The organism is Nonomuraea turcica, from assembly GCF_030718205.1.
In the GTDB taxonomy this organism is placed as follows: domain Bacteria; phylum Actinomycetota; class Actinomycetes; order Streptosporangiales; family Streptosporangiaceae; genus Nonomuraea.
In genome coordinates, this window is record NZ_JAUZQF010000010.1 from 334948 (window position 1) to 391942 (window position 56995).

Genomic DNA, 56995 nt, shown 5'->3' on the forward strand with positions numbered 1-56995 from the left:
TGCTGAACGGCGGCCGGATCATCGCCGATGGCACGGCCGGCGAACTGGCGCGGCGGATCGCCGGTGAGGACGAGGTGCGCTGGCTCCTCGACGGGCAGCGGTTCGTCCAGAAGACAGCGGACTCGACCCGGTTCGCCCAGGACCTGTTCGCCCGGTACGGCGACGACGTCCAGGAGCTCGAGATCCACCGGGCCTCGCTGGAGCAGACGTACCTCACCCTGGTCCGCCAGGCCGAATCGACCCCGGAGGCGAGCCGATGAACCCCACCACGACGGCACTGCGCGCGGGCTGGTCCCGCGGCCTGATCGAGTTGCGCCAGTCCTTCACCAATGGGCCCGAGCTCTTCTCGCATGTCCTCTGGCCCGGCCTGATGGTGGCCACCATGTTCTTCATCAGGGACCTGTCGTTCGGCTCCAGCGGGCTCCTGCTCAGCACCCTGGCCCTGCCGAGCATCCTCGGGATGAACGCCGCGGTCGGCATGATCAGCATGAGCCAGCAGCTGACCGCCGACCGCGAGGACGGCACGTTACTGAGGGCCAAGGCGACTCCGCACGGCATGCCGGCCTACCTCATCGGCAAGGTCATCTCGGTCTCCGGCGGCCTGCTCGCCGACCTGATGATCTTCCTGGTGCCCGGCGTGCTCATCGTCGAGGGCCTGGCGGTCGGCCCGGGCTCCTGGCCGACCCTGGCCTGGGTGCTGGTGCTGGGCCTGGTCGCGACGCTGCCCATCGGCGCGGTGCTCGGCTCGGCGTTCGCCAGCGCCCGGGCCCAGGGGTTGCTCCAGCTGCCGTTCCTCGGCGTGATCGGGATCTCCGGCATCTTCTATCCGATCACCGCACTGCCCGAGTGGCTCCAGTGGATCGCCCAGATCTTCCCGGTCTACTGGATGGGGCTGGGCATGCGCTCGGCCTTGCTGCCCGACTCGGCGGCGGCCATCGAGATCGGCGAGTCCTGGCGGCACCTGGAGACCGCCGGCGTGCTGGGCGCATGGGCGGTGCTCGGGCTGCTCGTGGCGCCGGTGGTATTGCGGAGGATGGCACGCGGGGAGTCGGGGTCGAGCGTGGCCGCCCGCCGCGAGCGCGCCCTGCGGCGCGTCGGCTGAGCACACGCCTGGGAGCGGCGCCGTGACGGCCCATGGCGCTGCGGCGGCGGACAGAGCCGTCGCAGCGCCGATGGCGAAGGGCTACGCCTCCGTGTGCGGGAGGTTGCTGGCGGCTACCAGCGTGCGGATGGCACGCAGCGCGACCGAGAGCGTGGCCAGGTCGAAGTTGTCGCTCTCCCAGATCTCCGACAACGTCTGCCTGGCCCGGGAGACGGCCGCGGAGTTGGCCTCGGACCAGCGGGCCAGCCGCTCCTCCGGGGGCAGCCCCGGCTTGCTGTGGGCCAGCACATCCCTGGTCAGCGAGGCGTGCGCGGCGTACAGGTCGTCGCGCAGGGCCGAGCGGGCCATGGAATTCCACCGGTTGTCCCTGGGCAGGGCGATGATCCGCTCCCTGAGGCGGGCCATCTGGAGGCGGTCGGCCAGGTCGAAGTAGACCTCGCCGACCTCGTTGACCGGCCGTCCCGTCAGCGAGGAGACCTCGACCAGATCCAGCGTGGAGTACGCGGGCACCATGCCGGCCACCCGCTCGGCCAGCTCCAGCGGCACGCCCCGGGCCACGAACGAGTCCCGGCGCTCCTCGTACGCCGCCAGGTCGGGCCCGGTGAGCATCTTCGGGATGTGCGCGACGAGCCCGTTGACGCCCTTCGTGAAGAAGCTGACGGAACCGGCCAGGTCGAGCGGCGGGCGCCGGTTGACCAGCAGCCAGCGGGTGCCGCGCTCGACGAGCTTGCGGGCCTCCAGCAACATGGCGATCTGGACATCGGTGTTCACCTTGTTGTCCAGCGACTCCACGGCCCGGTAGAACGACGGCAGGTCGAAGACCTCCCGCGCCACCAGCCAGGCCCGCGCGATGTCGGGCGTCGAGGCGCCGGTCTCCTCGGCGAAGCGGTGCATGAACGTGGTGCCCATGAAGTTGACCAGCTCGTTCACCGCACAGGTGGTGATGATCTCCCGCCGCAGCGGGTGCCCGTCCATGTAGGTCCTGAAGCGTTCCCGCAGGTCCGACGGGAAGTACGACACCAGCCACGACTCCAGGTACGGCTCGTCGGGCAGGTCGGAGGCGAGCAGCTCGGCGTCGGCCACCAGCTTGGTGTAGGCCAGCAGGACGGAGAACTCGGGCGCGGTGAGCCCGAGCCTGGCCTGGCGGCGCTCGGCCAGCGTCTTGTCCGAGGGCAGGAACTCCAGCTCCCGGTTGACCAGCCCTTCGCGCTCCAGCCGCCGCAGGTAGCGGGCGTGGATGTGGAGCATCTCGACGGACTGGGCACGGGCGGCGGCCAGGACCACGTTCTGCGCGTAGTTGTCCCGCAGCACCAGCGCCGCGACCTCGTCGGTCATCGAGGTGAAGACCTGGTTGCGCTGCTTGTCGGTCAGCTCGCCGTCCCGGACGACCTGGTCGAGCAGGATCTTGATGTTCACCTCGTGGTCGGAGGTGTCCACCCCGGCCGAGTTGTCGATGAAGTCGGTGTTGACCAGCCCGCCGTTCAGCGCGAACTCGATCCTGGCCAGCTGGGTGAAGCCCAGGTTGCCGCCCTCACCGACGACCTTGCAGCGCAGGTCGGCGGCGTTGACCCGGAGCGCGTCGTTGGCCTTGTCACCCACGTCGGTGTGGGACTCGGAGGCGGCCTTCACGTACGTGCCGATGCCGCCGTTCCACAGCAGGTCCACCGGGGCCCGCAGGATGGCGCTGATCAGGTCGTTCGGCGCCAGCGAGCTCACCCCGGCGGGGATGCCGAGCGCCTCGCGCATCTGAGCCGTGATCTGGATGGACTTGGCGGTACGCGGGAAGACGCCGCCGCCCGCCGAGATCATCTTGGTGTCGTAGTCCTCCCACGAGCTGCGCGGCAGGTTGAACAGGCGCTGCCGCTCGGCGTACGAGCGGTCGGCGTCCGGGGACGGGTCCACGAAGATGTGCCGGTGGTCGAACGCGGCCACCAGCCGGATGTGCTGGGACAGCAGCATGCCGTTGCCGAACACGTCGCCCGACATGTCGCCGATGCCGGCCACCGTGAAGTCGGTGGTCTGCGTGTCCACACCCATGGTGCGGAAGTGGTATTTGACCGACTCCCACGCGCCCCGGGCGGTGATGCCCATGGCCTTGTGGTCGTAGCCGACGGACCCGCCGGAGGCGAACGCATCGCCCAGCCAGAACCCATAGTCCTTGGCCACGCCGTTGGCGATGTCGGAGAAGGTGGCGGTGCCCTTGTCGGCCGCCACGACCAGGTAGGGGTCGTCGCCGTCGTGCCTGACTACGTCGGGCGGCGGCACGACCTTGCCGTCCACGAGGTTGTCGGTGACGTCCAGCAGCCCAGAGATGAAGGTCCGGTAGCAGGCCACGCCCTCGGCGAGCAGAGCCTCGCGAGTGCCGCCCACTGGCGGACGTTTCACGACAAATCCACCTTTGGACCCAGTCGGGACAATGACGGTGTTTTTCACCATCTGCGCCTTAACCAGGCCCAATATCTCCGTCCGGAAGTCCTCCATCCGATCGGACCACCGCAGCCCGCCGCGCGCCACCTTCCCGAATCGCAGATGCACGCCCTCGACCCGGGGCGAGTAAACGAATATCTCGAACTTCGGCCGCGGCAGCGGCAGCACACTGATGGCCTGCGGATCGAACTTAAGTGAAATGTACGATTTGCGCCGTCCATTTACCGTTTGGAAGTAATTCGTCCTCAATGTCGCCTGAATCATCTCCAGGTACGCCCGGAGGATGCGGTCCTCGTCCAGCGAGGCCACCTCGTCCAGCGCCCCCAGGGCCTCCTCGTGCAGCGCATCCAGGAGCTCGGCCCGCACGTCGTCGCTCCGCCGCGGATCCAGCTTGGCCTCGAACAGGCTCACCAGCAGCCGCGCCAGCCGCACGTTGCCGTTCAGCACCCGCTCGATGTAGGACTGTGAGAACGTGCTCCCGGCCTGGCGCAGGTATGTGGCGTAGACCCGGAGGATCTCCACCTCCTCCCAGGTCAGCCCGGCCTGCAGGATGAGCGCGTTGAAGTCGTCGGCCTGCACCCGCCCCTTCCACAGCGCGGTGAGCCCGTCCTGGAACAGCCGCTTGAAGTCGTTCCTGTCCACCTCATCGGAGGGCGTGTAACGCAGCCCGAAGTCGTAGATCCAGGCGTTCTTGGTGTTGGGGGCGAGTTCATGGTCGCGCTCCCTCGGGCCTCCGTTGGCTTTGTTCCTCGCGCTCTCCGGCCCGGCTCGCCGCTCCGGGTCCCTTTCGATCTCGTAGGGCCGCTCGTCGACGACCTCGACGCCGAGCCGCTGGATCAGGGGCAGCGCCTGGGACAGCGAGATGGGCGAGCCGACTTTGTAGATCTTGAGCCGCCGCTCCCCCTCAGTCGCGTCGTACGGCTCGTAGAGGTTGATCCCGACCTGCTCGTCGTCGCCAGCGGCGGCGAGCTCCTCCAGGCGGCGCAGGTCCACGACGGCCACCTTGGGCGGGAAGTCCGCCTTGTATCCCTCGGGGAACGCGGACGCGTACCGCCGGATGAGCGCGGGCGACTCCTCCTCGGAGGTCATCTCCCCCAGCGCGGCGGCCAGGTCGTCCTCCCAGGAACGGGTGAGCGCGGCCAGCCTGGCCTCCAGCTCCTCCACGTCCCCGCTCGGCGGCGGCAGCTGCCTGCCCCGCTCGCCCCGCACCACCACGTGCAGCCGGGCGAGCACCGACTCGCCGATCATCGCGCTGTAGTCCAGCGACTTGCCGCCCAGGGCCTTGAGCAGCACCTCCTGCATCTTCAGCCGCACCTTGGTGGTGTAGCGGTCACGCGGCAGGTAGATCAGGCAGGAGATGTAGCGTCCGTAGTCGTCGCGCCGCAGGAACAGCTTGACCTGCTTGCGCTCACGCAGCCGCAACACGCCCATGGCGATCGGCAGCAGCTGCTCGACGGAGGTCTGGAACAGCTCGTCGCGCGGGAACGTCTCGAGGATCTCGATCAGGTCCTTGCCGTCGTGGCTGTCGGGCTGCAGCCCGGCCGCGTCGAGCACGTCGGCCAGCTTGCGCCGCAGCACCGGGATCCTGGAGATCGACTCGTTGTAGGCGACATGCGTGAACAGGCCGAGGAAGCGCCGCTCCCCGATCACCTCGCCCTCGGGCGAGAACGTCTTGACCCCGATGTAGTCGAGGTAGGTCGCCCGGTGCACGGTGGCACGGGAGTTGGCCTTGGTGATGATCATCAGGTGCTTCTCGCGTGCCTTGGCCCGCACCTCGGGCGGCAACACGGAGAAGCTGGCCGAGCCGGGCCTGTCGTCACGCAGGATGCCCAGCGCCGCCCCCGGCAGCGAGCGCAGCGCCTCGCCTTCGTCGGTGTCCTCGAGCCGGTATTCCCGGTAACCGAGGAAGGTGAAGTGCCCGTCGGCCAGCCAGCGCAGCAGGTCGATGCTGTCCTCGACCTCTGCCGGCTCCAGCGGCGGCGGGTTCATGCTCAGGGCTTCGGCGGTCTGCACGGCCAGTGCCCGCATCTTCCTGAAGTCCTCGACGGCGTGGCGCACATCTTCGAGCACCCGCTGGAGGTCGGCCTCGAGTCCCTTGAGCACGGCGGGATCGGACTGCCGGTCGATCTCGATGTGCATCCACGACTCGACCAGCATCTGGCCGGTGACGTCCTCCTGGCCGCGGCCGAGCATGCGGCCCGTCATGTCGCGGCGCACCCGCATCTGCGGGTGGACCACCAGGTGGGTGCCCAGGTCGTGCCGGTCGAGCTCCATCGTCACCGAGTCGACGAGGAACGGCATGTCGTCGGTGACCACTTCGACCACCGAGTGCCCCGGGTCCCAGCCGTGCTCCTCCAAGGTGGGCGCATAGGCCCGGACCACCGCCCGGCCCTGCGGGCGGACCTCGGCCAGCTGGCGTTGCGACATCGCGGGGCCGTAAACGTCGACCGGGTTGCGGTCGAGCAGGTCCTCGGGCGCCACGTAACGGTAGTAGAACCGGAGGAAGGACAGCGCCTCCTCGGTGGTCACGTGTTCGCTGCTCGCCGCACAGCTCTCGGCGGCTCGCTGCAGCAGCTCATCCTTGGCCTCGTCGAGGGGCATCGTAGGTCTCACTCCTTTGTGAGGGTTCGCCGTGGCGTTCATAGCCAGGCCCTTAGTTCCCACAGCAGCGGGAAGTAGTGCAGGCGCGCCCTACTGCGCAGATAGGGCGCGCCGGTCGAGCCGCCGGTGCCGGACTTGGTGCCGATCTGGCGTTCGACCATCTGAACGTGACGCATCCGCCACAGTGCGGTGGTCTCGTCGTGGGTGAGGAGGTCCTCGGCCAGCTGCCACAGGTCGTCGTGGGACCGGCGGTCTCTGGCCACGGCCAGCAGCGAGGCCATGATCTCGTCGTCCGAGACCGGCAGGCCACGCTGGGCGAGGGCGGCGAGGTAAGCATCCCACAATGTGGGCTCCTCCAGCCTGCGGCGCAGCCTGGTGAGCTCGGTGTCCGAGGCATGGCGGAAGCTGCCGACGTAGCGCTCGTCCTTCAGCCCCGACAGGAACTCCAGCTCGCGGAACTGCACCGACTGGAACCCGCTGGCCGGCGCCAGCTTCGCGCGGAACACCAGGAAGTCCTGAGGCGTCATCGTCTCCAGGACCTCGATCTGCTCGATCAGCACCCGCTCGACCGCGTGCACCCGCTGGAACAGGTGCCTGGCCTGCCACAGCTCGCCGCCGAACATGGCGGCGCGAGCGGCCTCCAACTCGTGGAGCAGCAGCTTGAACCACAGCTCGTAGACCTGGTGGATGGTGATGAAGAGCAGCTCGTCCGGCGCCTCGGACTGCGGCTGCTGCTGCGCGAGCAACGCGGGCAGGCAAAGGTAGCCGCCGTACGACAGCCGGCCGCCTTCCTCTCCGAACTGCCGATCCGGGGGACCGGGCGCATCACCGTCGATGCCCACCGAACACCTCCCCCTGAACCACCCGGCTTTCCGGTTGCCGGGCGTAAAGCCTCGCCGTACCGATACCACCCGAAAAGGGGACAGACGTCAACGTGACATGGACATCGGGGGGTCGTCGTCGGAGGCCGAGGGGGTGTTCTTGAGCGCGTCGAGCTGATCGGGCAGCTCGGCGAGCTGGATGAGCTCCGCCTGGCACTGCTCGCACGTGTCGAGGTGGCGTTCGAACGCCTCGTGCTCCTCTTCATCGAGGACACCAAGGACGTAGGCGGCCACCTCGTCATGCATCAGCCGGCTACCCCCTTGTCCCGCAGCAGCTCGCGGAGAGCCCGGATCCCGTAGTAGAGCCGGGACTTCACCGTGCCCGGCGGGATCCCCAGAATCTCCGCCGCTTCACTTATCGTACGGTCTCGAAGGTAGGTCTGCTCAATGACTTCGCGGTGTTCTTCGGACAGACTGCGGAGCGCGTCGGCGACAACGATCGCCGAGAGGGCTCGCTCCGAGCCGTCGGGCACCGCCATCATGTCGACTTCGGGCGGTTCGACCTCGTGAGGCCGCACGCTCTTCCGCCGACGCCCATCGATAACGATGCGGCGGGCCACTGTCAGTAGCCACGCCCATATGAGGCTTGGTTCCCATTGCAGTCTTGCCGAGTTACGCCAGGCTCTGACGAGCGTCTCCTGCACGACGTCTTCAGCCCATTGAAGGTCGTTACCTGTAGATTTGCGTACGTGGCGCAGCAGAGGGCCGCCGAACTCCTGGTAAAGCACCGCAATGCGGTGCTCCGCCTCGGCATCCGCACTCTCGAACCTGCCGTCGAGGTGACCTAGCACGGGGCACATCTTTACACCTTTGTTATTGGTTCGGTAGCCACTCCGATAACTCCAGTCATTTCTAACTATCTCCGGCCATAGGTGAACCTGGCCCGGGAAGCTCGCGTACCTCCGACCATGCACAGGCTTTTGCGTGGCGAGCTCTTCATGCTCGGCGGCTTCGTCCTAGCCGCTGCGGTGACGATCGTGCTGGTCATGCCGCCGTCGATCGACCCCGCGGCCGCTCAGTTCACTGAGACACCCGCGGGACCGCTCACGGCAGCCGACCGCGACCTGCTGGTCAAGGTGCGACAGGCAGGCCTCTGGGAGATGCCCGCCGGCGACTACGCCAGGACTCGCGCCGAGTCCCAGCGCGTGAAGGAAGTCGGCAGGCTGATCATGGAGGAGCACGCGAGGCTGGACCAGATGACCCGCCAAGCGGCGAAGAAGCTCGGCGTGGCCCTGCCCGACGAGCCCAACGCCGATCAGCAGCGGTGGCTTGCGCAGCTGGCAGCCGAGAGCGGCCCTGCCTTCGACAAGGACTACGTGAACCTGTTGCGTGCCGCGCACGGCAAGGTCTTCACCGTCGTGGCGGGCGTACGGTCCGGGACCCGGAACTCCGAGATACGGAAGTTCGCCCAGGAAGGCATCAACTTCGTCATGCGCCACATGGCGTATCTGGAGTCCACCGGCCTGGTCGACCACACCCAGTTGCCCGAGGCCCCAACGCCCCCGCCTGCACCACCCGTCGCTCTGGCGGTCGAAACAAGGAGACACATATGAGTAGATCCAGACGCATGGCCGCGGCCGCGTCCGTCCTGGCCATGGCGGCCACCGGGCTGGTGTCCGCGGCCGTGATCGGCGTCGGCCCGGCGATCGCCGACCACTGCGTCCCCGGAGAGGCCACCGCGAGCCCGAGCCCCTCGGCGCAGCAGCGGAACGGGAACCAGAACCAGCAGGATCAAGACCAGCAACCGGACCAAGGACAGCAACCGGACCAGGGCCAGCAGCAGGACCAAGGACAGCAACCGGACCAGGGCCAGCAGCAGGACCAAGGACAGCAACCGGACCAGGGCCAGCAGGAAGGCACCGGCCAGCAGCAGGACGCCGATCAGCAGGCTCCCCAGGGCGGCGGCGCCGCGATCCTGGACCCGGCCGCGTCTCCCGCCCCTGAGGGCGACGGCCAGACGCAGACCCCCGAGGGCGACGACCAGGCCCAGGCTCCCGAGGAGGAGCAGAGCGCCTCGACGTTCTCCCGCCGCGGCCGGCCCACCAGGACGGCCACACCGACCCCGACGCAGTCCGAGACCCCCGACGAGCAGCCGAGCGGAACCGCGTCGCCCTCGCCCACCGAGACCGGGAACGGCGAGGAGGAGGCGTGCGCCGACCTCGGCCCCTTCCCCGAGGACTTCATCGACATCCGCCAGGTCCCGCCGCGCCAGCTCGGCGCGCGGATCGGCAGGAGCGGCTCGCGCGGCACGTTCGTCTCCCAGTGCGGCCGCAACGAGAACCGCCACAACAACCCCGACAACTTCATCGTCGCCCCCGGCGTGAGCAACGGGGCGCACCACCTGCACGACTACGTGGGCAACGTGTCGACGGACGCGTTCTCCACCGATGAGAGCCTGGCGGCGGCGGGCACCACCTGCCGGCTGAACGACCGGTCAACCTACTTCTGGCCCGTGCTCAGAGACCGCAACTCGGACCAGAACTCCAACGACCCCGACGGCAACGTCGGCCAGGCGCTGACGGCCCGCGCGGTGCAGCTGCAGTTCCGCGGCAACGCGACCTCCAGGGTCGTCGCCATGCCGAGGTTCCTCAGGCTGATCACCGGTGACGCCAAGGCCGCCACCAACGGCGGGGCCAACGCGCGGGCCGCGTGGAGCTGCACGGGATTCCAAAACCGTATAGCGACCGACAAATACCCGCTTTGCCCGCGCGGCAGCCTCGTTCTTCGTATTCTGGACTTCCCCAGTTGCTGGGACGGTCAGAACACCGACAGCGCCAACCACCGCACACACGTGGTCTTCCCCGGCCAGAACGGTGCTTGTCCTCAGGGCACTCGGGCGATTCCGCAGCTTCGCATGACCCTCGCGTACTCCGTGCCGCAGGGCCAGTCATTCGCGGTGGACGCCTTCCCTGAGCAGAAGCACAACCCGGTCACCGACCACGCCGACTTCGCCAACGTCATGCCCGATCGGCTGATGCGCTTCGTCGTCGATTGCATCAACCGGGGCCGCCGTTGCTGACCCTGAAAACCGCGCCCTGAAGGGCAATTCCGCCTTCCGAGTCGCACCCTCACTCGACCTTGGAGGGAATGAGATGCTCCACAGACGACACCCCCGGCACGCTCCCACGATGCTGGATACCCGAAGCATCCGGCTGGGAGCAAGCGCGACCGTCATGGCCCTCCTGCTGTCCGCGTTCGCGCTGACCAGGACGGAACGCGGTATCGCGCTGCTCGGCCGCGGGGTGAGCTTCCTCGAGTACTACGCGGGCGTGTTCGCTCTGGTGCTGCTGACCGCTACGGTCGCACTCGGCATCATCACCACGGAACGCGTCTTCCTGTCGCCGGCCAACCGGGTCAGGGCACAGCTCGCGCACCGGGCCACCGCCCTCATCGGGCTGGCCTATCTGGTCACGCACATCTCACTCATGATCAGTCTGGGGCACGTGCCGCTGGGGGCCGCGGTCGTGCCGGTGGCCGGGATCTACGTGGCACTCGGGACGCTGGCCTTCGATCTGATGATCGTGGCCGTGGTCACGGGAATGCTCAGGGGGCGTTTCGCCGTACGGGCCAAGCCGTGGATGTGGCGGGTGCTGCACTCGTCCGCATACGTGGCCTGGCCCATCGGCATCATGCACGGACTGACGGCCGGCCGTCCGCCGGCCGGATGGGTGGCCTGGTCCTACGTGGCCAGCCTGGCGGCGGTCGGCGGGGCGCTGATCGTGCGCGTGCTGGCCTCGCTGCGCCGGCCGCCGGTCGTACCCGAGATGGTCGAAGCGCCCGCGGTGACCTCCCCCGCCGCCGTCGGCGTGCCCGCCGAACGGCCGGAGACGGCCGCGACGCGGAACGCGGCCGCCGCCGAGGCCGCCAGGGCGGCCGCCGAGTCGGCCAGGACGAACGCACCGGTGAGCCTCGCCGAGGCTCGACGCAGATACCGGGAGGCCGGATGAACCCGAACGTCATCGCAAAGGAGCGACCGTGATTCCGGCTCGAGTGCCACGGGTGTTACGCATGGGTCCGGCCCGGCTGACCGCCGGGCTCGACCACTGCCGCCGCCTCGACCTGCCCGCCCACCGCACGCTCCACGGCGTCGTGGAGCCGCGCACGCTGGACGAGCTCATCTCGTACGCCAACGAGGTGGACATGCGCGGGCGGGGCGGCGCCGCCTTCCCCTTCGCCCGCAAGCTCCGGGCCGTCGCCGACGCGGTGGGCCCGGGCGGCGAGTGCGTCATCCTCGTCAACGGGGCCGAGGGCGAGCCGGCCAGCTCCAAGGACGCCATGCTGCTCACCCGCAACCCCCACCTGGTCCTCGACGGCGCGGTGCTGGCCGCCGAGGCGCTCGGCGCCCGCGAGGTGGTGCTCGCCACGGCCGGGGGCGAGGTCGCCGAGGCGTCCGTCGCCGCCGCCGTGGCCGAGCGCCGGGCCGCGAACGTGTCCGGCGGGGCCGAGAGCCGGGTGCCGATCCGCGTGGTCGGCATCAAGGAGCGGTTCATCTCCGGCGAGGGCGGCGCGCTCGTCAACGCCGTGAACGGCGAGATGGGCATCCCGCCCGGCCGCAAGAGGCGGGCCGCGACGAGCGGCGTGGACGGGCTGCCGACCCTGCTGTCCAACACGGAGACGTACGCGCAGCTCGCGCTGCTCGCCGAGTACGGGCCGCAGAAGTACGCCGAGGTCGGCACCGGCAAGGAGCCCGGCACGATCCTGCTCACCGTCAGCGGCGGCGCGGCCCACGGGGCGGTCATCGAGACGCCGACCGGCACCATGCTGGCCGACGTGCTCGACCTGTGCGAGGCCGACCTCGGCGACGGCGTGCTCATCGGCGGCTACCACGGCGCGTGGGTGTCGGCCGAGGCCGTCCAGACGGCCGTGATCTCGCGCGAGGGCATGAAGGCCGCCGGCGCCACCTTGGGGGCCGGGATCATCGTCCCGCTCGGCGAGTCCACGTGCTCGCTGGGCGAGGCCGCCAGGGTCGCCTCCTACCTGGCCGCCGAGTCGGCGGGCCAGTGCGGCCCGTGCCGCCTCGGCCTGCCGGACGTGGCCAGGCTCATGTGCGACCTCGTCGAGGGCAAGGGCTCCGTGGACGCGATCCGGCGGTCCGTACGCCTGGTCGAGCGGCGCGGCGCGTGCTTCCACCCGGACGGCACGGCGAAGTTCGTTTTGTCGGCGCTGGACGCGTTCGAGACCGAGATCGCGATCCACCTGGAGCACGGCTCGTGCGGGCGGCCGGTGCGCGGTGTGCTGCCGATGCCCGAGCGCGAGGCCGAGATCGCCTATCGCCTGGAGGTGGACTGGTCGCGCTGCCAGGGACACGGACTGTGCGCGCACCTGCTGCCCGAGTTCGTGGACCTGGACGACTACGGGTTCCCGTCGTTCAGGAGCGTCCCCGGGTGGATGGCCAAGGAGGCGCGGCGGGCGGTCGAGATGTGCCCGGCGCTGGCCCTCCGGCTGGCCTCCAGCAGCGGCGACGGGCACGGCGGACCGGGACCGAAGACGAGCGGATCGCCGTTGCGGCTGGTCAAGGACGGCATGATGAAAGCAGGTTCGAGTGTGCCACGGCTGACGCGGGTAGGCGCCGCTCCGAGCGTGAGAGCCCGAGGGACGGCCGGATGACCTCTGGGTGAACGCATGGGCAGTGCCGAACCCGGTGGGCCATCCGGGCGTCTCACCAGTCGATTGACGTCGATGACGAGGAGGCGCCGATGGACCGCCGGGATTCGCCACGCCGGGAGACGCCCGTGGACCGGCGCGGTTTCCTGCGTGCCGCCGCACTGGCCCCGCTGGCCGCACTGGCCGCCCCGCCGCCCGATTGGGCGCGGTTGCGCCGGCGGTTGGCGGGGACGCTCGTGCTTCCGGGGGACGCGGGGTACGCCACCGCCCGCCGCCTGTACAACCCGGCCTACGACCGCATCAGGCCGGGCGGGGTCGTGTACGCCGAGAACGCGGCCGACGTGGCGGCGTGCCTGGCGTTCGCGAAGGCCGCCCGCGTCCCCGTCACCGCCCGCTCGGGCGGCCACTCGTACGCGGGCTGGTCCACCGGCACCGGGGTGGTGATCGACCTGTCCAGGATGAGCTCGGTCGCCTACGCGAACGGCCGGGCCACGATCGGCGCGGGCGCCAAGCTGATCGACGTCTACGACCGGCTGTCCCGGCACGGCGTGAGCGTGCCCGCGGGCACCTGCCCCACGGTGGGGATCAGCGGGCTCACGCTGGGCGGCGGGCTCGGGGTCGTGTCCCGCAAGCATGGCCTGACCTGCGACGCCCTGGAGTCGGTACGGGTCGTCACGGCGGACGGCCGGGTCCTGGACTGCGACGCCACCCGCAATCCCGGGCTGTTCTGGGCCTGCAGGGGCGGTGGCGGCGGCAACTTCGGCGTGGCCGTGTCCTTCACGTTCCGGACCTTCGAGACAGGCGACGCGACCGTGTTCTTCCTGCACTGGCCATGGTCCAGGGCGCGGGCGGCGGTGCGGGCGTGGCAGTCGTGGGCCCCGTCGGCGCCCGACGAGCTGTGGTCGTCGCTGCACCTGGCGCGGTCGGGGAGCGGCCTGGACGTGGAGCTCGTCGGCACCTATCTCGGCGGCAAGTCCTCGCTCGACCGGCTGCTGGCCCCGCTCGTGCGGCGGATCGGCCGGCCCTCGTCGCGCTCGGCGCGGACGGTCTCCCATCTGGAGGCCATGAAGATCATGGGTGGCTGCTCGTCGAAGCCGGTGGCCGAGTGCCGGCGGATCCCGCGGACGACGTTCTCCGCCAAGTCGCACATGGCGTACCGAAGCCTGCCCGAGGACGGGATCCGGGCGCTGGTGAGCGGGGTGGCTCGTGGCGGGCGGCACATGGTGCTGATGGACGCCATGGGAGGCGCGATCCGCCGGGTGGATCCGACGGCGACGGCGTTCCCGCATCGGGCGGCGCTTTTCAGCGTTCAGTATTACCAGGACGGAATGGAGCGGTCGTGGCTGCGCGCCCTCCACACCGACATGTCCAAATATTTCGGCATTAATGCCTACGTGAATTACATCGACCCTGATCTGGAAAATTGGCGTACCGCGTATTACGGGCCGAACGCGGCGCGGCTGGCCGAGGTGAAGGCCACCTACGACCCGGGCAGGCTCTTCCGGCTTCCCCAGGGCTTTTAGATCTTGCCGCGCACGTACACGCGGTCGCCGATCCCGACGATCTCGTACAGGCGCTTGGAGACGGCCAGCGGCAGGCGTACGCAGCCGTGCGAGGCGGGCCACGGCGGCACCCGCGTCGCACCGTGCATCGCGACGCCGCCGACGAAGTAGAGCGAGTTGTACATCGCGCCCAGCCGCCCGGTCGTCCAGCCGGGCGACCGCCGCGTGACGCGGAAGTCCCCGGTCGGGGTGACCGCGCTCCCGCAGTGCCCGTTGAGGCAGAACGGCTTCTCGGCGCCCGAGGAGATGTGCGAGATCAGGACCGGCCGGTTGTGGCGGTAGACGGTGAGCAGCTGGTCGCGCAGGTCGATCTCGACCCTGTCCGCACCCCCGTTGGGCACCATGGGGCGGTTGCGGCTCGGCCCCTCCAGCGCCTTCCAGACCTCCGGGCCGACCGTGCCGTTCGGCCTCAGCCCGCCGCTCTTCTGCACGGCCCAGACCGCGAACATGGTCTGCTCGTCGTAGACGCCGTTGATCTTGCCGTAGTAGTAGCCGCGGTTGTGCAACCGCTGCTGCAGCAGCGTGACGCTCTCGCCGCGGTCGCCCGGCTTCAGGACCGCCGTCTCCGTGCCCATTTCCTCCTCCGCTCCGGTGGGCTTGCTGACCAGGAAAGGCAGGCCGAAGGCGAGAACCAGAGCGGCAATTCCCCGTACCTTTGTGCTCATATATCGACGCGTACCCGGATCGCCGAGAATCCACCTCCAATGGAGGTTTTGGCAAGCAAAAGCTCGTCGATCTAATGAGTCCCACTAAATGCGTCATTTCGGAAAATAAGTCGTGAGCGGGTCGACCGCCGGGCGACCGGCCATCGGCGTCGGTGGCGCATGTCGCCGGGCCCGCCGATCCCGCGGAGGTCTTACCCTAGAACGAGATTCGAGCCAGGAGGTGTTCGTGGTCACGGGTGTGCTGATCGACTGGGGTGGGGTGCTCACGACCAGCCTCTCCGACGCCATCGCCAAATGGATCGAAGCGGACCGGATCGACGGCGAGCACTATCGCCACGTGATGCGCGAGATGGTCGACCACGCCTACAACGGCGACGGCGAGAGCACCATCCACGCGCTCGAACGGGGCGAGCTCGACGGGCCCTCCTTCGAGCGCGATCTCGCCGCCCGCCTGCAGACCCTGGACGGGGTGCCGCCGGTGGCCGACGGGCTGCTCGCCCGCATGTTCGCGGGGTTCGAGCGGGTCGAGGCGATGTACGACATGCTGCGCGACGTGCGCGAGCACGGCGTCAAGACCTGCCTGGTGTCCAACTCCTGGTCCAATGAATACCCGCGGGACGACTGGGACGGGCTCTTCGACGCGGTGGTGATCTCCGGCGAGATCGGCATGCGCAAGCCCGAGCCGCGCATCTTCCACTACGCGCTCGGCCAGGTCGGGCTGCCGGGCGAGGAGTGCGTGTTCATCGACGACATCGAGGCCAACATCGTGGCCGCCCGCGCGCTCGGCATGACCGGGATCCACCACCGCGACACGGACTCGACCCTTTCGGAACTCGAGTCTCTCCTACGCCTCACGTTGCGGCGGGCATCATAGTGACCTCAACGGCTGAGACGGATTCGCGGCCAAGCGAGGACCTCCGTCTCAGCGCGCCGAGCGGAGCTCGGCCAGAAAGCACGAAAGGTTCCTGATGCGCGTCTATCTGCCGTGCACTCTCCCGGCCCTGGCCAGGGCAGTCGAAGCGGGAGAGCTGGGCCCGGCCCCGCTGACCGGCTACGCGGTGACCCCCGCCCTGACCGAGTGGTACGCCTCGGGGGACACCGAGGAGCTCGAATACGTCGCACTGACCGAGGCGGCCCGCGCCTCGCTGCGGATGCTGGCCGCCGACCGCGCCGACGGCGTGGCGGCCGCGCCCCGCCGCGTGGTGGTGGCCGCCGAGGTACCGGACGGCTCGATCTCCGCGGGCGTCGATCTCGAGGAACGCGCCCGGGTCCGCCTGTCCGAGCCGGTCCCGCTGGCCAAGGTGGCTTCGGTGCACATCGACGATTCCGCCGCGACTCGCGACATCGAGGCGGCGATCGGCGCGTTGCCCGCCGCCGACCACGGCGACGACGACGCCCGGTTCACGGTGGACGGGGCGGAGGCGCACGAGCTCATGTGGTACGCGACGCAAGAGATCCCGGACCTGCTGAGGTCACCCTCATCGTGAGCTCCCCCGCCTGCGCGCGGGGCCCCGACCGGTCGAGGCCCCTCGCCGTTCACAGGAATGTCACGGCCACCCACTAGGCTGGACGCGAAATGACGAAGCACATTGTCTGGGATTGGAACGGCACGCTGTTCCACGACATCGACGCCGTGGTCGGGGCCACCAACGAGGTCTTCAAGCCATACGCGCTGCCCGCGCTGACCGCCGACGGCTTCCGAGCCGTCTACACGCGGCCCATCTGGGTCGCCTACGAGCGCCTGCTGGGCCGTCCGCTCGCCGACGGCGAGTGGGAGCTGCTGGACGACGGGTTCCACGAGCATTACTACCGGCTGAGCGACGCCTGCGGGCTGGCCGCCGACGCCGAGCTCGTGCTCACCGGCTGGACCGGCAGCCAGTCGCTCTGCTCGATGGCGCCGCACGCGCACCTGGTGCCCAAGGTCGACTCGTTCGGCATCAGCAGGCACTTCACCAGGATCGACGGGCTGCTCGGCACCACGGGCGGCGAGAAGGCCGCGCACATGACGGCCCACATCCAGGCCATGGGCATGGACCCGGGCGACATCCTGGTGATCGGCGACAGCGTGGACGACGGGCTCGCGGCCAAGTATGTGGGGGCCAAGGCCGTGCTCTACACCGGTGGCATGACGACGCGGGCCGAGCTGCAGAGCACCGGGCTGCCGGTGGTCGACACGCTGGCCGACGCCCTGGATTACGCCTAATACCACCGAAATCGCGCACGGGGCGAACGTCGGCCGGGCGCCGCCCGTACCCTTGCAGTGTCCCCCTCAGGAGGCTGCCATTAATCGCCTTGTGCTGTGGAACGTCGACCTGACCCTGGTCGACGTCGCCATCGTGTCCAGAGACGCCTACGCGGAAGCCTTCCGCGCCGTGACCGGCCGGCCGCTGGTCAAACTCGTAGCGCCGATGGGCCGCCCGGACTCCGAGATCGTCTTCGAGACGCTCGCCGTCAACGGGATCCAGGCCGAGGACGATCATCTGCCCCGGTTCCTGTCGGCGCTCGCCGCAGCCTTCGCCGACCGGCGCGGGCGGCTGGCCAAGGAAGGGCGGATGATGCCGGGGGCCAGGGACGCGTTGAAGTCGGTGTCCAGGCTGGACGGCGTGGTGCAGACCGTGCTGACCGGCACGATCAAGAGCAACGCCGTGCACAAGCTGAAGGCGTTCGGGCTCGACAAATACATCGACTTCGAGCTCGGAGGCTACGGCGAGGAGCCCTATCCCAAGGCGACGTTGCTCCAGGTGGCCCAGGGACGGGCCAAGCAGCGCCTGGGGACCGCGTTCACGGCGGCCAACACCGTGATGATCGGGGACTCTACGCGGGACGTGCAGGCCGCCAAGATCGGCGGCGCGGCGATGATCGGCGTTGCCTCGGGGCGCTCGATGGCGAGCGAGCTTCGGGAGGCCGGCGCCGACGTCGTCCTGCCGGACCTCTCCAACGCCTCGGAAGTGGTGGCCGCGGTCGCCGGACTCACTTCCCCGGCTCGACCACAAAGCCGCCCGGCCCCCGCCCCGCCGCGATAGCGCCTGCCAACCGACCCGACCGGCCCGACCGGCCCGACCGGCCCGACGCAACACGACCGGAGCGGGCCGAAGGGGCGCGACCAAGCGGGACGGGGCGGCGGGACGGGTCAGGGTAGGGCGGTGAGGAAGCGGGAGGCGATGGGGGCGGCCACGGCGGAGCCGGCGCCGGCGCCTTCGACGATCACGGCGAACGCCAGGTCGCCTTTGTAGCCGATGAACCACGAATGCGCGGGTGGTTCCTTGCCGGAGCCGTACTCGGCCGTGCCGGTCTTACCGGCCGCGCCCGCCGGGAAGCGTACGGCGTGGGCGGTGCCGTCCGTGACGACGGCGGGCATGAGCTTGCGCAGTGCGGACACCACGGCGGGCTCCAGGGGCCGGGGCCCAGAGTCCTGCCCGGTCGGCTCCTCGCTGACGAGCCGGGGCGGGACCCAGGCGCCGGAGGCGACGGCCGCGGCCACGGAGGCCATGTTGAGCGGGCTCGCCAGCACCCGGCCCTGACCGATCGAGGCGGAGGCCAGGTCGGTGTCGTCCTTGGGGTCGGGGAACTCGGCCCGTACGGCGGGCACGCCGGGCGTGATCGCCGTCCCGAAGCCGAAGCTCCTGGCGACCTCGGCCAGCCGCGCACCGCCCAGCGAGGCCACGCTCATCTCACCGAACGTCGTGTTGCACGAGTGCGCGAACGCCTCCTGGAACGTCAACGTTCCATAGTCCTTGAAGCCGGCGTTGTGGAACGGGAAGCCGCCGATGTTCTTCTCGGCCGGGCACGCGACCTGCTCCCCGGGCGAGACCCCGCCCGCGACCAGCGCGGAGGCCGTGACGACCTTGAACGTCGACCCCGGCGGATACTTGCCGAGCAACGCCCGATTGAACCCACCCGGCTTGTTGACCACGGCCAGGATCTCCCCGGTCGAGGCCCGCAGCGCCACCAGCGAGGCCGGCTTGCGCACGCCCTCCAGAGACGCCGCCCCGGCGCGGTGGACGGCCAGGTCGAGCGTGGTCTTGAGCGGCCGGTTCCCGCCTGCTTCGACGACCGTCTTGATGGGCTGGTCCCCCTGGTAGAGGTCGATTCTGTAGCGGGCGGGGGCCTTGAAGCGGTCGGGGTAGGTCTGCTTGAGGCCCTCGACGAGTTGCTGCACCGAGCCGGGCGCGTCCGGGGTGTTGAGGGGGGTGCCGTCGGCGGCCAGGACCCGCACCGGGTCGCCCTGCTCCGCGACCACCCGCAACGAGTGGCCCGCCTTGAGCAGGGGGTGCAGGGCGGCCGGGCTCCAGGCGACCTTCCACGTGCGGTCCCGCTCGACGAACCTGAGCTCTCCGCCGTAGTCCCAGTCCAGCTGCCGCCCGCTCAGCCTGGCCTGGAACGTCACGACGCCGCCCATGTCCTCGGCCGTGGCCGCGAAGACCCCCGTCGGCACGTGTCTGCGGAAGGTCGCCTCCGTGACCTTGAGGTCGTTGTGGAACCGTCGGTGCCGGGCCTCGAAGTCGGCGGGCGGGTCGGCGACGAGCGCCCGCATCGCCGCATAGTCCTGCGCGGTCCAGGCGGTGAGATACCGGTCGGCCATCTCCTCCGGTGTGCCCTGCGTACGCAGTGCCCAGATCACGCCGCCCGCCGCGACGGCGGGAACCAAGAGCCCCGCCGTGATCCACGGCCACCCTCGCGACCGCGGCCGTCGTCGTATTGTCCCCGTTTGTGGTGCCATGACCGAGAGGACACCAGAAGCGCGCTTGGAGTGTCCAATATTGATATGGCTGCCTCACCCATATAAATCTAGATATAGTTGCTGGTTATGGACCTGGTCCGTCATCTTCGCTACTTCATCGCGGTGGCGGAAGAGCTGCACTTCGGCAACGCCGCGATCCGGCTCGGCATGGCCCAGCCGCCGCTCAGCCAGCGCATCAAGCGCTTGGAAGAGGAGCTCGGCACCCGCCTGTTCGACCGCTCCGCCCGCCAGGTCCGGCTCACCGAGGCGGGCAGGCTGGTGCTCGGCGAGGCCCGCGAGATCGTGGCCAGGGTGGACCGCCTGCACGAGCTGGCCAGGCACGGCGAGGACACGGTGCTCAAGGTCGGTGTCCCGCCCGACCTGGCCGCCGCCGTGATCGCCGCCCTGGTCGCGGACTTCCGCGAGACCCATCCCGAGGTACGCCTCGCGCCCACCGAGATCTGGACCGCCGACCAGGTGACCGCGCTGGCCGAGGGCATGATCGACGTCGGGCTCGTCCGGCATCCGGTGACCGCGCCGGGACTGCGCTTCGGCGATCCGCTCGTCCAGGTGCAGGGCGTGCTGCTGGCCGCCGGTGACCCGCTGGCCGGCGTGGGCGAGGTGCACCTGGCCGACCTGGCCGGGCGGGAGCTGCTGATGCCGCCCAAGGACGGCGAGCCCGGCATGTACGCCGAGACGCTGGCGGAGTGCCGCCGCCACGGCTATGTCCCCCCGCAGGTGCACCAGGGCGCCGGGCTCGGGCTGGTGCTGGCGGGTGCGGCGGTGGCGTTCGCGCCGAAGGCCGAGGTGCCGGGGCTGGCGTGGCGGCCGCTGCTAGGCTCGCCGATCGCCTACCAGGTCTCCACGGCCTGGCGGGTGGCCACGGGCCCGATCGACGATTTCTCGGCCGTGGCCGTACGGACGTTGAAGGAGAGCGCCGGGATGACGGACGCAGGCGCCGTGCCCGCGCGGCGGGTCAGCCGCAGGCCGGGGATGCTGGCATGAGCGGGCCCGACTTCGAGACGCTGTTCAGGATGGCAGGCGTCGCCGGCTGGCTGTACGCGGCCGACATCGACTCCGGTCGCGGAATCGGCCACGGGGCCGACGAGCCGTTGCCCACGGCGTCGATGTTCAAGGTGCCGCTGCTGGTCGAGTTCTGCCGGCAGGCCGACGCCGGGCTGCTCGACCCGACGAGCCGGGTGACGGTGACGGCCGGCGACCGGGTGGCAGGACCGACGGGCATCTCGGCGATGCTCGACGACGTGACGATCTCGCTGCGCGACCTGGCGTACCTGATGATCGCGGTGAGCGATAACAGCTCGGCCGACGTGTTGCTCGGGCGGGTCGGGATGGACGCGGTCAACGCCATGCTGGCGCGCCACGGGCTGACGGCGACCCGCGTGACGCAGAGCGGCAAGGAGCTCAACGAGAGCATGCGAAAGGACACCGGGCACGGGTGGCCGTACCTGGATCCGGATGAGGTGGCCCGGCTCAGCGCGCTGGACCCGGCGCGGGCGAACCGCAGCACGCCGCGGGAGATGGCCCGGCTGTTCGGGCTGATCTGGCGGGACGAGGCGGCCTCGGTTGCCTCCTGCGCCTGGATGCGTACCGTTCTGAACATGCAAGTGTGGCCGCACCGGCTGGCCTCCGGCTTCCCGTACGACGACGTCGCGGTCAGCGGCAAGACGGGCACGCTGCCGACGCTGCGCACCGAGTCCGGCGTCGTCGAATATCCCGACGGCAGGCGCTACGCGGTGGCGGTCTTCACCCGTTCCTTCAGCACCGCGCTCAATCAGCCGCGCGCCGACGCCGTCATCGGCACGGCCGCGCGTATGGCGGTGGACCACCTACGGAGATAGTCAGTTGTGTGGGGGGTACAGGTATGTCCTCCCACTGATCGGGCGACAGGATGGGCACATGGTTGCTGAGGGCGAGCTTCTCTGGGAGCCGAGCGAAGAGGTGGTCGAAAGGGCCCGGCTGACCCGCTACCTGGAGTGGCTGGGACGGCGGGAGGAGTCCTACGAGGACGTGTGGCGGTGGTCGGTCGACCAGCCGGCTGCGTTCTGGACGTCGATCTGGGACTACTTCGACGTCATCGGGGAGCGTGGCGGCGGGCCGGTGTTGTCCGGCACCATGCCTGAGGCACGGTGGTTCGCCGAGAGCTCGCTCAACTACGCCGAGAACGCGTTGCGCGGGGCCGAGGGCACCGCGCTGGTCTTCGTCTCCGAGGACGGCGCCCGCCAGGAGCTGAGCCGCGCCGAGCTGCGTGAGGAGGTCGCCCGCGTGCGGGCCGGGCTGCTCAGGCTCGGCGTGCAACGGGGCGACCGGGTCGCCGGCTACCTGCCGAACATCCCGCAGGCTCTGATCGCCTTCCTGGCCACCGCCTCGCTGGGCGCCATCTGGTCGGCCGGCTCGCCCGACTTCGGGGTGCCGAGCATCGTCGACCGGTTCAAGCAGATCGCGCCGAAGGTGCTGATCGCGGTCGACGGCTACCACTACAACGGCAAGAGCTACGACCGCTCGGCCGCGGTCAACGAGATCGCCGCCGAGTTGCCCTCGCTGCGTGCCACCGTGTGGATCCCTTACCTGGCGGCGGCCGACGAGGGCCGCGCGCCGCAGCAGGCCGAGCCCACTCCAGCGCACACCCAGGAGATGCCGCACGGCGAGGTGATCGGCTGGGAGGGACTGCGGGCCGAGCTTGGGCCGCTGGAGTTCGAGCGGGTGCCTTTCGATCATCCCCTGTGGATCCTCTACTCCAGCGGCACGACCGGGTTGCCGAAGCCGATCGTGCACGGCCACGGCGGGGTGGTGCTGGAGCATCTCAAGTCGCTCGCCTTCCACCAGGACCTGGGCGAGGGCGATGTGTTCTTCTGGTACACCACCACGGGCTGGATGATGTGGAACTACCTCATCGGCGCCCTGCTGGTGGGGGCCACGCCGGTGCTGTACGACGGCTCGGCCACCCATCCGTCGCCGGCCGCGCTGTGGCGGATCGCCGATTCTGAGGACGTGACGTACTTCGGAGTCGGGGCGCCGTACATCATGGCCTCGCTGAAGAGCGGTGTGCGGCCGTCCGGGCTGGAACGGCTGCGCGGGGTGGGCTCGACCGGGTCTCCGCTGCCGCCCGAGGGGTTCGCGTGGGTGGCGGCCGAGCTGCCCGGGATCCCGATCGGATCGTTCTCCGGCGGCACGGACGTGTGCACGGGCTTCGTCGGGGCGACCATGCTCCACCCGATCAGGGCGGGGATCATCCCGTGCCGGTCGCTGGGCGCGAAGGTGGAGTCGTACGACCCCGCGGGCAAGCCGGTCGTCGGCGAGGTCGGCGAGCTGGTACTGACGCAGCCGATGCCCTCGATGCCGGTGATGTTCTGGAACGACCCCGGCGGCGAGCGCTACACCGAGAGTTACTTCGACGTCTATCCCGGCGTGTGGCGGCACGGCGACTGGATCAAGATCAACGAGGACGGCAGCTGCGTAATCTACGGGCGCTCCGACTCGACGCTCAACCGGGGCGGCGTCCGGATGGGCACCAGCGAGTTCTACCGCGTCGTCGAGCGGTTCGAGGCGATCGCCGACAGCCTCGTGATCGACACGGGTCAGCTCGGGCAGGAAGGGCGGCTGCTCCTGTACGTGACGCTCGCTGAGGGCGCCGAGCTCACCGAGTCGCTCGAACGCGAGCTCTGCGCGGCCCTGCGCGAGGAGCTGTCACCCCGGCACGTGCCGAACGAGATCCGCGTGGTCCCCGGCATCCCCCGCACCCTGTCGGGGAAGAAGCTGGAGGTCCCGGTACGCAAGATCCTGCTCGGCACGCCGGTGGAGGAGGCCGCCAATCCCGACGCCATGGCCAACCCCGAAGTGCTGCAACACTTCAGGCCGCGGCCCTGAGCGGCAGGCGCTCGGTCGCCCGCACGCCGTAGCCGACGCGCTTGACGGCCAGGTCGTGCACCCAGCGGGCGACGTTCATTTAGCACAAAGCAACGATATTTCAACCTCTTGATCACTTTCGGCTCCTGCAGTCATGGTGGGGTAGACCCATGATCGACAGGAGCTCGCGCATGAACAGGTACAGCCGTCGAGGATTCCTCACAGCGACGCTGGTGGCGGGCTCGGCCGCCGCAATACCAGGTTGGGTGGGGACGGGAACGGCGGCTGCCGCGAGCACCCCGTTCACCCTTGGGGTGGCCTCGGGCGATCCGGCGCCCGACGGGGTCGTGTTATGGACCAGGCTGGCTCCTGAGCCGCTCGCCGTGGACGGCCGCGGCGGTATGCCAGAGCAGGCCGTACAGGTGCAGTGGCAGGTCGCCGCCGATGACCGGTTCCGGCGTGTCGTTCGCGAGGGCATCAGCCTGGCCAGACCGGAGCATGGGCACAGCGTGCACGTTGAGCTGCACGGCCTGCGTCCCGGCAGGGAATACTTCTATCGGTTCCGCGCGGGCGGCGAGATCAGCCCGGTCGGCCGGACCAAGACCGCGCCTGCGCCGGGGGCGGACCTGAGCGCCCTGGCCTTTGCCTTCGTCTCCTGTCAGTGCTGGTATGAGGGCTTCTACACCGCCTACCGGCACCTGGCCCAGGAGGACCTGGACGTGGTCTTCCACCTCGGCGACTACATCTACGAGTACGGCGTGGGCGCGACCGGCGGGGTGCGCGGGGTCAGCCTGCCCGAGCAGTACCTGAAGGAGACCTTCACCCTGACGGAGTACCGCAACCGGCACGCCCTCTACCGGACCGACCCTGACCTGCAGGCCGCGCACGCGGCGTTCCCCTGGATGGTGACGGTCGACGACCACGACGTGGAGAACAACTGGGCCAAGGACATCTCCCAGATCGACACCGAGCCCGACCAGGACCCGCAGGTCTTCCTGCAACGGCGGGCCGCCGCATTTCAGGCGTACTACGAGCACCTGCCGCTGCGCCGCGCCTCCATGCCCGGAGGGCCTGACATGCGGCTCTATCGGCGCGCGTCCTTCGGCAGGCTGGCGACCTTCAACGTGCTCGACACCCGCCAGTATCGCGACGACCAGCCGTGCGGCGACGGATTGGACGTCGGATGCGCGGACCGGCTGGACCCGAACCGGACGATGCTGGGCGCCAGGCAGGAGGAGTGGCTGCTCGGCGGCCTCGCGCGCTCGCGTACGACGTGGAACATGCTGGCGCAGCAACTGCTCATGGCGCCGCTCGACCACGACGCCAGTCCCGACGTGCAGGCCTTCGGCATGGATCTGTGGGACGGCTACGCCTCCGCCCGCGCCCGGCTGCTGTCGGGGATGGTGGAGCACAACGTGCGCAATCCGGTGGTGCTGTCCGGTGACATCCACCGCAGCCTGGCGGCTGAGCTCAGGCCCGACTTCGACGACCCGAACTCTCCGGTCATGGGCGTGGAGTTCGCCGGGACCTCGATCGCCTCCGGTAAGGACGGCGCCGACCAGGACGGGCTCGGGCAGACGTTCCTCGCCGCCAATCCGCACCTGAAGTTCCACAACGTTCAGCGTGGCTACGTGCGCGCCACGGCGACTCCGGAGACGTTGACCGTCGACTACCGGATCGTGCCCTACGTTACGCGGCCGGGGGCGCCCATCTCGACTCGTGCGTCGTTCGCGGTGGAGGCGGGCAACCCCGGCCTGCACCAGACGGCGGACAACCCGCCGATCGGCGTTCGGACCATTCCGGACGTGGCCGGCGAGCTGGACCATCTCGCCGAGCAACCGCAACGCTGACCCCGTCGGGCCGGCGGGTGGGACGGCTTGCTTCCGAGTCTGCGCCTCCCACCGGCTGGCCTCGAGGGAGAACACCTCCTCTCCGGCATAAGATTCTGGTTTTACCGGTCAAACCAGAGGAGGATGGATCATGCCCGTACTAGCGGGGCGCTCCGCGTTGATCACCGGTGGCGCAGGAGACATCGGTGCCGCGATGGCCGCCGAGCTGACTCGCAGGGGAGCTCGCGTTACGCTCCTCGACGTGAAGTCGCCGGCCGAGGCCGACCCATGGATCGCCACCGCATCCGCGCACGGCAAGGTGGGCTATGTGCAGGCCGACGTGCGCGATCGGCCGTCCCTGGACGCCGCCGTCGACGAGGTCGGACATCTCGATATCGCCATCGCCAACGCCGGCGTCGTCAAATCCGCCCCGTTCCTGGAGATCTCTGTCGAGGATTGGGAACAACAGCTGGCGATCAATCTCACCGGCTGCTTCCACACCGCCCAGGCGTCCGCACGGCGCATGGTGGCCCAAGGATCTGGCGGGCGCATCGTGCTGACGGGATCCTGGGTCGGCACGGTGCCGTGGCCGGAGATCGCGGCCTACAGCGCGTCGAAGGCCGGCGTGGCGATGCTCGCCCGGTCGATGGCCAAAGAGCTGGCACCGCACGGCATCCTCGTCAACGCCCTCGCGCCGGGAATTGTGGCCGCGGGGCTGGCCAAGTGGCAGTTCGACAACGAGCCCGCCTACGCCGCGCGGGCCGCCCAGGCCATTCCGCTGGGAGTTCCGCAATCCGCCGAGCAGGTGGCCAGGGTGGCCGCGTTCCTGTGCTCACCCGACGCCGACTACATCACCGGCACGACCCTGCTGGCCGACGGCGGCTGCTCGCTGTTCAACCAGGACTGACCAGGTCGGTGGCGGTTGGAGATGACCCTAGCGCTGACGGGAGTTGGGCTCCAGCCGCAGCAGGTCGTCGTCGGGGCCGTCGAGCGCGGTCAGCACCGATTCGATGATGCCGTCGAGTGACACACCCGGCCCCATCAGCCGGGTGAGCTCGCGGCGGGCGAGCGTGTCGAGCCCCTTGTCAAGATCTTCGCCGTAGTGGTAATGCGCCACGGACAGGTGCCCCTCCATGGCGCGGCGAGCCCGTTCGGTGTCGCGGTCGGCGATCGCCGCGAGGATGTCGTCGTGGTATGGAGCGCCCTCTCGGACGATCGTGGGGTCGGCGAGGCTGCGCAGCATGTATTCGAAGGTGAGCCCAGCGATCGACAGGAACATCACCTCCAGCACGGAGTTGCGGGCGGCCCGCGCGATGAGGATGTGGAAGGCGATGTCGGCGCGGGCCTTCTCGACGACATTCCCGGCCATCTCGAAGGCGCTCAGCATCTTGCGCAGCGCGGTGAGATCGTCCTCGGTCGCGTTTCGCGCGGCCAGCACGGCGGCGTGGGTCTCCAGCATGATCCGCGCGTCGGTCACCTCACGCGGGGTGGCGTTGCGCCGACGGTAATAGGCCTCCAGCGGGCGGATGCTGTCGACGCTGCTCGGCTCGCGGACGAACGTGCCGCGCCCGGGAATGACCCGGACCAGCCCACGCTCCTGTAGTTCCTTGATGACTTCGCGGACGGAGGGGCGGCTGAGCCCGAAACGCTGGGCAAGCAGCCGCTCGGAGGGAAGCCGGCTGCCCGGGCTGATCTTCCCGGTGAGCAGGGCGTCCTCGAGATAAGTGGACAGCATGTCACGCGGAACGGCGTCAATCGTCACCGGTGATCCTCCCCGACAGCACCCCGCGCGGTCAGACCGGATGCTATTTCCCGCCCCCGCCGGAGGCAAACGTCCCTGATCATGGTAGCCGACGGTAGGTCATGCGGACGGTGACGTCGTCGACCGCGGCCAGCGGGATCCGCCCGTCGGCGGGCGGCACCGCGCGGCCGTCGACGGTGATCTCGGTGGGCCGCCCCGCGGCCCACTCGGGAAGGGGCAGGCTCAGGGAGAGCCGGTCCGGTGCCGGGTGGCTGTCGCCTTGGCGGGTGTAGCGGACGGTGACCGTGATCACGTCCGTGTGCTCGGTCGTGACGTGCAGGCTGACCGGCCCGAAGCGGGTGGTGCTGCGCTCCAGTTCGATGGTCTGACCGGCCCCGAACCACCCAGCCGGTACGGCAGGCAGCAGTTCGAGTGTGTCGTCCCGCTCGAACAGCAGCAGATGCCTGACCAGCCGCACGAATTCGGCCGAGGCCCAGTTGTGCGGCATATCCCCCCACAGCTGCCCGTTGCCGGTGGCGGTCAGCGACTGCTCCTCCCGCCATACGCGGGTGGGCGCGGCATGGTTGGCGAAGGCGTAGAGGTAGTCGACCGCCTTGTCGGCACGGCCCGCGTACAGCCACGCGTGCGCGGCGAACGAGGCGGCGTAGGGCCAGACGGCGCGGTAGGGCAGCCAGCCGGTCTCGGCAGGAATCCCCTGCTCGTCATCGAGCGCGTCGAACAGCGCCAGCAGGTCGGTGACCACGTGGTCGTCGGGCTCGAACACCTCTCCCGGCCAGATGGCCTGACACAGCGCCCACGTGGCGCTGCCGGGCCGGATCCGATGCCATGCGGCCACGTCGGCCTCGACGGGACCCGCGTGGTAGTGATGCGAGCCGCTCTCCGGGTGGATCATGGGCAGGTACGCGAGTCCTTCCTCGCGGTGTCGGCGGGCCGCCTTGTCGAAGTTGGCGCGCAACTGGAGGTACTGCGCGTGAATCGCGTCGCGATCGGATGCGCGGCCGAGCATCGTCGCTCCCCTGACCGCGGCGCGCAGCCCCGCGAGCGTCCACAGCGTGGTGGTGTACTCCGCCCGTACACCTGCCACTCCTCCGTCGGCGAACGCCGGCGGCATCAGGCCGTGCAGCGGGTGGCCGATGGGCAGCGCGTCGGCCTGGCGGCGCAGGTCGGCGATGTGGTCGATGGCGCGCAGCACCACCGCCCAGTGCGAGCTGAGCGCGCCGCGCGGGTCGGCGCTGAGCTCCGACTGCCGCACCAGCGTGGCGATCGCGATCGCGGTCTCCTTGATGTGCGGCGCCAGCTCCAACCCAGTGATGGAGCCGTCGGGTCTGACCCGGCGCAGGAGTACACGCACGCCGGCGTCGGCGTCGTCGGCGAAGCCGAGGTAGCGGGCCGTCTCCAGGATGAAATGACCGTCGACGATCCACAAGCCGCGGTAGACCGTGGCGCCGACCTGCGGCACCGGCAGCCCGTCGCGGATCTCCCGCGCCTGCAGGAGGTTGCGCACGCAGGCCACCAGCAGGTCCTGCACGGCCGGATCGGGCACGGTGATCGGCAGCCGTAGCGCTGGAAGCTCGTCCCAGAAGGCGCGGGCACGGGTCAGGGCGGCCTCGGCCCAGGCCAGGTCCGCGATGGCGGGCGTCTCGGCCACGGCCGGCTGCGGCAGGACCAGTGCCCCGCCGATACGCCCGCCTGGTCGCAGGATCTCGGGGGTGACGTCAAGGCCGGTGGCGGGGTGGAATCCGGTCGGGTGGGCGAGATGGAGCCGTTGCGGCCGGTGGACCAGGGCGACAGGGCCGAGCGGCGTGCCGTCTTGTTCGGCGGTGTCGTCCATCCAGATCGGCTGGGCAGGAGCCTGCTCGGGCGCCACCGAGTAGGCGACGTGGAACGGTGTCGTGCCACCCGTCAGCACCGCGTCGCGGTCGTGGTGGTCGATATGCAGTCCGGTGAGCACCTCGCCGTCGTCGCCGATGTGCGTCAGCTCCCACATCACGACATCGGCGCGGAAGCCGTCGTGCTCGTGGGCGAAGGCGGTCAGCGTGAGCTCCAGCCGGGGGTAGCGCATGGTGGTGACCACGATGGGGCGTGCGGCGGACTCGGTGCGCTGGGTCACCGACACTGGCCGGTCGGCGGTCTGGGCGGAGAACTCCACGACGGTGGCGAAGTGCCAGGCCGCGAGGTGCGTCTGTGTGAAGCCGTAGAGCAGGGCGCCGTCCTCGCGGACCAGGGTCTTGTGCGGGTCGTCGGGCAGGCAGATCGCTGTCCAGCGCGAGGGGGGCGCGAACCGGAAGTCGATGGCGTGGGACACGTACGGAGCCTTCCTTCTAAGGGTCAGCCCTTGACGGCGCCCTGCAGCATGCCGCGGATCACATGGCGTTGCAGGAAAAGGTAGACGAGGACGACGGGGACGGTGACGATGAGGGCCCCGGCCGACAGGCCGGCGACGTCCGTGGTGCGCTGGCCGACGAACAGGCCGAGGCCGGCGGGCGCGGTGCGGACGGCCGGATCCTGCAGCAGCACCAGCGACAGCAGGAACTCGTTCCAGCTCCAGACGAAGAACAGGACCATGAGCGTGGTGACGGCGGGCCGGGCGACAGGCAGCAAGATACGGAACAGGACGGTGAAGGAGTTGGCGCCGTCCATGCGGGCCGCCTCGATCAGCGCGCGGGGCGTGGAAAGGAAGAAGGCCCGCATCCAGAACGTGCCGAACGACACCGACAACCCGATCTCGGGCAGCATCAGGCCCAGGTAGTTGTCGGTGAGACCGAACTGGCGCAGGTCGTAGTAGAGCGGCACGACGGTGGCCTCGTACGGCATGACGATGCCGATCAGCATCACGTAGAACAGCGGGGTGCTGCCGCGGAACCGCATGGTGCCGAAGGCGTACCCGGTCATGATCGACAGCACCGTCGCGACCGGGACCACCACCACCGCGACGATCACGCTCGAGGTGATGAGGTCGCCGAAGGAGCCGGTGGTCCACGCCCGCGCGAAGTTGCCCCACTGCGGATCGTCTGGCCAGCTCAGGCCGGTGACCGGCGCCCCCTGGGGCTGCAGGGCGACGGAGAGGATGCTGAACAGAGGGAGCAGTACGGCAAGGGCGAACAGGCACAGGAAGGTGTAGGCGCCGAGCCGTTCGAAACGGGCGTTCACAGCTTCTCCCGCAGCAACCGGGTGATCAACAGGACCACGGTGAAGATGAGCACGGTGAGCATCACGGCGACCGCACAGGCTTCGCCCACGGCCCCCTGGCGGAAGGCCAGCTTGTAGATCTCGAAACCGGGGACGTTGGTGGCGTTGCCCGGGCCGCCACCGGTGGTGACGTAGACCAGGTCGAAGGAGCGCAGCGCGGCGATCGTGGTGAGCGTGAGCCCCACGGCCATCTCCTGCTTGAGTCCTGGCAAGGTCACCGCGAAGAACTCCCTGACCGGTCCGGCTCCGTCGACGCGGGCCGCTTCGTACAGACTGGCGTCAATCTTGCTGATGCCGGCCAGGAACAACACCATGCACAGCCCGGACATCACCCAGGTGCCGACCAGCCCGAGCGCGGGCAGCGCCCAGGTGAAGTCACCCAGCCAGGCGCGGGCCAGCCCGTCCAGGCCGACCGCGGACAGCAGCTGGTTGATGGTCCCCTCGTCGGCGTACATCCACCGCCACGCGATGCCGACCACCACCGCGGTCACCACCTGGGGCAGGAAGATCACGGTGCGGAAGAAGCTCAGCCCGCGCAGTCGGAACCGTGACAGTACCGAGGCCAGCACCAGTCCCAGGCCGACGGGCAGCGCGGCGAAGAAGAACAGAAACACCATCGAGTGGCTGAAAGCGGTGCGGACGTCGGGATCGGCCAGCTGCTCGGTGTAGTTGTCCAGCCCGGTCCAGGTGCCGAGGGTGATGCCGTCCCAGTCGTACAGCGACAGCCAGGCGGTGTGCCCCAGGGGCACCAGAACGAACAGCGCGAAGACCAGGAAACCGGGCAGGATGTACAGGTAGGCGACTCTGGAGTTGGCCCTCATATCGCCCTAGCCGTTGCCGCGTTCGTCGGCCCAGTTCTCCTGAACCGTGGAGATGAGCTTGTCCGGCGTCGTCTTACCGGCGATCAGCTGCTGGACCGCGGGGAAGAGGGTGTCGCCCATCGACGGGGTCGCCCAGTCGAGGTAGAGCGCCAGCCCGTCGTCGGCGAGAACCTGCTGCCAGGTCTCCACCAAACCCTCCTGGGCACTGCCCGCCTTGGGCTGGCCCGTGTCACGCTCGGCGACGGGCAGGTAACCGCCCTGGAAGAGCGTGGCCGCGTTCTCCGGCCGGGTCATGAAGTCGATGAAGTTGGCGGCGACGTCGGGGTACTTGGTCTTGGCGGAGATGCTGAACGGCGAGGTGGTCGCGCCCGTCGCGCGGACCGGGTCACCGGCCTTGACCGGCGGCATCGCGGTGAATCCTGCCTTGCCGTCCATGTTCTCGTCGATACGCGACCGGTTCCAGCTGCCGGAGACCATGAAGACGCCCTCGCCCTTGATGAACTTGCCGACGCCGTCGCTGTCGGAGGTGCCGTTGGCGGAGGAGTCGATGTAGCCGGCCTTGGCCCATTCCGCGAGGGTCTTGGTGGCCTGCTGCACACCGGGACTGTCGAAGGTGGCGCCCTTGCGGCCGTAGACCCAGTTGAGCCCGTTCTCGAGCGGCTCGTACTGAGCGATCAGGTCGGACAGCACGTGATTGCCCGGCCAGGCCTCCAGGTTGCCGAGCTGGATCGGCGTCTCGCCCGCCGCTTTGGCCTTGGCCAGCGCGTCCTGGAAGGCGGCCAGATCCTTGAAGGGGGTGGTGATGCCGAGCTTGGCGAGCTTGTCCCGGTTGTAGTAGATGCCGACCAGGTTGCCGCCCAAGGCTATGCCGTACAGCTCGCCAGTGCCGAAGGTCTTGCCGTCCTTGGAGAACCGGGCCTGGTCGAGCAGGCCAGGCTTGAACCGCTCGCTCCAGCCATACAGCTTGGCGTACTCATCCAGCGGCCGGAGCAGGCCCGCCTGGACCAGCGGGCCCTGCATCGTCTGCGCCTGGCCGGCCTGGGCGATGTCGGGCGCCGATTCCGAGGACATCTGCAGCTTGATGTTCTTGCCGTAGTCGGCGAAGGCCGTGTACGTCGGTTTGATCGTGATGTTGGGGTGAAGCTGCTGATACTTGGCGGCCAGCTGCTCGATCGCCTTCCCTTGGCCGCCTTCCTCGAAGTGGCTCAGTGTCAACGTGACCGGCTCGGTCGGTAGCGCACTGGACACGGCCTTGCCCGCGTCGGGGGCTTCGGTGGGTGCGGCACCAGGGGCGCAGGCCGTCACGGTGGCGGCGATGAGGGCCAGGCCGGCGATCGTACGTGTCGTCAACGTCATCGCAGACTCCTTTGCGGGCTTACCGGTCAGACCACCATCTAGGTAAACGGAAGGTTTCGTCAACCATGCCGGCCACCATCTAGGAGTTGCGGTCAGACCAGTCTGGCCGATAAGAAGACATGCATGAGCATCGAAGGCATCGAGACACTCGTCGTCGAGGAACTGCCCAACCTGCTACTGGTTCAGGTGCACCTTGAGTCGGGAACCGTCGGGCTGGGCGAGACCTACTACGGGGCCTCCGCGGCCGAGGCGCACCTCCACGAGGCTCTGGCGCCCACCCTGATCGGGCGCGCCATGCCGCGGGACGCGGACGAGCTGCGGGCGCTGCTGACGGAGCTGGAGGGCTATGTCGGCTACCTGGGCAGCGGCGCCGAGGTCCGCGCGCTGTCGGCCATTGACCTGGCACTGTGGGACGCGATGGGTCAGGAGGCCGGCCTGCCGCTGGCCGAACTGCTCGGCGGCCGGGTCAGGAGCGACGTGCAGATCTACAACACCTGCGCGGGCCCGCACTACATGCGCCACCCCAGCGGCCAGAAGTCGGCCAACTGGGGGGTGGCCGGCGAAGGACGCTACGAGGACCTCTACGGCTTCCTCCACCACGCCGACCGGCTGGCCGAGGATCTCCTGTCCGAGGGGGTGTCAGCCATGAAGATCTGGCCCTTCGACGTCTACGCCGAACGTTCGGCGGGACGAGAGATCAGCCGGGCCGACCTCGATGCCGGACTCGGCCCCTTGCGCAAGGTGCGCGACGCCGTCGGTGATCGCATGCGCCTCCTCGTGGAGCTGCACGGCTTGTGGGAGCCTTCCGTGGCGCGGGTCATTCTGGCGGCGCTCGCGGAGTTCGATCCCCTGTGGGTCGAGGACCCGATACGGCCGGATCGCTACGCCGAGCTCGGCGAACTGCGAGCGACCAGCCCGGTTCCGATCGCCGCCGGTGAGACGCTGGGTGGCCGCACGGCCGTGACCCCTCTGCTCGATCGGCGCGGGGTGGACGTCCTCATCGCCGACCTCGGCTGGTGTGGCGGGATCAGCGAGGTGCTGGCTCTGGCCGAGCACACGCTCGCGGCCGAAGTGCCCCTTGCGCTGCACGACTGCAGCGGGCCCGTGGTGCTGGGCGCCTCGGCGCACCTGGCCGTCCATCTGCCGCACGTGTTCATCCAGGAGACCACCAGGGCCTACTACGCCAGCTGGTATCCGCAGCTTGTCACCGGCCTGCCGGACATCTCCGCCGGTCGGCTGAGCCCGGGAACGGCCCCCGGCCACGGAGTCCGGCTCCGCCCCGATCTCGACCAGAGCGCCACTGTACGCCGCCGCGTAACCGGCGCCACCCATCCCCTCCCGCTGGCCCGATAACCAGCGCTCGCCTGGCCCCTCGAAGGGCTGTACAGGTGGCGGGCGCTCAGGCATGTGGTCACGGCATTTCCGCCGCAGACCAATTAGGGATAGAGCGTGATTTTTCCGTGCGTGTCGCCCGATTCCGCCCTGCGGTGGATCTCGGGCAGCTCGGACAGGGCGTGTGACTCCGCGACCTCCACCGCGAGCCGTCCCTCGTCGATCAGGGCCGCCATCGCGACCAGTTGTCCGGGGTCGTAACGCATCACGAAATGTGTGCCACCCTCGATGGGGGTGGCGATGGTGACGATCACCCGGCCCAGCCCGGCCAGGGCTCTGGCCGCGTCCTCAGGGATCGGGATCAGGTTCAGCAGCACGTCCATGCCGCCGGGCAGCGGAGCCTCGGTGTAGTCGACGACTTCGTCGGCACCGATCCGTCTCACCGCATCGGCGCTGCGCGGGCCGGCCGTGGCGGTCACGTGCGCGCCTGCCAGCTTGGCCAACGGCACGGCGAACCGGCCGACGCCGCCGCCCGCGCCGTTGATCAGCACGCGCTGCCCCGGCGTGATGCGGGCGTGCTCGAAGATCGCCTGCCAGGCGGTGAGCCCGGCCACGGGGATGGCGCCCGCGTCCGCGAGCGGGATGCTCTCCGGCGCCTTGACCAGGACGTCCGCGGGCGCGGCGACGTACTCGGCCGCGGCGCCGCTCACCATGCCGAAGACCCGGTCCCCCGGCACCAGGGTGGTGACGCCCGCGCCGGTCTCGACGACCGTGCCGGAGACGTCCCAGCCGAGCGTGTGCGGCAGGGTCGCCTGGAACACCTCGGGAAGCAGCCCGGAGCGCAGGCCGACCTCCGACGGGTTGAACGAGGTGGCCGCCACCTCGACGAGCACCTCCCCAGGTCCCGGACGGGGGGTGGGAACCTCGTCCTGGCGGATCATCGAGGCGTCACCGAACCGGTGGATACGTGCCGCCCGCATCGTGGGCGCCGCCTTCGGAGGGGTGCGGAACGCGCCGGCGTGCTCCACCACCCACTGCCGGAACGTGCTCGCGGGGCTCTTCGTGACCTCCTCGACCGTCGAGGTGACCGATGCCTGCACCCGGCTCCCCTCGGCCTGGGCCTGGAGGACGCCGTCCACCGCCTCAGGTGGCCAGCCCCTGGCCAGGAGGTCCGGGTGGGCGCGGTCCAGCGGGATCTCCTCCCAGCGGGCGGGTATCCCGGTGACCTCGGAGATGATCCGCACCTGGTCGGCCTGCGTGATCGCTTCGGGGCCCGTCAGCTCGTACGCCGCGCCGTGGTGCCCCTCGTCCAGCAACGCCCGCACGGCCACGGCCGCGATGTCCCGCTCGTGCACCACCGGGCCGGCGGCCTGCCCGTACGCGCCGCGCACCGCACCCGCCCGCACCTGCCGAGCCCACCGCAAGGCGTTGGCCGCGAAGGCGTGCGGGCGCAGGAACGTCCACTCCGTGCCCGACTCTTCGATCAGCCGCTCGACCTCGCGTTCGTGATCGCGCCGCGCCGCCGACGAGAGATAGACGATCTTCCCCGACCAACCGACCCCGACCGACCTCCCGGTACGCCGGGCCCGCCCGGCGACGGCATCGACCACCGCCCGCGCCCCCTCGGCCGTGGCGAACGGCCACACCAGGAACACCGCCTCCACCCCGTCGAGCGGCATCGTGGCCGGATCGGTCAGATCACCCGTGCTCCTGCTCAGGGCCACGGGCTCGGCCCCGGCTTCCTTCAACAACGCCATGACGTGCCGGCCGACGGTTCCGGTCGCGCCGGTCACCAGGACTCGCTTCATGGGCACAACCGTAGAGATGCCGGGAGAGATGCCCAATGCGTTGCTATCTGAGATTCATACGTCATCGTCTCAGTCGCTAGAGTCGCGCTATGGACGTACTCAGCGACGTGATCGCCGTCATGCGCGCCGGACGGCCCCGCTCGGCCCGCGTCGAATGGCGCGCGCCCTGGGGCCAGCGCTTCCCCGACGTCCCCGGGTCGGCCGGGTTCCAGGTGGTCCTGCAGGGGTCGGGCTGGCTGCTCCCTCCTGGCGAGGAGCCGATCGCGCTGTCCGTCGGGGACGTGGTGTTCTTCCCGCACGGCGGCAGCTACGCCATGGCCGACAGCCCGTCCACGCCGGTGGCCGAGCCGCAATGCGACCCGCTGACGGAGGATCTCGACCTGTTCTCGTCCGCGTCGGCCGGCGGCGGCCCGGGCGCGGTGACGGTCCTCCTCTGCGGCGGATACCGGCTCGACCCCACCCAAACCCATCCGATCTTGCATGACCTGCCGGCGCTGATCCACCTGCCGGCCAGGCTCGGCGGCAACCCGGAGCTGCGGGCGGCCGTGGAGTTGCTGGGCGCGGAGATCCAGCGTCCCCGGCTGGGCGCCGACACGGTGGTCTCGTCGCTGCTGGACATGCTGCTGCTGTTCATCCTGCGGGCCTGGTTCGACGCCGAGCACGGGCACTGTGCGGTCTCGGGCTGGGCGCAGGCGCTGGCCGATCCGGGCATCAGCGCCGCACTCGACGCCATGCACCGCGATCCGGCGTATCCGTGGACGGTGGCGGAGCTTGCCGGGCGTGCGAGGTCGTCGCGGGCGGCGTTCGCGCGCCGGTTCACCGCCCTGGTGGGGCAGCCACCGCTGGCGTACCTGACCTGGTGGCGTCTGTCGAGCGCGGGGCGGCTGCTGCGGGAGTCGGACGCGCCGCTGAGCGAGATCGCGGTCCGTGCGGGCTACGGCTCGGAGTTCGCGTTCGCCAACGCGTTCAAGCGGCAGTACGGCCTGGCGCCCGGTAGATACCGCCGCAACCCCTGCTCGGCGCCGGCGGGTCCCACGGTTCCCACCAGAGCTGTTGTTAAAACGTAACAATCAGCTTAACGCTCGGACACATCGCAACTTTCCGGAAAGCCGCCCTTAACAGGGCATTGACGCGCCCCTGGTTACTGCCTTACTTTCCATCCACCGATTAAAACGATTTTGCCAGGGTGTGGCATGCCAGATACTCCCGTGCTGTCCCTCTCACGGGTCAGCAAGGCGTTCGGCGCGGTGCGGGCCGTACGCGAGGTCTCTCTAGAACTGTATGCGGGCGAGGTCCATGCCCTCGCCGGCGAGAACGGCGCGGGCAAGTCCACGCTCGTGAAGATCCTTTCGGGCGTGCACCGGCCTGACTCCGGAGAGATCCTGCTGGACGGCGCGCCGGTGGAGTTCGCCGGTCCCGCCGACGCGCAGCAGGCCGGTGTCGCGGTGATCTACCAGGAGCCGACCCTGTTCCCCGACCTGTCGGTCACCGAGAACATCTTCATGGGGCGCCAGCCTCGTGGCCGCCTCGGCATCGACCGGCGGGCCATGCGCACGAGCGCCGCCGAGTTGTTCACCAGGCTCGGCGTGCAGCTCGACCCCGACCAGCCGGCCCGCGGTCTGTCGATCGCCGACCAGCAGCTCGTGGAGATCGCCAAGGCGCTGTCGCGGCAGGCCAGGGTACTCATCATGGACGAGCCGACCGCCGCGCTGTCCGGCAAGGAGGTCGCCCGGCTGTTCGGCGTCGCCAAGGCGCTGCGCGAGCAGGGGTGCGCGCTGCTGTTCATCTCGCACCGGCTAGAGGAGATGTTCGAGCTGTGCCAGCGGGTCACGACCCTGCGGGACGGCGGCTTCGTCGCCAGTGACCTGATCGCCGACATCACGGCCGACGACCTGGTGCGCCGCATGGTGGGCAGGGAGCTGGAGGCACTGTTCCCCAAGCAGGAGACGACCGCCGGCGCGGTGGCGCTGAGCGTGCGCAGGCTCACCCGCGAGGGCGTCTTCACCGACGTGTCGTTCGAGGTGCGGCGGGGCGAGATCGTGGCGCTGGCCGGGCTCGTGGGAGCCGGGCGCAGCGAGGTCGCCAGGGCCGTGTTCGGCATCGACCGGTGGGACGCCGGCAGCGTCGAGGTGGACGGCAAGCGACTGCGGCCCGCCAGCCCCACGGCGGCGATGGCCGCCGGGCTGGCCCTGGTCCCCGAGGACCGGCGCCAGCAAGGGCTCGTCATGGACCTGTCGATCGAGCGCAACATCGGCCTGGCCGGGCTGGCCGCCCTGCACCGTGGGCCGCTGATCTCACGGCTCGCCGAGCGGCAGCGGGCCAAGGACTGGGCGGTACGCCTGCAACTGAAGTTCGCCCAGCTGACGGACCCGGTGAACGTGCTGTCCGGCGGCAACCAGCAGAAGGTCGTGCTGGCCAAGTGGCTGGCACGCAAGCCGTCGGTGATCATCGTGGACGAGCCGACCCGGGGCATCGACGTGGGCACGAAGGCCGAGGTGCACCGGCTGCTGTCGGAGCTGGCCGGGACCGGGGTGGCGGTGCTGATGATCTCGTCGGAGCTGCCCGAGGTGCTGGGCATGGCGGACCGCGTGCTCGTCATGCACGAAGGACGGCTGGTCGCCGAGATCGACCGCGCGCAGGCCACCGAGGAGAACGTGATGGCCGCCGCGACCGGAAGGACCACCACTGAAAGGAGGGATGTCGGATGACCGCCACCGCGACCCGGCCCGCGAGCGCCACGCGCAACGGCGGCCGGCGGCTCGTCGACATGGTCGCGCGGGTGCGGGAGCTGGGCATCCTGGTCGCGCTCGCCGTTCTGTTCGGCGTCACGGGGGCGGTGAACCCGAGCTTCCTGACCTACGGCAGCCTGCGCGACATCCTGCTCAATTCCGCCATCGTGGCCATGCTCGCCGTCGGCCAGACACTCGTCGTGATCACCCGGAACGTGGACCTGTCGGTCAGCTCGGTGGTCGGGCTGTCGGCGTTCGGGGGCGCGCTCGTCCTCGCCGACAACCCCGGCGTGCCGATCCCCGTCGTGATCGCCGGCTGCGTGGTGCTCGGCGCGGCCTGCGGGGCGATCAACGGGCTGCTCGTCGGGGTGGCCAAGGTGCCCGCCCTGGTGGCCACGCTCGGCACCCTGTACGCCTTCCGCGGCATCGACTACGCCTGGGCGGGCGGGCGGCAGGTCAACGCGGCCGACATGCCCGACGGCTTCCTGTCCCTGGGCTCGCGCTCGGTGCTCGGAATGCCGCTGCTCGCGCTGGTCGCCCTGGTCGTCCTGCTGGTCGTCGGCTGGATGCTGCGCAATCTGCGCGCCGGCCGCGAGCTGTACGCCATCGGCTCCAACCCCGAGGCCGCGGTGCTGGCCGGGATCCGGGTACAGCGGCGGATCATGGCGGCGTTCGTCGCCAACGGCGCGCTGGCAGGGCTCGCCGGCGTCATGTGGGCGGCCCGCTTCGGCACCGTGGACGCCACCGTGGCCACCGGCAAGGAGCTCGACGTGATCGCGGCCGTCGTGGTGGGCGGCGTGGCGATCTTCGGCGGCAGCGGCACGGTCTACGGGGCCGCCCTGGGGGCGTTGCTGCTGGCGAGCATCACGAGCGCGCTGGCCGTGCTCCGGGTGGACGCACTCGCCCAGACCGCCATCAACGGCGCCCTGCTGATCGCCGCCATCGTCCTCGACCGGCTGCTCGCCCTGCGGGTGGCCGCCGCACTCCGCCGCCGGAGGTTCCACGATGACCACTGACCGGCTCCGCCAGTCGGCGACCACTGACCTGTTCCGCCGGTGGGAGACGCTGATCCTCGCCTTGCTCGTCGGCGTCGTCGTCTGGGCGTCGCTGGGCGTGGACGGGTTCGCCAACGGCTCCAACGTGTCGTTCCTGCTGCTCGACACCACTGAGATCGCCCTCATGGCCTTGACCATGACCCTGGTCATCGTGGCCGCCGAGATCGACCTGTCCGTGGCCTCCACGCTCGGCCTGTCCTGTGCCGTGCTGGGCTGGCTGTGGAACTCCGGGCTGCCGATCGAGGCGATCATGCCGATCTGCCTGCTGGTGGGCGCCCTGTGCGGCGCGTTCAACGGCCTGCTGGTCACCCGCCTCGGTCTCCCCTCCCTGGCGGTGACGATCGGGACATTCGCCCTGTTCCGGGGTCTGGCGTACGTGATGCTGGGCGACCAGGCGGTGGCCGACCTGCCGCCGGCCTACACGAGCCTGGCGACGGCCTCCATCGGCCCGGTGCCGCTGATGACGGTGCTGGTGGCGCTGCTGGCGGCGGTGGCCGCCGTGGTGCTGCACGCGACGGGCCTCGGCCGGTCGATCTTCGCGCTCGGCTCGAACGAGGAGGCGGCGTACTTCTCCGGGATCCGGGTCAAGCGCATCAAGTTCTGGTTGTTCGTGGCCTCCGGGGTCATGGCCTCGCTCGCCTCGCTGGTCTACACGTTCAGGTACGCCAGCGCGCGTGCCGACAACGGCGTCGGCCTGGAACTGGCCGTCGTGGCCGCCGTGCTCCTCGGCGGAGTGTCGATCTTCGGCGGCCGCGGCTCACTGCCCGGCGTCCTCATGGCCGTCCTGCTCCTCGGCGTCGTCCGCAACGCGCTGATCCTGGCGGACGTGGCCAACGAGGTGCTCAATTTCGTGACGGGCCTGCTCCTCGTCGCGTCCGTGCTGGCGCCTAACTTGGGGGCGGTCTGGCGACGGCGCACATCACCACAAATGGAAGGGAAGTCCCCATGAAGAAAATGGGAATGCGTCATACAGCACTCCTGGCCGGGCTCGTCCTGATGACGGCCGCGTGCGGCGGCACCACCAGGACCGACGTGCAACAGCAGCAGTCCTCCGCCCCGGCCACCGCCGCGTCGTCGGCCGCGGCCAACCCGAACGCCCCGCTCAAGCAGGGACTGAAGATCGCCTTCCTGCCGAAGCAGGTGAACAACCCGTACTTCACGATCGCCGACAACGGCGGCGTCGAGGCCGCCAAGGAGTTCGGCGGCGAGGGCAAGGAGGTCGGCCCGTCCGAGGCCAGCGCCTCCTCGCAGGTGTCCTACATCAACACGCTGATCCAGCAGAAGCAGGACGCCATCGTCATCTCCGCCAACGACCCCAACGCCGTCGTGCCCGCGCTCAAGCAGGCCAGGGCCGCCGGCATCAAGGTCGTCAGCTACGACTCCGACACCGCCCCCGAGGGCCGGGACGTGTTCGTCAACCAGGCCAGCCCCGAGGACCTCGGCCGTACGGAGGTGCAGCTCCTGGCCGAGCAGATCGGCCACAAGGGCAAGATCGCCATCCTGTCCGCCACGCCGAACGCGACCAACCAGAACACCTGGATCGAGTTCATGAAGGACGAGCTCAAGAAGCCCGAGTACAAGGACATGGAGCTGGTCAAGGTCGCCTACGGCAACGACGACGACCAGAAGTCCTTCACCGAGACCCAGGGTCTGCTGCGCTCGTACCCGGATCTGGCGGGCATCATCTCCCCCACGACCGTGGGCATCGCGGCGGCCGCCCGCTACCTGTCGGACTCGCCGTACAAGGGCAAGGTCAAGCTGACCGGGCTCGGCACGCCGAACCAGCTGCGCAAGTTCGTCAAGGACGGCACAATCGACGGTTTCGAGCTGTGGAACCCGGCCGACCTGGGCTACCTCGCCTCGTACGCGGGCGCCGCCCTGGCCTCCGGGCAGATCACCGGCGCCGAGGGCGAGAAGTTCAAGGCGGGCAAGCTGGGCGAGTACACGATCGGGGCCAAGGGCGAGGTGCTGCTCGGCAAGCCGACCGTGTTCAACAAGGACAACATCGACGACTTCGATTTCTAAGTTCATGACCGGCTGCGCGGCACGACCAGGCCCGTCTCGTACGCGGTGACGACGGCCTGCGTCCTGTCGCGCAGCCCGAGCTTGTTCAGAACTCGGCTGACGTGGGTCTTGACCGTCTCCTCCGTGACCACCAGCCGGACCGCGATCTCCGGATTGGACAGCCCCTCGGCGACCAGCCGGAGCACCTGCGTCTCGCGCGGCGTCAGCGTCGACAGCGCGGGTGCCTGCGATCTCGGGCCGAGGCGGGCGAACTCGCTGATCAGCCGCTTGGTGACCGCCGGCGCCAGCAGTGCCTCGCCGGCGGCGATCACCCGTACCGCGTCGAAGAGCCGCTCGGCGGTGACGTCCTTGAGCAGGAAGCCGCTGGCCCCGGCGCGCAACGCGTCGTAGACGTACTCGTCCAGGTCGAACGTCGTCAGGATGAGTACCCGCGGCCCGTCCGCACCGGCCCCGGCGAGCTGCCTGGTGGCCTCGATCCCGCCCATGCCCGGCATGCGCACGTCCATGAGCACGACGTCGGGGGCCAGCTCCCGGCAGATCCGCACCGCCTCTGCCCCGTCGGCTGCGGTCCCGGCGACCTCGAAGTCCGGCTGGGTGTCGAGCAACTCGGCGAACCCGGTCCGGACGACCAGGTGATCGTCGGCGATGACCACACGGATCATGAGGCGCTGGCGTCCTTTCCTGTCACGGGGGCGTTGGCGGTCACGGGGCCGTTGCCCGTCATGGACGCGTCGTCGGCGTCCTTTCCGGGCAGGCGTGCCTCGACGAGGAAGCCGCCGCCGGGCGCGGGGCCGGTCCGCAACTCGCCACCCACGGCCACGGCACGCTCCCTCATACCCGCCAGGCCATGGCCGGCCTGGTTCCCGCCGGACGGTCCCGGCCCGTTGTCGCGGACCATCACCCGCAGGGCGTCGTCAGCGTAGTGCAACTCCACGTCCACGGCCGCACCGGGCGCGTGCCGCCGCGCGTTGGTCAGCGCCTCCTGGATGATCCGGTACGCCGCCAGCTCCACCCCCGGGTCGAGCTCGACCGGCGCGCCGCGGAGTATCAGCCGAGTCCCGGCACCCGACGCCTCGCGTGACTCGTCGAGCAACTCGTTGAGCTCGTGCAGGCGCAGGCCCGGCTGCGGCCGCCAGGTCGCCTCCGCCTGCGCGTCCTCGCGCAGCACGCCGAGCAGCCGCCGCATCTCGGTCAGCGCCGCCCTGGCAGTGTCGCCGATCGCCAGCAGCCGCTCAGCGCCGGCAGCGGGCATCCCGGGGACGGCCAACCGGGCGGTCTCCGCCTGAACGGCGACCATGGAGATGTGGTGGGCAACGACGTCGTGCAACTCCCGGGCGATGCGGGCCCGCTCGCCACGGGCGGTGTGCTCCAGCAGGCTGTCCGCGACCACCTGCCGCGCGGCGGTGTCGGCCATGGCCTTGCCTCGGGCCCGGCGGGCGATCCCGGCCAGCGCGGCCGCAGGGGCCAGGCAGGCCGCCAGCAGTGTCAGGACCCAGACCTGGCCGCCGCCTGTCGCGCCGGCGAGCTCCAGCGCCACGGCCAGCACCGGGAACGGCACGGTGACGAGCACAGCCGGGGTCGGCGGACCATGGCGGCCGCACCGATAGGCGGCGATCAGCTGCGCGATCAGGCCGGCCACGGTCAGCGTGTGGAAACCCGTGATCGACAACACACTCGCCACGCAGATCAGGACGGCGGCCACGAGCGGCTGCGACCACAGCAGCGGGAGCGGAAGCGTGGTGGCCAGGGCGAGCAACGCGAAGATCATGATGTTGAGAGGCGGGTCGCCAGAGCCGGTGCGCGGCCCGAAGGCGGCCTCCACCGGCGCCGCCTCGCCGGCACCCATCGGCTCACGGCGACCGTCCCCCGTCGACGTTCCTGTGGGCGGCGCGTCGGTGGCGCCGGTCGGGGCCAGGCCACCGGTGCGGGTCGCCGGATCGCCGGCCGACGCTCCGGTGCGGGCCGCCGGATCGCCGGCCGGGGCGCTCACCGTGTGGCCGATGACCGGCTGCGTCTCGCTGCCCCCTCCGATCGACTCGGCCAGCGCGAGCAGCACGAGCAGTGCAAGCAGCACTCCGACGGCCAGGTCCCGGTGTCCTCGCCAGGTCCAGCCCCGGTCTCGTGCGCGCTCCACGAAAGCCATTGTCACGGTCCCCGCCGTATCCTGGCATCCCTCACACGAGGGACCCCCCGTAGCTGCCGCCAGTGACGACGCAGATCGCTCCGCCGCGTGACGACCACGGCCACGCCGGATGCCTAGTCTGCCTGGCGTGGAAGCAACCATCGAAGTCAGCGGGCTGCGCAAGCGGTTCGGCCAGACCTTGGCGCTGGACGGGATGACCTTCACCGTCCGCCCCGGCCAGGTCACCGGTTTCGTCGGGCCGAACGGCGCGGGCAAGTCCACCACGATGCGGGTCGTGCTCGGCTTGGACGCGCCCGACGAGGGCCACGCCCTGATCGGCGGGCGACCGTACCAGAGCCTGCCCACCCCCCTGCGCCACGTCGGCGCGCTGCTGGACGCCGGCGCGCTGCAACCCAGCCGCACCGCGCGCAACCACCTGCTCTGGCTGGCCCACTCCCAAGGGCTGGCCGCCGGCCGGGTGGACGAGGTACTGGCGCAGGTCGGCCTGCGCTCAGCGGCGAAGCGCAAGGCGGGCGGATTCTCCCTGGGCATGCGCCAGCGCCTCGGGATCGCCGCGGCGCTGCTCGGCGACCCGCCGGTGCTCATGCTGGACGAGCCGTTCAACGGCCTCGACCCCGAGGGCATCGTGTGGATCCGCGGCTTCCTGCGTTCGCTGGCCGCCGAGGGACGTGCCGTGCTGGTGTCCAGCCACCTGATGAGCGAGCTCCAGGACACCGCGGGCCATCTCGTGGTGGTGGGCCGGGGCCGGGTGGTGGCGGACACCAGCGTGGCCGATCTGATCGCGGCCGCGTCCGACGGCCGGGTGACCCTGCGTACGCCGGAACGGCCGGCGGCGATGCAGGCCCTGGCCCAGGCCGGTGGCACGGTCACCGTCACCGACCGCGACACGCTCACCGTGTCCGGGCTGGCGGCCGAGCACATCGTGCGCTTACTGGGCGCGCAGTCGATTCCGTTCTCCGAGGTGAGCGCGCACCGCGCGACGCTGGAAGAGGCGTACCTGGACCTCACCAGGGACGCGGTCGAGTTCCGTGGAGCGGCCCAATGAGCACTGTCACCCCCTACCGCTCGGACCTGCGGCCCGGGCGCGACGGCTTCGCGCAGTTGCTGCGCGCCGAGTGGACCAAGTTCCGCACCGTCCGCGGCTGGGTGGCGGGCACGGTGGTCACGGCGCTGCTCATCATGGGGCTCGGGCTGCTGTTCGCCACGGGCAGCCACTCCTCCTGCATGAAGGGGCCGGTCGAGGTGCCGTGTCCCGCCCCCATCCTGGGACCCGGCGGCGAGGCGGTGCGGGACAGGTTCTATTTCGTGCACCAGCCGCTGGACGGGGACGGCAGCATCACCGTACGCGTGAACTCCATGACCGGCCAGATCCGCAAGCCCGACGCCACTCCCGGCGTCAGGAACGTCGTCACGGGTGTCGTGCCCTGGGCGAAGGCCGGGGTCATGATCAAGGAGAGCACCGAGCAGGGCGCTCCCTACGCGGCGGTGATGATGACCGGCAGTCACGGCGTGCGGATGCAGCACAACTTCACCAAGGACGTGGCGGGCCGCCCGGGCGGCGTGTCGGCGCAGTCCCCACGCTGGTTGCGGCTGACCCGCACGGGCGACGCGATCACCGGCGAGGAGTCACCCGACGGCAGGCAGTGGACCCGGGTCGGCACGGCCCGCCTGGCCGGGCTGCCCACTCAGGCCCGGATCGGGTTGTTCGCCGCCTCCCCCGGCGACCTGACGGTGACGCGGAACACCATCGGCGGGTCCACCGCGGCGTCCCGTTTCACGGAGGCCACCGCCGTCCTGGACGAGGTCGGCGTGCGGGGAACGGGAACCGGCGGCACGTGGAAGATCGACGACATCGGAGTCACGACCGGCCTCGACGGTGTGACGCCCCATCACCCGGGCAGGCTGGAGCGCTCCGGGGGCACGTTCACCATCACCGGAGTCGGCGACATCGCGCCGATCACCGAAGAAGGCACCGTCGAACGCACGCTGACCGGCACGATGTTCGGGCTGATCGTAGTGATCGTGGTGGCGGTGCTGTTCGTGACCGCCGAGTACCGGCGGCAGCTGATCCGCACGACGTTGCTCGCCAGCCCGCGGCGCGGCCGGGTGCTGGCGGCCAAGGCCGTCGTGATCGGCACGGTGACCTTCGTCGCCGGGCTGGCCGCCACCGCCGTCACGCTGCCGATCGGCCGGCAAGTCCTGCGGGGCAACAACATCTACACGCTCCCGGTGTCCGCGCTCACCGAGCTGCGCGTCGTCGCCGGCGTCGCGGCGCTGCTCGCCGTGGCCGCCATTTTCGCCCTCGCCCTCGGCTCGTTGTTCCGGCGCAGCGCAATGGCGGTCATCGTGGCGATCGCGGCGATCCTGGTCCCGTACGTGCTGGCGACCGCGTCCATCCTGCCCGAGTCCGTGTCGGACTGGCTGCTGCGGGTCACGCCTGCCGCCGGGTTCGCGATCCAGCAGAGCATCCCCGAGTACCCACAGGTGACCGCCCACTACGCGCCGGTGGCCGGTTACTACCCGCTCGCGCCGTGGGCCGGTTTCGCCGTGACATGCGGGTACGCCGCGCTGGCCCTCGCGCTGGCCGTGCACCGGCTGCGCCGGAGCGACGTATGAGGCGGGCGATCCACGCCGAGTGGACGAAACTGAGCACCGTCCCGGGGCCCGGCTGGCTGCTGGCCGGGGTGGTGGTGCTCACCGTGGCACTCAGCGCCGCGGCCGCCACTACCGTGACCTGCGCGTCGGCCGGCTGCGGCCATGACGCCACCCGGCTCGGCCTCATGGGCGTGCAGCTGGGCCAGGCCATGGTCGCGCTGCTGGCCGTCCCGGCGGTCTGCGGCGAGTACAGCACGGGCCTGATCCGCACCAGCCTCGCCGCGATGCCGCGCAGGACCACCCTGCTGGCCGCCAAGGCGAGCGTACTCACCGGCCTGACGCTAGCCGCCGGAACGATCGCGGTGCTCGGATCCGTGCTGGCCGGGCGCCTGCTCCTGCCGTGGAGCGGCTTCACCGCCGAACACGGTTACGCGCCTCTGTCCCTGGCCGACGGGCCGACGCTGCGCGCCGCCGTCGGCTCGGTGCTCTATCTCGGGCTGATCGCCCTGCTCAGCGTGGGCGTCGCCATCGCGGTACGCGACTCCGCGGCGGCCACCGGCGTCGTGCTCGGCCTGCTCTATCTGTTCCCGATCGCCATCCGCATGGTCGCCGACGAGGACACCCAGCGTTTCCTCTGGAGCATCTCGCCGACCAACGCGGGACTGGCCGTCCAGGCCACCACCGACACCGCCGTTCTGCCCCTCGGTCCATGGGCAGGGTTGGGCGTGCTCGCCGCGTGGGCGGCCGCGGCGTTGCTGACCGGCTGGCTGCTGCTGCGGAGCCGTGACGCCTGACCGAAAATCGTGCGCGTTAACCCCCGACGCGGGCGGCCAGCTTGCGATGCTCGGCGGAGCGCAGCACGCGGGCCGCCTCCTCGGCCGATGCCGCGGGCGCCTCGGTCAGCAATCCCCTGGCCTGCTTGAGCGTGAGCAACCGGGTCACCGACTGGTCGAGGCGCTCCTTGCTGATCCGCCCTGACTTCACCGCCGCCAGCACCGCCTGGTAGGCCTTGGGCAGGTCGTTCGGCATGAGCAGCAGGTCAGCGCCGGCCAGCACGGCGCGGACCGCGATCTCGCCGTCGTTGTATTTCTGCCGCACGCCGGCCATGTTGAGGGCGTCCGTGGAGATCACGCCCTTGAAGCCGAGCTTCTCCCGAAGCAGGCCGGTCAGGATGGGCTTGGACAACGTGGCCGGGTCGCCCGACGGGTCGAGCTTGGGGAAGACGATGTGGGCGCTCATCACGGCGTCCACCCCGGCGTCGATCGCGGCCTTGAACGGGGGCGCGTCGATACGCTCCCACTCGGCCTTCGAGTGCTTGATCACGGGCAGGCCGGTGTGGCTGTCGACGGTGGTGTCGCCGTGGCCGGGGAAGTGCTTGGCGGTGGCGGCCACCTTCGCGTCGGCGAACCCCTTGACCGCCGCCTCGACCATCGTGGCCACCTGCTTCGGGTCCTTGCCGAACGCCCGGGGGCCGATGACCGGGTTATTCGGATTGACGTTCACGTCGGCGACCGGAGCGAAGTCCAGGTTGACGCCGAGCGCACGCAACTCCTCGCCGGTGGCCTCGGCCACGGCACGCGACAGCTCCGCGTCCTTGGTGGCGCCGATCTGGGACGCACCGGGAAAGTCCGTCATGAGCGCGGACATCCGCGACACCAGGCCGTTTTCCTGATCGGTGCCGATCAGCAGCGGGACCTGCTTCGACGCCCGCTGCATGCCGTTGGTGAGGCCGACGACCTGGCCGACGCTCTTGACGTTGTGCGGGAAGAGGATCACGCCCCCAAGGTGGTATTTGGCGATCACCTTGGCGGGGGTCTGGGCGGCGTATCTCGCCTGATTCTCGCCCGAGGCCGTGTCGGCGGACGAGCCATACAGGACGGGCATGAACAGCTGGCCGACCTTCTCCTCGACGCTCATCTTCGACAGCACGCGCTCGACCGGATCCGGCTGGGCCTGCGCTTGGGACGAGCTCTGCGTGGGGGGCGCGGGCGGTGCGGCCTTGCCCCCGATCGGGGTCGCCCCCGCCGCGCCGCCGCCATTGCCGCAGGCCGCCAGAGCGATCACCAGGAGGCTTGCCGTACCGATCCGTCGAAGCATGCCTCCAAAGGTATCCATCCGACGACCCTGCTGGGCCGGCGCGCAAGCGAAGCGCCCCGCTACGCCCGACCCGCCCGTTTCCGCGCCCAGCGAAACCCACCGGGCCGGCACCACGCGGACGCCCACCGCCGCAGACCAGCCCAGCCGCTCACACAAGCAACCAGCCCCAGCCCAGCCCGGCCGCTCACATAGGCAACCAGCCCCAGCCCAGCCGGACCGCTCACACAAGCAACCAGCCACAGCTCAGGCCGGCCGATCCGAGCCGAGCCGCTCAGCAAGCAGCGCGCCACAGCCCGATGCGGCCGAGCCACCCCGGCCGGTGAGAGCAGGCCGGTGAGAGCAGGTCAGCGACCACGCAGGCCGACGACGGCGCGCCCGCTACCACGCAGACCGACGACACCGCGCCCGCGACCACGCGGACCTACTACCACGTCCACGACCGCAGACCGACGGCACCACGCCCACGGCAGCGGGCCGACGATCACGGCGGCGGACGACCGACAGCGGGCCGACGACAGCGGGCCGGCGATCACGGCGGCGGACGACCGACAACGGGCCGACGACAGCGGGCCGACGACAACGGGCCGACGACAACGGGCTGGCGACAACGGGCCGGCGACAACGGGCTGGCGACAGCGCGTCCACGACAGCGGGCCGGCGACAGCGCGTCCACGACAGCGCGTCCACGACAGCGGGCCGGCGACAGCGCGTCCACGACAGCGCGTCCACGACAGCGGGCCGGCGACAGCGGGCCGGCGACAGCGGTCGGCGGTCACGGCGGACGGCCGACGTGCTGCCATCCCGAGCCGGAAGAAGCGTCGCGGGCCGTTACAGCCCGAGATGGGCGAGCGCGGGGAGGTGGACGCGGGCCGCGGCACGGGCGTCGGCCGGCGTCGTACGCGCCCGCGCCGCGTCGGCAGCCAGCCGGCACTGCGTGAGCGTGTGCGCGGCCAGCGCGGCGCGTACGGCAGCAAGCGCGCCGGCCCCCATCGACAACGTCGAGGCACCGAGCCCGACCAGCACGCAGGCCATGGCCGGATCGGCGGCCGACTCGCCGCAGATCCCGCACGGCTTGCCCGCCGCGGACGCGGCACGCGCGGTCATGGCCACCAGGTCGAGCAGCGCGGGCTGCCACGGATCGTGCAGCGCGCTCACGGCGCCCAGCTGGCGGTCGGCGGCGAAGGCGTACTGGGCGAGGTCGTTGGTGCCGATCGAGACAAAGTCCACAGACGCCAGCAAGTCCCTGGCCCGCAGCGCAGCCGCCGGGATCTCGATCATCACGCCGACGCCTGCCAGCCCCCTGCCCCGGCACGACCGCGCGAACCACGCGGCCTCCTCCCCCGTGGCCACCATCGGCGCCATCACCAGGAGATCCTCGGACGCCACGGCCGCGATCGCCGCCAGCTGCGCGTCCAACACCTCGGGAAATCTCCTGAGCCTCCGCAGCCCGCGCTCCCCGAGCACCGGATTCGGCTCAACCGAGGCTGAGGCTGAGGCAGAGGGCGCGGCTGAGGCAGAGGCCGAGGCGGCCGAATCCGAGGCCGCGGTAGGCAGGAACGCCAGCGGCTTGTCCGCACCTCCGTCCAGCGTCCGCACGACCACCTTCCCCCCGGGGAACGCCTCCACAGCCGCCCGGTAGGCCCGCGTCTGCTCCTCCAGAGAAGGCGGCTCGGCCCGGTCGAGGAAGAGGAACTCGGTCCGGTAGAGCCCGATCCCCTCGGCCCCCGCGGCCACGGCGGCCTCCAGCTCGGCGGGCCCGCCGACGTTCGCGAGCAGCGGAACCGGGTGCCCATCGGCGGTCCTGCCCGGCCCCCGCGCGGACGCCATCGCCGCCTGCCTGGCCGTGGCCGCGATGAGCGCGTCGGCGACGTCCGACTCGGCCGGTTCCACCCGTACGTCGCCGGAGGTGCCGTCGGCCATCACCCGGACGCCGTTCGGGATGCCGGTCGCCCCTCGGCAGGCCACGACGGCAGGCACACCCATGGCCCTGGCCAGGATCGCGGTGTGGCTGGTGGGACCGCCTTCCTCGGTGACGAACGCCGCGATCTGCCCCTTGGCCAGCAACGCGGTGTCGGCAGGCGCGAGATCCCTGGCGACCAGCACGTACGGCTCCGCGGGCGCCCCCCGCAACCCCGGCATCGCCTGCCCGTACAGCAGCGCGATCACGCGGTCCCTGATGTCGTTCAGATCGGCGGCCCGTTCGCCCAGGTAGCCCCCGGACCCGGCCAGCACGTCCCGATATTTCGTGAATGCCTCAAAAACCGCCCTAGGTGCGGCCAAGCCCCGGTCGATGAGGGTACGCACCTTCACGACCAGACCGGGGTCCTCGGCCATCAGCGCCTGGGCCTTGAGTATCTCCTCGGCCTCGCCGCCCGCCTGGTTGCCGCGAGCCTCCAGCTCGCCCGCGACCTGCCGGAGCGCGGCCATCGCGCGCTCCTTCTCCTGATCCGCCTCGCCGGTGTACGTGGCGCCCTTGGGGGGTTCGGGCACAGAGACGGTCAACACGTACGCGGGGCCGTGCCCGATGCCCGGGCTGACCCCCACCCCCCGGAGGTTCACGGCGTACCGGCGATCTCGGCCAGCTCGTCGAGGACCTCTTCCGAGCCCTCGCCCTCCGCGCTGATCACCACGGTCTCGCCCTGCCTGACGTCCAGCGCCATGATCGCGAGGATGCTCTTGCCACTGACGGGGGCCTTCGCGCTGTTCATCTTCGCCACCGTGATGTCCATCGGGGCCTTCATCGCCCGTTGCACGAACGTCGCCGCGGGGCGGGCATGGAGCCCCACCTCCGCCGCCACGGTGACCTTGCGCTCACCCATCGACTTCTCCTTCTGTGCCGGTCCAGACCAGCTGGACGCGCGTGGTTGCGACTGCCGTGCATATTGTGTCGAAAAACGCGAGTCCTATTCCCATCGGAAGAGCTCGTCTCCGACATGCACGGTCCCCTCGGCGACCCCGGTCACGGCCTCCGACAGGGCGTCGAGCGCGACCACCGGGCAGACCGGCGAGCGGCCGCCCGCCTCGATCGTCGCCGGGTCCCACGCCACGACCGGCTGGCCCGCGCTCACCCTGTCACCCTCCGCCGCCAGCAGCTGGAACCCCTTCCCCTTGAGCTGGACCGTGTCGATGCCCAGATGCACCAGCACACCCTTGCCGTCGTCCCCCACGATGACGTACGCATGCGGATGCAATTTCATGATTTTTCCCGCGATGGGGGCCACAGCCTTGCCCGGCCCTCGCAGCGGATCGATCGCCGTTCCCGGCCCCACCATGCCCGCGGAGAACACCGGATCGGGCACGGCGGCCAACCCCACAGCTGCCCCCTCAACCGGGGCGAGAACAGTCGTCATGGTCTCGCCTCAGCCGATGATGTCCTCGATGTCGCTGGCGATCGTGTCCGCCTCCGGCCCGACGACGACCTGGACCACATTCCCCGCGGCCATCACGCCATGCGCGCCGGCCGCCTTGAGCGCGGCCTGGTCGACCTTGGACGCGTCGTGGACCTCCGTACGCAAGCGGGTGATGCAGGGCTCGATGTCGATGATGTTGTCGGCGCCACCGAGCCCGGCGATGATCGCGTTCGCATCCGCCGCCATCCGGCCTCCCTAGCTCTTGTGACCAGGTTAAATCAGTCGGTCTGGGTGACCTTGTTCAAACCGCGCGGCGCGTCGGGGTCGATGCCGAGCCGGCGGGCGAGCGCCTCGGTGAGCAGCTGCCCAGGGACGATCAGCCCCATCGGCGCCACCCATTCGGGCAGGTCGGGGCCGTTGAGCGCGGCCGTGCCCGCCCGGGCGAGCGCGTCCCCGCCCCCGATCGTGTACGCCGCCGCCCCCGCGGCCACCACCCGCTCGGCCAGCGCGACCGTGCCGGACAGCGTCGGGCTGTTCTCGGCGGCGACCAGCAGCGCCGGGGTGTCGGCGTCGACCACGGCGATGGGGCCGTGCAGCAGGTCGGCGTACGACAGGCCCATGGCGTGCAGGTAGCAGGCCTCCTTGAGCTTGAGCGCCGTCTCCAGCGCCGTCGAGAACGCCAGCCCGCGCCCGGAGACGACCACGCCCGGCTTGTCCAGCAGCCCCTCGACCACCGCTTCGACCTCACCCGGCTCGGCGATCAGCTTCTCCACCGCCTCCGGCACCCGCAGCAGCTCGGCCACGTCCACGTCGGCGCCCAGCCCCAGCGCGAGCACGGCCAGCGCGGCCAGCTGCGTCGTGTACGTCTTGGTCGCGGGGACCGCCTTCTCCTCCCCCGCCTCCGTGCACAGCGCCACGTCGGAGGCGTGCGCGAGCGGGCTGTCCGGGCCCCCGTTGGTGATGCCGACCGTCGCGGCCCCACAGTCCTTGGCCCAGGCCAGCGTCTCGACGATCTCCTCGGTCCGCCCCGACTGCGAGATCGCCACGGCCAGCACGCCGTCCAGGTCCAGCTTGCGCTTGTACGTGGTCGCGATCGACGGCGCGGCCAGGGCGGCCAGCCGGCCCGTGTGCGATTCGACCAGGTAGCGGCCGTACACTGCTGCGTTGTCGGAGGTGCCCCGCGCGATGAACAGCAGCTGGCGGGTCTGCTCGCCCACCGCTCTCACCTCGTCGATCCTGGGGAGCAGGGAGTCCAGTGTGGCCCGCAGCGCGGCCGGCTGCTCGGCGATCTCGCTGCGCATCTTCGTGGTCATCGTGGGCTCGTTCCCCTTCGGGCTTGACCGTCTTTCGCGTGATGTGGTCTAGTCCGGACTAGACCAGTACGAACCATAGCCTATTGTCCAGATAGCGACGAGACGAGAGGAGGATGCGTGGCGCACATCGATCCGGACAGCCCGGTGCCCAAATACTTCCAGCTTCGCGAGATCCTGCTGGACCTCATCGACAGCGACGAGCTGAGCATCGGCGCCGCCATCCCGTCCGAGCGCGAGCTGTGCCAGCGCTTCGGCCTGTCCCGCATGACCGTGCGGCAGGCCGTCGACCATCTCGTGTCCGAGGGCCGCCTGCACCGCGTGCCGGGCAAGGGCACGTTCGTGGCCCGGCCGAAGATCGAGCTGGCGCTGCAGCTGACGTCGTTCACCGACGACATGAGGGCCCGCGGAATGGTTCCCGGATCGCGCGACCTCGACAGGAGGATCGTGCGCGCCAGCGCCCACCTGGCCAAGGAGCTGGGGATCCAGCCGGGCGAGGAGGTGCACTTCATCGAGCGGCTCCGGATGGCCGACGGGGAGCCGCTGTCCATCGAGCGGGCGCACATCCCGGTCAAACTCGCCCCCGACCTGGCCGAGCACAACCTGTCGGACAAGTCGCTGTACGAGCTGCTGGAGAGCCGCTACGGCCTGGTCATGGACGCCGGCGAGCTCACCATCGACGGCGGCATCGCCGACCCGAGCGACGCCGATCTGCTGAAGCTGCCGCGTGGCGGCGCCGTGCTGCTGCTGCAGCGCAGGTCGTTCTCCGGCGGCGTCTGCGCGGAACTGGGCGTGTCCACCTATCGCGCCGACCGCTACCAGTTGCGCACCATTCTGGAAATGCCCGTAAGACGGGGCTGAGGGCCGTACGCTGCCGGGGTCGCCCCCGGATCCCACCCCCCCGGAGGAACGCCGGTGAACGAGACCGCCGCCGCCCGGCCCTCGCCGCTCGCGCGCGTCATGACCGTGCTCCAGCGGCTGGGCCGCTCCCTGATGCTGCCCATCGCGGCCCTGCCCGCGGCCGCCCTGCTTCTGCGCTTCGGGCAGCCCGACATGCTCGGCTCCAACGGCGGCGAGCCCGGCGGGCTGGCCGACGTGGCGGGCTTCGCCTGGATGAACCAGGTCGCCGAGGTGCTGGCCGCGGCCGGCGCGGCGTTGTTCGAGAACCTGCCCCTGTTGTTCGCCGTGGGCGTCGCGATCGGCTTCGCCCGCAAGTCCGACGGCAGCACCGCGCTCGCCGCCGTGGTCGGCTACCTGGTCTTCGACCGCGTTACCAAGGTCATGTTCTTCGGCTCCGGCATCCGGGACACCGTCTCGATCAAGGAGGTCCAGGACCAGGGCGTCGTAGAGATCATCAACTACGGCATGCAGAACCCCACCAAGGTGCTCGGCGGCATCGTGATAGGCCTGGTCGCCGCGCTGCTGTGGCAGCGCTTCCACCGGATCAAGCTGCCGTCGTGGCTGGCGTTCTTCGGCGGGCGCCGGTTCGTGCCGATCATCACCTCCATCGTCGCGCTGGTCATCGGCGTGCTCTTCGGCTGGCTCTGGCCGGTGATCGGCGAGTGGATCCGGCACGGCGGCGAGGCCTTGGCCGCGATCGGCCCCGTCGGCACCGGCATCTACGGCCTGATCAACCGCCTGCTCATCCCGCTCGGCCTGCACCACTTCGTCAACTCGGTCGTCTGGTACGTCGTCCCGCAGTGCGACGTGGGCGGCCGCGTGCTCGGCGGCGACTGGAACTGCTATTTCGGTGGCGCGCCGCACTCCGGCCAGTTCATGGCCGGCTTCTTCCCGATCATGATGTTCGCCCTGCCCGCCGCCGCCCTGGCCATGTGGCGAGCGGCGCCCAAACACCGGCGCGCGAGCGTGGGCGGCATCATGTTGTCGGCGGCGCTGGCGTCGTTCGTCACGGGCATCACCGAGCCGATCGAGTTCGCCTTCATCTTCGTGGCGCCGCTGCTGTTCGCCGTGCACGCAGTCCTGACTGGGCTGGCCATGGCGCTGACCACGCTGATCGGCGGGCAACTGGGCTTCGGGTTCTCGGCCGGGCTGCTCGACATGTTGCTGAACGCCAGCAAGTCCAACACCGAGAACCTGCCCGGCATCCTGCTGCTCGGCCTGATCTACGGCGCGGTCTACTACGTGGTGTTCACGTTCCTGATCCGCCGCCTCGACATCATGACCCCCGGCCGGGAGGCCGAGCCCGACGTCGACTCGGGCGAGACCGGCCGGGTCGCCCCGGGCGCGACCTAGCGCGGTTTTCTCCCCGGGTGCCCGTGGTAGGAACCCACCATTCCCCTGCGAACGGATCACCGAGCGGGGGTGAGTGCGGCGATGGGCGGCGGCTCGGCCCAGTCATCAGCCTGGTCATCGATCTTCGGGGTGCTGCAGCGCATCGGGCGCTCGCTCATGTTGCCCATCGCCGTCCTGCCCGCCGCCGGCCTGCTCTTCCGCTTCGGCCAGGACGACCTCCTCGGCGCGAACGGCCTCGGCGGCGTGCTGCCGTGGCTGCTTCCCGTGGCGAAGGTGCTGGCGGCGGCCGGCGGCGCCCTCTTCGAGAATCTGCCGCTGCTGTTCGCGGTGGGTGTGGCGATCGGCTTCGCGCACAAGTCCGACGGTACCACCGCGCTCGCCGCCGTCGTCGGCTACCTCGTCTTCGACCGCGTCACCAAGACCTTGTTCTTCGACGCGGGCGAAGGCGCCGTCTATGACAAGGTCCTGCTCGTCCTGCGGGACGGCTCCCATACGCTCAACGTCGGCGCGCAGAACCCGACGGGCGTCCTCGGTGGCATCGTCATCGGCATCACCGCCGCCCTGCTGTGGCAGCGCTTCTACCGGCTCAAACTGCCGGCGTGGCTGGCCTTCTTCGGAGGACGCCGCTCGGTCCCCATCGTCACCGCCGTCGCCGCCCTGCTCCTGGGCGTGGCCTTCGGCCTGCTGTGGCGTCCGGTCGGCGACTGGCTGACCGCGGCCGGCGACTGGCTCTCGGCCCACGGCACCGCCGGCGCCGGCATCTACGGCGTCGCCAACCGCCTGCTCATCCCCGTGGGCCTGCACCACTTCCTCAACACCATCGTCTGGTTCACGCTCCCGGAGTGCCACGCGGGCGTGAACGGCGCGATCCGCGACGCCGCCGGGGACCTGAACTGCTATTTCGCCGGTGAACAAGGCGCGGGCAGCTTCATGACCGGTTTCTTCCCCGTCATGATGTTCGGCCTGCTGGGCGCGGCCATCGCCATGTGGCGGGCCGCCCCGCCCGACCGCCGCCGTCCGGTCGGGGGGATCATGTTGTCGGCCGGTCTGACGGCCTTCGTCACCGGCATCACCGAGCCGCTGGAGTTCGCCTTCATCTTCGTGGCGCCGGTGCTCTTCGCCGTGCACGCCGTCCTGACGGGCCTGTCGATGGCGCTGATGGCCGAGCTGGGCGTCCGCCTGGGTTTCACGTTCTCGGGCGGCGCCATCGACCTGCTGCTGAACGCCAGCAAGTCGAACACGCACGGCCTGGGGTTGCTCATCGCCTTTGGGATCGCCTATTTCTTCATCTACTACGTGATCTTCTCCGTGCTCATCCGCGCCCTGAACCTGCCCACACCCGGCCGCGAGGTTACGGGCGAGTCATAGCGTCCGGCGACCCCGGCCCATAACAACGGCGAAGGGACCCAACTCGCCTATCACTTTCCTCGCCGGAACGTACAAAAGGGATTGGAAGCCATGGAAGCTGGCGGCCTCCGTATATCCCGGCCGAGCCGAAAACTCTTATAGGCGATTGTTTCCCGCCCAGGAATTTGGAGGACGCGTGTCGGCAGCACCGCAGAACCCGCAGGTCGACGGAGCCCTGGCCCTGGACAGCCAGCCCCTGATATGGGGACCGCCGGGCGCCACGCCGGACGAACGCAAGCTGCGCCACTTCGGGCAGGCCCTGGCCGAGGTGCTCGCGGGCCGGCGGGCCCCGGAGACCCTCGCCGACCGGCTCACCTCCCGGGCCTACCGCGAGCTACTCAAGGCGGGACGAATGATCCGGACGAGCCGCACGCCGTTCGCCGGGAGCATGCACGTGAAGGAACCCCGGGACGGGGCGGTCGAGATGTGCGTGCTCGTCCACTGCGGCGAGCGTAACCACGTCCTCGCCGTACGGCTGGAACGCCGCGGCGTCCACTGGCTGTGCACC

Annotated in this window: 49 protein-coding genes (2 of these 49 running past the window's edge); 29 read left to right on the forward strand and 20 right to left on the reverse strand. The window is 70.2% G+C overall.

The features are described from left to right. Positions 1–260, forward strand: partial view of an ABC transporter ATP-binding protein gene (locus tag Q9G87_RS26855; protein ID WP_452450090.1) — the end only. It extends 643 nt beyond the left edge of the window; 260 of the gene's 903 nt are visible here — the last part of the coding sequence; its start codon lies off the left edge, out of view; the stop codon is at positions 258–260. Further along, positions 257–1102, forward strand: coding sequence for an ABC transporter permease (locus Q9G87_RS26860; protein WP_305919242.1), 846 nt, complete (start codon positions 257–259; stop codon positions 1100–1102). Before Q9G87_RS26855 ends, Q9G87_RS26860 begins: the two co-directional genes overlap by 4 nt. Positions 1103–1183: 81 nt before the next feature. Here the strand turns inward: Q9G87_RS26860 and Q9G87_RS26865 are convergent, their stop codons facing one another. The 4 genes from Q9G87_RS26865 to Q9G87_RS26880 form a co-directional block, all read right to left on the reverse strand. Then, entirely contained in the window at positions 1184–6130 is a 4947-nt protein-coding gene (locus tag Q9G87_RS26865; protein ID WP_305919243.1) for an NAD-glutamate dehydrogenase, read from the reverse strand. A 38-nt stretch (positions 6131–6168) separates the two neighbouring features. Next, positions 6169–6972, reverse strand: a complete 804-nt coding sequence (locus Q9G87_RS26870) for a tryptophan 2,3-dioxygenase (RefSeq protein WP_305919244.1) — start codon at positions 6970–6972, stop codon at positions 6169–6171. Between the two features lie 87 nt (positions 6973–7059). Then, the gene (locus Q9G87_RS26875) at positions 7060–7257 is read right to left on the reverse strand and encodes a zf-HC2 domain-containing protein (protein WP_305919245.1); all 198 of its coding nucleotides are present in this window, start codon (positions 7255–7257) and stop codon (positions 7060–7062) included. Continuing rightward, complete coding sequence (locus Q9G87_RS26880) at positions 7257–7802, reverse strand: sigma-70 family RNA polymerase sigma factor (protein WP_127939938.1); 546 nt, start codon at positions 7800–7802, stop codon at positions 7257–7259. The genes Q9G87_RS26875 and Q9G87_RS26880 overlap by 1 nt, the downstream gene beginning before the upstream one ends. Before the next feature lie 117 nt (positions 7803–7919). Here Q9G87_RS26880 and Q9G87_RS26885 point away from each other — a divergent pair, with 117 nt between their 5' ends. The 5 genes from Q9G87_RS26885 (at position 7920) to Q9G87_RS26905 (ending at position 14138) form a co-directional block, all read left to right on the forward strand. Next, the gene (locus Q9G87_RS26885) at positions 7920–8564 is read left to right on the forward strand and encodes a DUF4142 domain-containing protein (RefSeq protein ID WP_305919246.1); all 645 of its coding nucleotides are present in this window, start codon (positions 7920–7922) and stop codon (positions 8562–8564) included. Next, positions 8561–10030: a DUF1996 domain-containing protein gene (locus Q9G87_RS26890; RefSeq protein WP_305919247.1), complete on the forward strand. Its 1470-nt coding sequence runs from the start codon at positions 8561–8563 to the stop codon at positions 10028–10030. Before Q9G87_RS26885 ends, Q9G87_RS26890 begins: the two co-directional genes overlap by 4 nt. Before the next feature lie 109 nt (positions 10031–10139). Next, complete coding sequence (locus tag Q9G87_RS26895; RefSeq protein WP_305919248.1) at positions 10140–10958, forward strand: hypothetical protein; 819 nt, start codon at positions 10140–10142, stop codon at positions 10956–10958. Between the two features lie 28 nt (positions 10959–10986). After that, a complete protein-coding gene (locus Q9G87_RS26900) occupies positions 10987–12618 on the forward strand; it encodes an NADH-ubiquinone oxidoreductase-F iron-sulfur binding region domain-containing protein (protein WP_371825827.1) in 1632 nt (543 codons plus the stop codon). An 89-nt stretch (positions 12619–12707) separates the two neighbouring features. Further along, positions 12708–14138, forward strand: a complete 1431-nt coding sequence (locus Q9G87_RS26905) for an FAD-binding oxidoreductase (protein WP_305919249.1) — start codon at positions 12708–12710, stop codon at positions 14136–14138. On the opposite strand, the gene Q9G87_RS26910 is transcribed toward Q9G87_RS26905, so the two are convergent. Then, positions 14135–14842, reverse strand: a complete 708-nt coding sequence (locus tag Q9G87_RS26910) for a L,D-transpeptidase family protein (protein WP_305919250.1) — start codon at positions 14840–14842, stop codon at positions 14135–14137. The genes Q9G87_RS26905 and Q9G87_RS26910 overlap by 4 nt on opposite strands. 226 nt (positions 14843–15068) lie before the next feature. Here Q9G87_RS26910 and Q9G87_RS26915 point away from each other — a divergent pair, with 226 nt between their 5' ends. From Q9G87_RS26915 to Q9G87_RS26930, 4 genes are all read left to right on the forward strand, one after another. Next, complete coding sequence (locus tag Q9G87_RS26915) at positions 15069–15716, forward strand: HAD family hydrolase (RefSeq protein ID WP_305919251.1); 648 nt, start codon at positions 15069–15071, stop codon at positions 15714–15716. A 94-nt stretch (positions 15717–15810) separates the two neighbouring features. Further along, on the forward strand, positions 15811–16329 hold the full coding sequence (locus tag Q9G87_RS26920) for a DUF6912 family protein (RefSeq protein ID WP_305919252.1): 519 nt from the start codon (positions 15811–15813) through the stop codon (positions 16327–16329). A gap of 89 nt (positions 16330–16418) precedes the next feature. Continuing rightward, positions 16419–17045 carry an HAD family hydrolase gene (locus Q9G87_RS26925; protein WP_305919253.1) on the forward strand — a complete coding sequence of 209 codons (627 nt, stop codon included), beginning with the start codon at positions 16419–16421 and terminating at the stop codon, positions 17043–17045. A gap of 91 nt (positions 17046–17136) precedes the next feature. Continuing rightward, positions 17137–17865: an HAD family hydrolase gene (locus Q9G87_RS26930; protein WP_305919254.1), complete on the forward strand. Its 729-nt coding sequence runs from the start codon at positions 17137–17139 to the stop codon at positions 17863–17865. Between the two features lie 107 nt (positions 17866–17972). Here Q9G87_RS26930 and Q9G87_RS26935 read toward each other — a convergent pair whose 3' ends face one another. Further along, positions 17973–19490, reverse strand: coding sequence for a penicillin-binding transpeptidase domain-containing protein (locus Q9G87_RS26935; protein WP_305919255.1), 1518 nt, complete (start codon positions 19488–19490; stop codon positions 17973–17975). A gap of 159 nt (positions 19491–19649) precedes the next feature. Between Q9G87_RS26935 and Q9G87_RS26940 the strand changes: the two genes are divergently transcribed. The 5 genes from Q9G87_RS26940 (at position 19650) to Q9G87_RS26960 (ending at position 26162) form a co-directional block, all read left to right on the forward strand. Then, entirely contained in the window at positions 19650–20567 is a 918-nt protein-coding gene (locus Q9G87_RS26940) for a LysR family transcriptional regulator (RefSeq protein ID WP_305919256.1), read from the forward strand. Continuing rightward, on the forward strand, positions 20564–21421 hold the full coding sequence (locus Q9G87_RS26945; RefSeq protein WP_305919257.1) for a serine hydrolase: 858 nt from the start codon (positions 20564–20566) through the stop codon (positions 21419–21421). The genes Q9G87_RS26940 and Q9G87_RS26945 overlap by 4 nt, the downstream gene beginning before the upstream one ends. A 58-nt stretch (positions 21422–21479) precedes the next feature. Beyond that, on the forward strand, positions 21480–23447 hold the full coding sequence (locus Q9G87_RS26950) for an acetoacetate--CoA ligase (RefSeq protein ID WP_305919258.1): 1968 nt from the start codon (positions 21480–21482) through the stop codon (positions 23445–23447). Positions 23448–23617: 170 nt separating this feature from the next. After that, entirely contained in the window at positions 23618–25276 is a 1659-nt protein-coding gene (locus tag Q9G87_RS26955) for an alkaline phosphatase D family protein (protein ID WP_305919259.1), read from the forward strand. A 130-nt stretch (positions 25277–25406) separates the two neighbouring features. Then, the gene (locus Q9G87_RS26960; RefSeq protein WP_305919260.1) at positions 25407–26162 is read left to right on the forward strand and encodes an SDR family NAD(P)-dependent oxidoreductase; all 756 of its coding nucleotides are present in this window, start codon (positions 25407–25409) and stop codon (positions 26160–26162) included. A 27-nt stretch (positions 26163–26189) separates the two neighbouring features. Here the strand turns inward: Q9G87_RS26960 and Q9G87_RS26965 are convergent, their stop codons facing one another. The 5 genes from Q9G87_RS26965 to Q9G87_RS26985 all read right to left on the reverse strand — a co-directional run bounded on the left by Q9G87_RS26965 (position 26190) and on the right by Q9G87_RS26985 (position 32383). Next, on the reverse strand, positions 26190–27017 hold the full coding sequence (locus Q9G87_RS26965; RefSeq protein WP_305919261.1) for a FadR/GntR family transcriptional regulator: 828 nt from the start codon (positions 27015–27017) through the stop codon (positions 26190–26192). Positions 27018–27096: 79 nt separating this feature from the next. Beyond that, positions 27097–29322: a hypothetical protein gene (locus Q9G87_RS26970; RefSeq protein WP_305919262.1), complete on the reverse strand. Its 2226-nt coding sequence runs from the start codon at positions 29320–29322 to the stop codon at positions 27097–27099. A gap of 23 nt (positions 29323–29345) precedes the next feature. Then, positions 29346–30167, reverse strand: coding sequence for a carbohydrate ABC transporter permease (locus Q9G87_RS26975; RefSeq protein WP_305919263.1), 822 nt, complete (start codon positions 30165–30167; stop codon positions 29346–29348). Continuing rightward, entirely contained in the window at positions 30164–31027 is an 864-nt protein-coding gene (locus tag Q9G87_RS26980) for a carbohydrate ABC transporter permease (RefSeq protein WP_305919264.1), read from the reverse strand. The genes Q9G87_RS26975 and Q9G87_RS26980 overlap by 4 nt, the downstream gene beginning before the upstream one ends. A 6-nt stretch (positions 31028–31033) precedes the next feature. Then, a complete protein-coding gene (locus Q9G87_RS26985; RefSeq protein ID WP_305919265.1) occupies positions 31034–32383 on the reverse strand; it encodes an ABC transporter substrate-binding protein in 1350 nt (449 codons plus the stop codon). Between the two features lie 123 nt (positions 32384–32506). Between Q9G87_RS26985 and Q9G87_RS26990 the strand changes: the two genes are divergently transcribed. Next, the gene (locus Q9G87_RS26990) at positions 32507–33736 is read left to right on the forward strand and encodes a mandelate racemase/muconate lactonizing enzyme family protein (protein WP_305919266.1); all 1230 of its coding nucleotides are present in this window, start codon (positions 32507–32509) and stop codon (positions 33734–33736) included. Positions 33737–33819: 83 nt separating this feature from the next. On the opposite strand, the gene Q9G87_RS26995 is transcribed toward Q9G87_RS26990, so the two are convergent. Then, positions 33820–35523: an alcohol dehydrogenase catalytic domain-containing protein gene (locus Q9G87_RS26995; RefSeq protein WP_305919267.1), complete on the reverse strand. Its 1704-nt coding sequence runs from the start codon at positions 35521–35523 to the stop codon at positions 33820–33822. Between the two features lie 89 nt (positions 35524–35612). On the opposite strand from Q9G87_RS26995, the gene Q9G87_RS27000 reads away from it, so the two are divergent. The 5 genes from Q9G87_RS27000 (at position 35613) to rhaS (ending at position 41332) form a co-directional block, all read left to right on the forward strand. Continuing rightward, positions 35613–36590 (forward strand): AraC family transcriptional regulator, encoded by a 978-nt coding sequence (locus Q9G87_RS27000; protein ID WP_305919268.1) that lies wholly within the window; start codon positions 35613–35615, stop codon positions 36588–36590. A 126-nt stretch (positions 36591–36716) separates the two neighbouring features. After that, positions 36717–38231, forward strand: a complete 1515-nt coding sequence (locus tag Q9G87_RS27005) for a sugar ABC transporter ATP-binding protein (RefSeq protein WP_305919269.1) — start codon at positions 36717–36719, stop codon at positions 38229–38231. After that, on the forward strand, positions 38228–39268 hold the full coding sequence (locus Q9G87_RS27010) for an ABC transporter permease (protein WP_305919270.1): 1041 nt from the start codon (positions 38228–38230) through the stop codon (positions 39266–39268). The genes Q9G87_RS27005 and Q9G87_RS27010 overlap by 4 nt, the downstream gene beginning before the upstream one ends. After that, entirely contained in the window at positions 39258–40256 is a 999-nt protein-coding gene (locus tag Q9G87_RS27015) for an ABC transporter permease (RefSeq protein WP_305919271.1), read from the forward strand. The genes Q9G87_RS27010 and Q9G87_RS27015 overlap by 11 nt, the downstream gene beginning before the upstream one ends. An 11-nt stretch (positions 40257–40267) precedes the next feature. After that, positions 40268–41332 (forward strand): rhamnose ABC transporter substrate-binding protein, encoded by a 1065-nt coding sequence (gene rhaS, locus Q9G87_RS27020; RefSeq protein WP_305919272.1) that lies wholly within the window; start codon positions 40268–40270, stop codon positions 41330–41332. Positions 41333–41334: 2 nt separating this feature from the next. Here the strand turns inward: rhaS and Q9G87_RS27025 are convergent, their stop codons facing one another. Both Q9G87_RS27025 and Q9G87_RS27030 read right to left on the reverse strand, forming a co-directional pair. Further along, on the reverse strand, positions 41335–41994 hold the full coding sequence (locus tag Q9G87_RS27025; protein ID WP_305919273.1) for a response regulator: 660 nt from the start codon (positions 41992–41994) through the stop codon (positions 41335–41337). After that, on the reverse strand, positions 41991–43466 hold the full coding sequence (locus Q9G87_RS27030) for a sensor histidine kinase (RefSeq protein ID WP_305919274.1): 1476 nt from the start codon (positions 43464–43466) through the stop codon (positions 41991–41993). Before Q9G87_RS27030 ends, Q9G87_RS27025 begins: the two co-directional genes overlap by 4 nt. A gap of 136 nt (positions 43467–43602) precedes the next feature. On the opposite strand from Q9G87_RS27030, the gene Q9G87_RS27035 reads away from it, so the two are divergent. Genes Q9G87_RS27035 through Q9G87_RS27045 form a run of 3 tightly spaced genes read left to right on the forward strand, consistent with a single transcriptional unit; the run spans position 43603 to position 46864 of the window. After that, positions 43603–44520, forward strand: coding sequence for an ATP-binding cassette domain-containing protein (locus Q9G87_RS27035; RefSeq protein WP_305919275.1), 918 nt, complete (start codon positions 43603–43605; stop codon positions 44518–44520). Next, positions 44517–46091, forward strand: a complete 1575-nt coding sequence (locus Q9G87_RS27040) for an ABC transporter permease subunit (protein ID WP_305919276.1) — start codon at positions 44517–44519, stop codon at positions 46089–46091. Before Q9G87_RS27035 ends, Q9G87_RS27040 begins: the two co-directional genes overlap by 4 nt. After that, the gene (locus tag Q9G87_RS27045; RefSeq protein ID WP_305919277.1) at positions 46088–46864 is read left to right on the forward strand and encodes an ABC transporter permease; all 777 of its coding nucleotides are present in this window, start codon (positions 46088–46090) and stop codon (positions 46862–46864) included. The genes Q9G87_RS27040 and Q9G87_RS27045 overlap by 4 nt, the downstream gene beginning before the upstream one ends. Before the next feature lie 16 nt (positions 46865–46880). On the opposite strand, the gene nagZ is transcribed toward Q9G87_RS27045, so the two are convergent. From nagZ to Q9G87_RS27075, 6 genes are all read right to left on the reverse strand, one after another. Next, positions 46881–48167, reverse strand: coding sequence for a beta-N-acetylhexosaminidase (gene nagZ, locus Q9G87_RS27050; protein ID WP_305919278.1), 1287 nt, complete (start codon positions 48165–48167; stop codon positions 46881–46883). A gap of 828 nt (positions 48168–48995) precedes the next feature. Next, entirely contained in the window at positions 48996–50711 is a 1716-nt protein-coding gene (locus tag Q9G87_RS27055) for a putative PEP-binding protein (protein ID WP_305919279.1), read from the reverse strand. Between the two features lie 11 nt (positions 50712–50722). After that, entirely contained in the window at positions 50723–50986 is a 264-nt protein-coding gene (locus tag Q9G87_RS27060; protein ID WP_305919280.1) for an HPr family phosphocarrier protein, read from the reverse strand. A gap of 84 nt (positions 50987–51070) precedes the next feature. Continuing rightward, positions 51071–51517 (reverse strand): PTS sugar transporter subunit IIA, encoded by a 447-nt coding sequence (locus Q9G87_RS27065; protein WP_305919281.1) that lies wholly within the window; start codon positions 51515–51517, stop codon positions 51071–51073. Between the two features lie 9 nt (positions 51518–51526). Continuing rightward, positions 51527–51763 (reverse strand): PTS glucose/sucrose transporter subunit IIB, encoded by a 237-nt coding sequence (locus Q9G87_RS27070; protein WP_305919282.1) that lies wholly within the window; start codon positions 51761–51763, stop codon positions 51527–51529. Between the two features lie 32 nt (positions 51764–51795). Beyond that, the gene (locus Q9G87_RS27075; protein ID WP_305919283.1) at positions 51796–52830 is read right to left on the reverse strand and encodes an SIS domain-containing protein; all 1035 of its coding nucleotides are present in this window, start codon (positions 52828–52830) and stop codon (positions 51796–51798) included. Between the two features lie 117 nt (positions 52831–52947). Here Q9G87_RS27075 and Q9G87_RS27080 point away from each other — a divergent pair, with 117 nt between their 5' ends. From Q9G87_RS27080 to Q9G87_RS27095, 4 genes are all read left to right on the forward strand, one after another. Beyond that, positions 52948–53688: a GntR family transcriptional regulator gene (locus tag Q9G87_RS27080; RefSeq protein WP_305919284.1), complete on the forward strand. Its 741-nt coding sequence runs from the start codon at positions 52948–52950 to the stop codon at positions 53686–53688. Between the two features lie 54 nt (positions 53689–53742). After that, entirely contained in the window at positions 53743–55080 is a 1338-nt protein-coding gene (locus tag Q9G87_RS27085; RefSeq protein ID WP_371825828.1) for a PTS transporter subunit EIIC, read from the forward strand. A 69-nt stretch (positions 55081–55149) separates the two neighbouring features. After that, complete coding sequence (locus Q9G87_RS27090) at positions 55150–56448, forward strand: PTS transporter subunit EIIC (protein ID WP_371825829.1); 1299 nt, start codon at positions 55150–55152, stop codon at positions 56446–56448. Between the two features lie 175 nt (positions 56449–56623). After that, on the forward strand, positions 56624–56995 hold the 5' portion of the coding sequence (locus Q9G87_RS27095; RefSeq protein ID WP_305919285.1) for an Rv3235 family protein. 18 nt of this gene lie beyond the right edge of the window; 372 of the gene's 390 nt are visible here — the first part of the coding sequence; it begins with the start codon at positions 56624–56626; its stop codon lies off the right edge, out of view.

Excerpts from the sequence above, each read along its gene's own strand:
- Q9G87_RS26860 (WP_305919242.1), top strand. The coding sequence starts at position 257 with ATGAACCCCACCACGACGGCACTGCGCGCGGGCTGGTCCCGCGGCCTG.
- Q9G87_RS26865 (WP_305919243.1), bottom strand. The coding sequence starts at position 6,130 with ATGCCCCTCGACGAGGCCAAGGATGAGCTGCTGCAGCGAGCCGCCGAG.
- Q9G87_RS26875 (WP_305919245.1), bottom strand. The coding sequence starts at position 7,257 with ATGCATGACGAGGTGGCCGCCTACGTCCTTGGTGTCCTCGATGAAGAG.
- Q9G87_RS26885 (WP_305919246.1), top strand. The coding sequence starts at position 7,920 with ATGCACAGGCTTTTGCGTGGCGAGCTCTTCATGCTCGGCGGCTTCGTC.
- Q9G87_RS26890 (WP_305919247.1), top strand. The coding sequence starts at position 8,561 with ATGAGTAGATCCAGACGCATGGCCGCGGCCGCGTCCGTCCTGGCCATG.
- Q9G87_RS26895 (WP_305919248.1), top strand. The coding sequence starts at position 10,140 with ATGCTGGATACCCGAAGCATCCGGCTGGGAGCAAGCGCGACCGTCATG.
- Q9G87_RS26905 (WP_305919249.1), top strand. The coding sequence starts at position 12,708 with ATGGACCGCCGGGATTCGCCACGCCGGGAGACGCCCGTGGACCGGCGC.
- Q9G87_RS26910 (WP_305919250.1), bottom strand. The coding sequence starts at position 14,842 with ATGAGCACAAAGGTACGGGGAATTGCCGCTCTGGTTCTCGCCTTCGGC.
- Q9G87_RS26920 (WP_305919252.1), top strand. The coding sequence starts at position 15,811 with ATGCGCGTCTATCTGCCGTGCACTCTCCCGGCCCTGGCCAGGGCAGTC.
- Q9G87_RS26925 (WP_305919253.1), top strand. The coding sequence starts at position 16,419 with ATGACGAAGCACATTGTCTGGGATTGGAACGGCACGCTGTTCCACGAC.
- Q9G87_RS26940 (WP_305919256.1), top strand. The coding sequence starts at position 19,650 with ATGGACCTGGTCCGTCATCTTCGCTACTTCATCGCGGTGGCGGAAGAG.
- Q9G87_RS26945 (WP_305919257.1), top strand. The coding sequence starts at position 20,564 with ATGAGCGGGCCCGACTTCGAGACGCTGTTCAGGATGGCAGGCGTCGCC.
- Q9G87_RS26950 (WP_305919258.1), top strand. The coding sequence starts at position 21,480 with ATGGTTGCTGAGGGCGAGCTTCTCTGGGAGCCGAGCGAAGAGGTGGTC.
- Q9G87_RS26955 (WP_305919259.1), top strand. The coding sequence starts at position 23,618 with ATGAACAGGTACAGCCGTCGAGGATTCCTCACAGCGACGCTGGTGGCG.
- Q9G87_RS26960 (WP_305919260.1), top strand. The coding sequence starts at position 25,407 with ATGCCCGTACTAGCGGGGCGCTCCGCGTTGATCACCGGTGGCGCAGGA.
- Q9G87_RS26980 (WP_305919264.1), bottom strand. The coding sequence starts at position 31,027 with ATGAGGGCCAACTCCAGAGTCGCCTACCTGTACATCCTGCCCGGTTTC.
- Q9G87_RS26985 (WP_305919265.1), bottom strand. The coding sequence starts at position 32,383 with ATGACGTTGACGACACGTACGATCGCCGGCCTGGCCCTCATCGCCGCC.
- Q9G87_RS26990 (WP_305919266.1), top strand. The coding sequence starts at position 32,507 with ATGAGCATCGAAGGCATCGAGACACTCGTCGTCGAGGAACTGCCCAAC.
- Q9G87_RS26995 (WP_305919267.1), bottom strand. The coding sequence starts at position 35,523 with ATGAAGCGAGTCCTGGTGACCGGCGCGACCGGAACCGTCGGCCGGCAC.
- Q9G87_RS27000 (WP_305919268.1), top strand. The coding sequence starts at position 35,613 with ATGGACGTACTCAGCGACGTGATCGCCGTCATGCGCGCCGGACGGCCC.
- Q9G87_RS27005 (WP_305919269.1), top strand. The coding sequence starts at position 36,717 with ATGCCAGATACTCCCGTGCTGTCCCTCTCACGGGTCAGCAAGGCGTTC.
- Q9G87_RS27010 (WP_305919270.1), top strand. The coding sequence starts at position 38,228 with ATGACCGCCACCGCGACCCGGCCCGCGAGCGCCACGCGCAACGGCGGC.
- Q9G87_RS27015 (WP_305919271.1), top strand. The coding sequence starts at position 39,258 with ATGACCACTGACCGGCTCCGCCAGTCGGCGACCACTGACCTGTTCCGC.
- rhaS (WP_305919272.1), top strand. The coding sequence starts at position 40,268 with ATGCGTCATACAGCACTCCTGGCCGGGCTCGTCCTGATGACGGCCGCG.
- Q9G87_RS27025 (WP_305919273.1), bottom strand. The coding sequence starts at position 41,994 with ATGATCCGTGTGGTCATCGCCGACGATCACCTGGTCGTCCGGACCGGG.
- Q9G87_RS27040 (WP_305919276.1), top strand. The coding sequence starts at position 44,517 with ATGAGCACTGTCACCCCCTACCGCTCGGACCTGCGGCCCGGGCGCGAC.
- Q9G87_RS27045 (WP_305919277.1), top strand. The coding sequence starts at position 46,088 with ATGAGGCGGGCGATCCACGCCGAGTGGACGAAACTGAGCACCGTCCCG.
- nagZ (WP_305919278.1), bottom strand. The coding sequence starts at position 48,167 with ATGCTTCGACGGATCGGTACGGCAAGCCTCCTGGTGATCGCTCTGGCG.
- Q9G87_RS27060 (WP_305919280.1), bottom strand. The coding sequence starts at position 50,986 with ATGGGTGAGCGCAAGGTCACCGTGGCGGCGGAGGTGGGGCTCCATGCC.
- Q9G87_RS27065 (WP_305919281.1), bottom strand. The coding sequence starts at position 51,517 with ATGACGACTGTTCTCGCCCCGGTTGAGGGGGCAGCTGTGGGGTTGGCC.
- Q9G87_RS27070 (WP_305919282.1), bottom strand. The coding sequence starts at position 51,763 with ATGGCGGCGGATGCGAACGCGATCATCGCCGGGCTCGGTGGCGCCGAC.
- Q9G87_RS27075 (WP_305919283.1), bottom strand. The coding sequence starts at position 52,830 with ATGACCACGAAGATGCGCAGCGAGATCGCCGAGCAGCCGGCCGCGCTG.